The 55682-nt window shown below is 63.3% G+C and carries 48 protein-coding genes and 1 tRNA gene (1 of these 49 running past the window's edge); 23 read left to right on the top strand and 26 right to left on the bottom strand.

The window, feature by feature from the left end:
- From hisG to hisS, 3 genes are all read right to left on the bottom strand, one after another.
- Positions 1–127: the 5' end (the start) of an ATP phosphoribosyltransferase gene (hisG, locus tag ACKUUH_RS03520; RefSeq protein WP_407948474.1), read on the bottom strand. The gene continues 854 nt to the left of window position 1, outside the view; the window shows 127 of its 981 coding nt (coding positions 1–127); it begins with the start codon at positions 125–127; its stop codon lies off the left edge, out of view.
- On the bottom strand, positions 124–1302 hold the full coding sequence (locus tag ACKUUH_RS03515) for an ATP phosphoribosyltransferase regulatory subunit (RefSeq protein WP_407948473.1): 1179 nt from the start codon (positions 1300–1302) through the stop codon (positions 124–126). Before ACKUUH_RS03515 ends, hisG begins: the two co-directional genes overlap by 4 nt.
- Positions 1303–1393: 91 nt before the next feature.
- Positions 1394–2914, bottom strand: a complete 1521-nt coding sequence (gene hisS, locus ACKUUH_RS03510; protein WP_407948472.1) for a histidine--tRNA ligase — start codon at positions 2912–2914, stop codon at positions 1394–1396.
- Positions 2915–3372: 458 nt separating this feature from the next.
- Between hisS and ACKUUH_RS03505 the strand changes: the two genes are divergently transcribed.
- The 4 genes from ACKUUH_RS03505 to ACKUUH_RS03490 all read left to right on the top strand — a co-directional run bounded on the left by ACKUUH_RS03505 (position 3373) and on the right by ACKUUH_RS03490 (position 7576).
- Positions 3373–4902, top strand: a complete 1530-nt coding sequence (locus tag ACKUUH_RS03505) for a histidine kinase dimerization/phospho-acceptor domain-containing protein (RefSeq protein WP_407948471.1) — start codon at positions 3373–3375, stop codon at positions 4900–4902.
- A 139-nt stretch (positions 4903–5041) separates the two neighbouring features.
- On the top strand, positions 5042–6433 hold the full coding sequence (locus tag ACKUUH_RS03500) for a cytochrome ubiquinol oxidase subunit I (protein WP_407948470.1): 1392 nt from the start codon (positions 5042–5044) through the stop codon (positions 6431–6433).
- Positions 6434–6444: 11 nt separating this feature from the next.
- Complete coding sequence (gene cydB / locus ACKUUH_RS03495) at positions 6445–7461, top strand: cytochrome d ubiquinol oxidase subunit II (RefSeq protein WP_407948469.1); 1017 nt, start codon at positions 6445–6447, stop codon at positions 7459–7461.
- Positions 7448–7576 carry a DUF2474 family protein gene (locus ACKUUH_RS03490; protein ID WP_407948468.1) on the top strand — a complete coding sequence of 43 codons (129 nt, stop codon included), beginning with the start codon at positions 7448–7450 and terminating at the stop codon, positions 7574–7576. The genes cydB and ACKUUH_RS03490 overlap by 14 nt, the downstream gene beginning before the upstream one ends.
- A gap of 2 nt (positions 7577–7578) precedes the next feature.
- On the opposite strand, the gene ACKUUH_RS03485 is transcribed toward ACKUUH_RS03490, so the two are convergent.
- Positions 7579–9024, bottom strand: a complete 1446-nt coding sequence (locus ACKUUH_RS03485) for a short-chain fatty acyl-CoA regulator family protein (protein ID WP_407948467.1) — start codon at positions 9022–9024, stop codon at positions 7579–7581.
- 213 nt (positions 9025–9237) lie between these two features.
- Between ACKUUH_RS03485 and aceB the strand changes: the two genes are divergently transcribed.
- The 3 genes from aceB (at position 9238) to ACKUUH_RS03470 (ending at position 13113) form a co-directional block, all read left to right on the top strand.
- A complete protein-coding gene (gene aceB, locus ACKUUH_RS03480) occupies positions 9238–10857 on the top strand; it encodes a malate synthase A (protein WP_407948466.1) in 1620 nt (539 codons plus the stop codon).
- A 32-nt stretch (positions 10858–10889) separates the two neighbouring features.
- Positions 10890–12185 carry an isocitrate lyase gene (gene aceA, locus ACKUUH_RS03475; protein WP_407948465.1) on the top strand — a complete coding sequence of 432 codons (1296 nt, stop codon included), beginning with the start codon at positions 10890–10892 and terminating at the stop codon, positions 12183–12185.
- A 130-nt stretch (positions 12186–12315) separates the two neighbouring features.
- Positions 12316–13113: a helix-turn-helix domain-containing protein gene (locus tag ACKUUH_RS03470; RefSeq protein WP_407948464.1), complete on the top strand. Its 798-nt coding sequence runs from the start codon at positions 12316–12318 to the stop codon at positions 13111–13113.
- Between the two features lie 150 nt (positions 13114–13263).
- Here ACKUUH_RS03470 and ACKUUH_RS03465 read toward each other — a convergent pair whose 3' ends face one another.
- Complete coding sequence (locus ACKUUH_RS03465) at positions 13264–14802, bottom strand: flavin-containing monooxygenase (RefSeq protein ID WP_407948463.1); 1539 nt, start codon at positions 14800–14802, stop codon at positions 13264–13266.
- Positions 14803–15132: 330 nt separating this feature from the next.
- On the opposite strand from ACKUUH_RS03465, the gene rraA reads away from it, so the two are divergent.
- A complete protein-coding gene (gene rraA / locus ACKUUH_RS03460; protein WP_407948462.1) occupies positions 15133–15624 on the top strand; it encodes a ribonuclease E activity regulator RraA in 492 nt (163 codons plus the stop codon).
- Positions 15625–15637: 13 nt separating this feature from the next.
- On the opposite strand, the gene ACKUUH_RS03455 is transcribed toward rraA, so the two are convergent.
- The 4 genes from ACKUUH_RS03455 to ACKUUH_RS03440 form a co-directional block, all read right to left on the bottom strand.
- Positions 15638–15841, bottom strand: coding sequence for a hypothetical protein (locus ACKUUH_RS03455; protein WP_407948461.1), 204 nt, complete (start codon positions 15839–15841; stop codon positions 15638–15640).
- Between the two features lie 179 nt (positions 15842–16020).
- A complete protein-coding gene (gene speE / locus ACKUUH_RS03450; RefSeq protein WP_407948460.1) occupies positions 16021–16908 on the bottom strand; it encodes a polyamine aminopropyltransferase in 888 nt (295 codons plus the stop codon).
- Positions 16908–17426 (bottom strand): adenosylmethionine decarboxylase, encoded by a 519-nt coding sequence (speD, locus tag ACKUUH_RS03445; RefSeq protein ID WP_407948459.1) that lies wholly within the window; start codon positions 17424–17426, stop codon positions 16908–16910. Before speD ends, speE begins: the two co-directional genes overlap by 1 nt.
- A 451-nt stretch (positions 17427–17877) precedes the next feature.
- The gene (locus ACKUUH_RS03440; RefSeq protein WP_407948458.1) at positions 17878–18840 is read right to left on the bottom strand and encodes an alpha/beta hydrolase; all 963 of its coding nucleotides are present in this window, start codon (positions 18838–18840) and stop codon (positions 17878–17880) included.
- Positions 18841–18987: 147 nt separating this feature from the next.
- Here ACKUUH_RS03440 and ACKUUH_RS03435 point away from each other — a divergent pair, with 147 nt between their 5' ends.
- Positions 18988–19506 (top strand): hypothetical protein, encoded by a 519-nt coding sequence (locus ACKUUH_RS03435; protein ID WP_407948457.1) that lies wholly within the window; start codon positions 18988–18990, stop codon positions 19504–19506.
- 4 nt (positions 19507–19510) lie between these two features.
- Here ACKUUH_RS03435 and ACKUUH_RS03430 read toward each other — a convergent pair whose 3' ends face one another.
- On the bottom strand, positions 19511–20449 hold the full coding sequence (locus ACKUUH_RS03430; RefSeq protein ID WP_407948456.1) for an NAD(P)H-dependent flavin oxidoreductase: 939 nt from the start codon (positions 20447–20449) through the stop codon (positions 19511–19513).
- A gap of 168 nt (positions 20450–20617) precedes the next feature.
- A complete protein-coding gene (locus ACKUUH_RS03425) occupies positions 20618–21163 on the bottom strand; it encodes a hypothetical protein (protein ID WP_407948455.1) in 546 nt (181 codons plus the stop codon).
- A gap of 213 nt (positions 21164–21376) precedes the next feature.
- Here ACKUUH_RS03425 and ACKUUH_RS03420 point away from each other — a divergent pair, with 213 nt between their 5' ends.
- Entirely contained in the window at positions 21377–22249 is an 873-nt protein-coding gene (locus ACKUUH_RS03420) for an alpha/beta hydrolase (RefSeq protein ID WP_407948454.1), read from the top strand.
- Between the two features lie 15 nt (positions 22250–22264).
- On the opposite strand, the gene ACKUUH_RS03415 is transcribed toward ACKUUH_RS03420, so the two are convergent.
- From ACKUUH_RS03415 to ACKUUH_RS03405, 3 genes are all read right to left on the bottom strand, one after another.
- Positions 22265–24004, bottom strand: a complete 1740-nt coding sequence (locus ACKUUH_RS03415) for an N-acyl-D-amino-acid deacylase family protein (RefSeq protein WP_407948453.1) — start codon at positions 24002–24004, stop codon at positions 22265–22267.
- Between the two features lie 113 nt (positions 24005–24117).
- A complete protein-coding gene (locus ACKUUH_RS03410) occupies positions 24118–24537 on the bottom strand; it encodes a hypothetical protein (RefSeq protein WP_407948452.1) in 420 nt (139 codons plus the stop codon).
- Positions 24538–24709: 172 nt separating this feature from the next.
- Positions 24710–25075 (bottom strand): hypothetical protein, encoded by a 366-nt coding sequence (locus tag ACKUUH_RS03405; RefSeq protein ID WP_407948451.1) that lies wholly within the window; start codon positions 25073–25075, stop codon positions 24710–24712.
- Between the two features lie 349 nt (positions 25076–25424).
- Between ACKUUH_RS03405 and ACKUUH_RS03400 the strand changes: the two genes are divergently transcribed.
- Positions 25425–26690: an LLM class flavin-dependent oxidoreductase gene (locus ACKUUH_RS03400; protein WP_407948450.1), complete on the top strand. Its 1266-nt coding sequence runs from the start codon at positions 25425–25427 to the stop codon at positions 26688–26690.
- On the top strand, positions 26690–27466 hold the full coding sequence (locus ACKUUH_RS03395) for an alpha/beta fold hydrolase (RefSeq protein ID WP_407948449.1): 777 nt from the start codon (positions 26690–26692) through the stop codon (positions 27464–27466). Before ACKUUH_RS03400 ends, ACKUUH_RS03395 begins: the two co-directional genes overlap by 1 nt.
- A gap of 93 nt (positions 27467–27559) precedes the next feature.
- On the opposite strand, the gene ACKUUH_RS03390 is transcribed toward ACKUUH_RS03395, so the two are convergent.
- Positions 27560–28753 (bottom strand): Bcr/CflA family multidrug efflux MFS transporter, encoded by a 1194-nt coding sequence (locus tag ACKUUH_RS03390; RefSeq protein WP_407948448.1) that lies wholly within the window; start codon positions 28751–28753, stop codon positions 27560–27562.
- Between the two features lie 163 nt (positions 28754–28916).
- Positions 28917–30491, bottom strand: coding sequence for an AMP-binding protein (locus ACKUUH_RS03385; RefSeq protein WP_407948447.1), 1575 nt, complete (start codon positions 30489–30491; stop codon positions 28917–28919).
- 164 nt (positions 30492–30655) lie between these two features.
- On the opposite strand from ACKUUH_RS03385, the gene ACKUUH_RS03380 reads away from it, so the two are divergent.
- The 3 genes from ACKUUH_RS03380 (at position 30656) to ACKUUH_RS03370 (ending at position 33948) form a co-directional block, all read left to right on the top strand.
- Complete coding sequence (locus ACKUUH_RS03380) at positions 30656–31717, top strand: lipid A deacylase LpxR family protein (protein ID WP_407948446.1); 1062 nt, start codon at positions 30656–30658, stop codon at positions 31715–31717.
- Between the two features lie 94 nt (positions 31718–31811).
- Positions 31812–32954 carry a DUF819 domain-containing protein gene (locus ACKUUH_RS03375; RefSeq protein WP_407948445.1) on the top strand — a complete coding sequence of 381 codons (1143 nt, stop codon included), beginning with the start codon at positions 31812–31814 and terminating at the stop codon, positions 32952–32954.
- Between the two features lie 202 nt (positions 32955–33156).
- Positions 33157–33948, top strand: a complete 792-nt coding sequence (locus ACKUUH_RS03370; protein WP_407948444.1) for an enoyl-CoA hydratase — start codon at positions 33157–33159, stop codon at positions 33946–33948.
- A gap of 18 nt (positions 33949–33966) precedes the next feature.
- Here ACKUUH_RS03370 and ACKUUH_RS03365 read toward each other — a convergent pair whose 3' ends face one another.
- Both ACKUUH_RS03365 and ACKUUH_RS03360 read right to left on the bottom strand, forming a co-directional pair.
- Entirely contained in the window at positions 33967–34560 is a 594-nt protein-coding gene (locus tag ACKUUH_RS03365; RefSeq protein ID WP_407948443.1) for a mobile mystery protein B, read from the bottom strand.
- Complete coding sequence (locus tag ACKUUH_RS03360) at positions 34557–35021, bottom strand: mobile mystery protein A (RefSeq protein ID WP_407948442.1); 465 nt, start codon at positions 35019–35021, stop codon at positions 34557–34559. The genes ACKUUH_RS03365 and ACKUUH_RS03360 overlap by 4 nt, the downstream gene beginning before the upstream one ends.
- A gap of 197 nt (positions 35022–35218) precedes the next feature.
- On the opposite strand from ACKUUH_RS03360, the gene ACKUUH_RS03355 reads away from it, so the two are divergent.
- Entirely contained in the window at positions 35219–36970 is a 1752-nt protein-coding gene (locus tag ACKUUH_RS03355; RefSeq protein WP_407948441.1) for an N-acyl-D-amino-acid deacylase family protein, read from the top strand.
- Between the two features lie 181 nt (positions 36971–37151).
- Positions 37152–39881 carry a glycosyltransferase gene (locus ACKUUH_RS03350; RefSeq protein ID WP_407948439.1) on the top strand — a complete coding sequence of 910 codons (2730 nt, stop codon included), beginning with the start codon at positions 37152–37154 and terminating at the stop codon, positions 39879–39881.
- A 1-nt stretch (position 39882) separates the two neighbouring features.
- On the opposite strand, the gene ACKUUH_RS03345 is transcribed toward ACKUUH_RS03350, so the two are convergent.
- From ACKUUH_RS03345 to ACKUUH_RS03325, 5 genes are all read right to left on the bottom strand, one after another.
- A complete protein-coding gene (locus ACKUUH_RS03345; protein WP_407948438.1) occupies positions 39883–40599 on the bottom strand; it encodes a copper resistance protein B in 717 nt (238 codons plus the stop codon).
- Entirely contained in the window at positions 40599–42362 is a 1764-nt protein-coding gene (locus ACKUUH_RS03340; RefSeq protein WP_407948437.1) for a multicopper oxidase domain-containing protein, read from the bottom strand. The genes ACKUUH_RS03345 and ACKUUH_RS03340 overlap by 1 nt, the downstream gene beginning before the upstream one ends.
- A 555-nt stretch (positions 42363–42917) precedes the next feature.
- Positions 42918–43694 (bottom strand): SDR family NAD(P)-dependent oxidoreductase, encoded by a 777-nt coding sequence (locus tag ACKUUH_RS03335; RefSeq protein ID WP_407948436.1) that lies wholly within the window; start codon positions 43692–43694, stop codon positions 42918–42920.
- Between the two features lie 116 nt (positions 43695–43810).
- Entirely contained in the window at positions 43811–45562 is a 1752-nt protein-coding gene (locus tag ACKUUH_RS03330; protein ID WP_407948435.1) for a class I adenylate-forming enzyme family protein, read from the bottom strand.
- Positions 45563–45653: 91 nt separating this feature from the next.
- Positions 45654–46319, bottom strand: a complete 666-nt coding sequence (locus ACKUUH_RS03325; protein ID WP_407948434.1) for a glutathione S-transferase family protein — start codon at positions 46317–46319, stop codon at positions 45654–45656.
- Positions 46320–46499: 180 nt separating this feature from the next.
- Between ACKUUH_RS03325 and ACKUUH_RS03320 the strand changes: the two genes are divergently transcribed.
- Positions 46500–47033, top strand: coding sequence for a PAS domain-containing protein (locus ACKUUH_RS03320; RefSeq protein ID WP_407948433.1), 534 nt, complete (start codon positions 46500–46502; stop codon positions 47031–47033).
- Positions 47034–47037: 4 nt separating this feature from the next.
- On the opposite strand, the gene ACKUUH_RS03315 is transcribed toward ACKUUH_RS03320, so the two are convergent.
- Together ACKUUH_RS03315 and ACKUUH_RS03310 are read right to left on the bottom strand one after the other, a co-directional pair.
- A tRNA-His gene (locus ACKUUH_RS03315) sits at positions 47038–47114 on the bottom strand.
- Positions 47115–47237: 123 nt separating this feature from the next.
- On the bottom strand, positions 47238–48611 hold the full coding sequence (locus ACKUUH_RS03310; protein ID WP_407948432.1) for a sodium-dependent transporter: 1374 nt from the start codon (positions 48609–48611) through the stop codon (positions 47238–47240).
- A gap of 199 nt (positions 48612–48810) precedes the next feature.
- Here ACKUUH_RS03310 and ACKUUH_RS03305 point away from each other — a divergent pair, with 199 nt between their 5' ends.
- Positions 48811–49746, top strand: a complete 936-nt coding sequence (locus ACKUUH_RS03305; RefSeq protein ID WP_407948431.1) for an alpha/beta fold hydrolase — start codon at positions 48811–48813, stop codon at positions 49744–49746.
- Here ACKUUH_RS03305 and ACKUUH_RS03300 read toward each other — a convergent pair.
- On the bottom strand, positions 49743–51722 hold the full coding sequence (locus tag ACKUUH_RS03300) for an acetoacetate--CoA ligase (protein WP_407948430.1): 1980 nt from the start codon (positions 51720–51722) through the stop codon (positions 49743–49745). The genes ACKUUH_RS03305 and ACKUUH_RS03300 overlap by 4 nt on opposite strands.
- 156 nt (positions 51723–51878) lie before the next feature.
- Between ACKUUH_RS03300 and ACKUUH_RS03295 the strand changes: the two genes are divergently transcribed.
- The 4 genes from ACKUUH_RS03295 to ACKUUH_RS03280 all read left to right on the top strand — a co-directional run bounded on the left by ACKUUH_RS03295 (position 51879) and on the right by ACKUUH_RS03280 (position 55587).
- Positions 51879–53921, top strand: coding sequence for an AsmA family protein (locus ACKUUH_RS03295; RefSeq protein WP_407948429.1), 2043 nt, complete (start codon positions 51879–51881; stop codon positions 53919–53921).
- Between the two features lie 78 nt (positions 53922–53999).
- The gene (locus ACKUUH_RS03290) at positions 54000–54251 is read left to right on the top strand and encodes a DUF6460 domain-containing protein (RefSeq protein WP_407948427.1); all 252 of its coding nucleotides are present in this window, start codon (positions 54000–54002) and stop codon (positions 54249–54251) included.
- A 120-nt stretch (positions 54252–54371) separates the two neighbouring features.
- Positions 54372–54725 carry a hypothetical protein gene (locus ACKUUH_RS03285; RefSeq protein ID WP_407948426.1) on the top strand — a complete coding sequence of 118 codons (354 nt, stop codon included), beginning with the start codon at positions 54372–54374 and terminating at the stop codon, positions 54723–54725.
- Positions 54726–54801: 76 nt separating this feature from the next.
- Positions 54802–55587, top strand: a complete 786-nt coding sequence (locus ACKUUH_RS03280; RefSeq protein ID WP_407948425.1) for an SDR family NAD(P)-dependent oxidoreductase — start codon at positions 54802–54804, stop codon at positions 55585–55587.
- Positions 55588–55682: the final 95 nt, after the last annotated feature.

Below are 55682 nucleotides of genomic sequence, written 5' to 3'. Positions count from 1 at the left end.
CGAGGCGGCCGGTGTAGCCTCGTCCGCCATCCTGGCGCACCTTGAGGCCCGCCCGGGCGAAGAAGGCAGTCGCGTTCTCCTGAAGTCTGCCTTTCGAGGGAAGGCCGATCACGAGTTTTCCGCTCATTGGCCCTTCTCCCTCGCGACTGCCGCGAGCAGCCGTTCGATGCCGACAGCACAACCGACAGCCGGCACGGGCTTCCCGGCGCCGAGAGCCGAGAGCAGATCGTCATAGCGGCCACCGCCACAGATCATCGCGTCCGCACCGAGTGCATCCACCCGGAACTCGAAAACGAAGCCCGTGTAGTACGCCATGTTGCGACCGAAGCCGGTGGCGAAATGCGCGCGAGAGAGGTCGAGGCCCCTCTTCGCAACAAGCTCCATTCGTCGCTCGAAGCGCGCAATGGCGGGTTCGATGGAGACACCTGCGCTTTTCGCCAATGCACGCACACGGGCGATCGCGTCCTGCGGCGCGCCCGAGACAGCCAGGAAATCCGAGATCAGCTTCGTCGCGGCTTTCGGGACGCTCGACGAGGCAAGCTCGGCCTGCTCGATGAGCCGCTCCGCCACTTCCTCCACCGTGCGACCACCGACGGGCGCGATGCCCGCGAGCTTCAGCACATCCTCGATCACGTCCTTCGCCTGTGCCTCGTCGAGGCCTGCGATGGCGGAGATGAGAGCCTGCCGATCACTGGTCTCCTCACCGGTTTCACCCGCTTCCAACCGGTCCAGCAATTCCCGGAAATAGTCCGGCCGCCAAAAGTGGCGCTTCAGTCGCGAGCGCCAGCCGGAGGGCAGGTCCAACGCATCGATCAAGGCGTCGAAGAGCGCGAGATCGCCCATCTCAATCCCGTAGCTCTCCAGGCCCGCATCGGCCAGCGCGCGAGCGGCAAGCGAGATCACTTCGGCGTCTGCCGCTTCCGCGTCGTCCGCGCCGAGACATTCGAGGCCGGCCTGCGTGAACTCCCGAAGCTTCGCCGAACCCCGTTGCTGATACCGGTAGACCGGGCCGAGTGAGCAAAGCTTCTGCGCGCCGCCAGCGCTTTCGAGGTAGAGGCGGCAAACGGGGATCGTCAGTTCCGGACGCAGGCAGAGCTCGTCCCCTGCCGGGTCCGCAAAGACGTACATGCGGCGGCGGATGTCCTCGCCGGACATGTCGAGGAAGATGTCGGCGGGCTGCAGCGAGGGCGCCGAAACGGGCGCATAGCCGGCCTTCTCGAAGCCGCTGCGCACAGACGCGCCGAGCGCTTCCCGCGCGCGCAGGCTCTCTCCATCCAGTGCTGCCATAGGTTCAGATGACATATCGAATACTTCCCGGCCCCGCCGGACCTTCCGGACCGGGCCTTATCTAGCATGAAAATGGTAAATATCGAGACAGGAGTGATTGCGGCGGTCAGCCGTGATGGTCCAGGCGGGGGCGATGCCGGGCAAGCATCGAGACGACCTCTTCGACGAGCCGCGCACGCGGCACGGAAACCTGTGCCGGCTGACCCTCGCGCCAGGCGGCGTTGTCTTCGATCTCTTTCGATATCTGCGCGCCGAGGATCAGGTCCTTCAGCGTGATTTCGCCTTTCGCGCGCTCGTCTTCGCCCTCGATGACGGCGATCGGCGCGCCTCGCTTGTCGGCATATTTGAGCTGCGCTTTCATGCCCGAGCCGCCGAGATAAAGCTCGGCGCGGATGCCCGCATTGCGGAGTTCCGAGACCATCGTCTGGTAGTCCGCCATATTGGCAGCATCGAGCGTCAGGACGACGACGGGCGCGGTCACATCCTCCACATCGAGCTTACCAAGCAGTTCGAGCGCGGACTGAAGCCGGCTCACACCGATCGAGAAGCCGGTTGCAGGTACCTTCACACCCTTGAAGCGCTCAACGAGCCCGTCATAGCGCCCGCCCGACCCCACGGAGCCGAAGCGCACCGGATTGCCCTTCTCGTCCTTCACCTCGAACAGGAGATCGGATTCGAAAACAGGGCCGGTGTAATAGCCGAGGCCGCGCACGATCCATGAGTTGAACTCGATCCGGTCCGTGCCGTAACCCGCTGCCGTGAAGAGCGCGTCCATTTCGGCAAGCTCGTCGATGCCCGCGCGGCCGATTGCGCTTTCGCCGACGACCTTGCGCCACCCCTCAAGAACGATGTTGCGGTCGGTCGAGCCCTCGCCAACGCCCGACTCCACGTAATCGAGCACCGCCGTTGTCTGAGACGGCGAAAGTCCGGCCCCTTTCGTGAAGTCGCCGGATTCGTCCTTGCGGCCGGGCCCGAGGAGCAGCTCGACGCCCTTGCGGCCGAGGCGGTCGTATTTGTCGATGGCGCGCAGCACCGTCATGTAGGTGGCGCTGCCCGGCTCGCCGTCGAGCCCGATTGTCTCCAGCAGACCATCGAGCACTTTCCGGTTGTTCGCGCGGATGCGATAGCTGCCGCGCGGTATACCGAGCGCCTCGAGGCAGTCGGCGCCCATCATGCACATTTCGGCATCGGCGGCGACGCCCGGCGCCGCCACCGTGTCGGCATCGAACTGCGTGAACTGGCGATAACGGCCCGGTCCCGGCTTTTCGTTCCGCCAGACCGGACCCGTCTGGTAGCGGCGGAAGGGCTTCGGCAGCGCGTCGTAGTTCTCGGCGACATAGCGCGCGAGCGGCGCGGTCAGGTCATAGCGCAGCGACAGCCACTGCTCATCATCGTCCTGAAAGGAAAAGACGCCTTCGTTCGGCCGGTCTTCGTCGGGCAGGAACTTGCCAAGCGCATCGGCATATTCGATAGCCGAGGTTTCGAGCGGGTCGAAGCCGTAGCGCTCATAGACCTCGCGAATGCGCGCAAGCATCCTCTGCTCCGCGCGCACCAGCGCCGCAGGCATGTCGCGAAGCCCCTTCGGCACGCGCGCCTTGGGACGGAAGGTCTTCTCTTTCTTGCTCATTGGTCTGCCTTTGGGGGCGGGCCTCAAGGTGCGCCTTCGGCCGTTTGCGGCGCGGGCGCATACCTAGCCCATAGGCCAGCCGGTCACAAGCATTCGCTCCCGGGCGAATCACCCTTCCCGGCCGCTGCCCAATTTCCGCCGCGAAGAGAGGAAAAACGCGAGTTTCCCAACCATTTCCGGACCCAGGATTGCAAAAAAATGAAAGTTAACGCCGACGTGCTCGACTTGTAGAAAACCAGCAGAAAAACGCCGTTTTCACCGTTAATTCACCGAGCCCACCTTGTGGGGCGCCGCCCTGCCACCCACAAAATAAGCGCCTCCTTTACCTTCTGTTTACCAAAGAATCGGATCGTTAACTCACGCGGCTAAAAGCCGCCTCAGTCGGCCTATATGAGTTTGGTTCTGGGGCCCAGGGGGGCTTGGAAATGGGTTTGACCTTGGCACGTTCGGGCATCGCAATGAGCAGCAGGTCTTCGCCAGCCGGAACGAGGGGCCCACGCGCTCCGCGCGCGCTTTTCACTCATGTCGTAAGCACATCGCCGGCGCTGTGCAGCAGCTTCGCGACGCTTTCGAGCTCCGGCGCAGCCGGCCCCATTTCATTCGGCTTCTCGGCCGCCGAGGATGGCATTGCGCCATTGCTCGAACCCGGTATCGATGCCTTGGTCATCGATATCGGCGAAGGCAGCCACGAAGCCCTGGATTTCCTTGGCCGGGTCGTCTCGCTCGGTCCCAATGCCCCCGTCATCGCAATCGGTTCAGGCGATTCAGCGCTTCAGGCCCTGGCCATCGAAGCAGGCGCCGAGGATTGCCTCTCCCTCGAAATCGACACCCCGCTTTCTCTCGGCCTTGCGATCAGGCGAGCCGTCACCCGGCGCCAGTTGCGCGACGAGCGCCCGGCAGACGCCACCCAGCTCGCGGATGCGGACAAGCCGCATGTGACTTTGGTGCAGGAAACGCCGGAAGCCATCGTCATTCTCGACAGCCAGGGCACCATTCGCTTCGCGAACGGCGCGGCGCAGGACATTCTTGGCCGCAGCGGCGACGATCTCATTGGCAAGCCCTTCGGCCTGCCGAGCGATCCGGGTGAGCACGACGTCACCATCACGAGACCCGACGGAGACAGTCGTCTCGCCGAAATGCGTATCGTGGACACACGCTGGGGCGGTGTGCCCGCACGCGTCGCAGCACTCAACGACGTTACCGTGCGCCGCAAGCTCGAACAGACCATGCACGATGCCGAGGCGCGCAGCCAGGAAACCTACAAGCGCAGCCAGAGCTTCTTCTCGAACGTCAATCACGACCTGCGGACGCCGCTGACGCACATCATCGGCTTTTCCGAGATGATGAAGAACGAGCGTCTCGGACCGATGGGGACCGATCGCTACAAGGAATATGCAAGCGACATCTATTCGAGCGGCACCATGCTGCTCGACATGATCGAGGACCTGCTCGGCATTGCCGAAGCGGAAATGCACGAGATCGATATTACCGACGAAATATGCAATCTGGGCCAGCTCGCCGACATTGCGGTTGCAAGCCAGCGCCAGCACGCTGCGGAGGAAGGTGTGTCCATCGAAATGGATTGCCCGAACCGCCTGCCGGGGTTCCGTGGCGATGCACGCCGGCTCCGCCAGGGCCTCTTTCGTCTCATCGCGGAAGCGATTCATTGCGCCCATCGTGGCTCCATCATCCGCCTCACCGTGCGCGAGGAGAACGGCGGCATCCGCGTAGCGCTCGACGAAGTGCGCGACCCGAAAATCGTGCAGATGGAACTCGACACGTTGCCCGATTTCGAAATGGCGGACGATCCCTTCGTCAGCGCCGAGGACAGCAGCGCGCCCCGTGAGGAAAGCCTCGCACTCTCCCTTACCCGCAAGGTGATGGAGCTTCACGGCGGCACCCTCGATATTGTCCGTGCGCAGCGCCGCGATCCAGAAACGGGCATGCGCATCGGGCTCAGCTTCCCGTCGGCTCGCGTGATCCGCTGACGGATCGCGTGATTCAAAATCCATTGGAAAATTGTGGGCGCTTTCGTCGCGTGACGTTTCGTGGCAGGTTCAGGAGTGCGGGCGACGGGAGAGAAGGTGTAACTTGAGTGCGCACCTTCCATGATGGAGGAGACGTGCCATGCCGCCGTTCGACGCCGAAATCCTTGCCCGCCTTCAGTTCGCCTTCACCGTCTCCTTTCACATCCTGTTCCCGACTCTCACAATCGGACTTGCAGGCTTCCTCGTCTTTTTCGAGGCAAAGTACCTGCGCTCGAAAGACGAAGCATGGCTCGTTCTCTACCGCTTCTGGGTGAAGATCTTTGCACTCACTTTCGGGATGGGGGTCGTTTCCGGCCTCGTTCTCTCCTACCAGTTCGGCACCAACTGGTCGGAGTGGTCACGCGTCACGGGCCCCGCGCTCGGGCCATTGATCGGCTTCGAAGTACTCACTGCGTTCTTCCTGGAGGCAGGGTTTCTGGGAATCATGCTGTTTGGCTGGCAGAAGGTGGGGCCGCGCCTGCACTTCCTTGCCACTTGCCTCGTTGCCGCCGGCACCGCAATTTCGGCCTTCTGGATTCTCGCCGCCAATAGCTGGATGCAAACACCTGCGGGGGCGACCCTCGTCGACGGGCAATATGTCGTCGATGACTGGCTTGCCGTCATCTTCAATCCATCCTTTCCCTGGCGCCTCATGCACATGACGACGGCGTCCTATCTCACGACGGCGCTCGTCGTTTCCGGCATTTCAGCTTTCTATCTGTCGAACGGAAGCAATCGCGAAGTCGCGCGGCGCGCCTTTTCCATCGCCATGTGGGGCGTGCTCGTGCTCGCACCGCTGCAGATATTTCTTGGCGATCAGCATGGCCTCAACACGCTCGAACACCAGCCCATCAAGGTTGCCGCGATGGAGGGAAACTGGGAGACGCGCGGCGGCGTTCCGTTCCACATTTTCGCCATGCCCGACCAGAAGGAACAACGCAACCACCTCGAAATCTCGATCCCGTATGGATCCAGCCTCATCCTGCGCCATGATCCCGACGGCATCGTGCCGGGCCTCAAGGATATACCCGTCGAAGACCAGCCGCCTGTCGGCGTCGTCTTCTGGTCATTCCGCATCATGGTCGGGCTCGGTTTCCTCTTCCTTCTTCTGGGAGCGTGGGGTGCGTGGGCACGCTGGCGCGGCACGCTCTACGACGGCGTATGGCTCAGGTGCCTGGCGGTTCTGCTGACGCCAGCGGGCTTCGTCGCAACTCTCGCCGGATGGTTTGTCACGGAGGTCGGGCGGCAGCCTTACACCGTCTATGGCGTCATGCGCACCGAAGACAGCTTCTCGCCGACCGTCACCGGCGCCTCCATCGCGACGACGCTCGTCCTCTTTCTCATCGTCTATGGCGGACTCTTCGGCGCCTATCTCTACTATCTAACGAAACTCGTACGTCGCGGTCCCGATCCCCTTACGACGCGTGAAACCGAAGAAAGGCCCGAAGCCATCAGGGGAGCACGCCCTGGTCTTGTCGTGCCTGCGGAATAGGAGGAGAGGCCATGGAAATGCTTGCGATCATCTCCGGCGCGGTCATCGGCGTCGCTATCCTGATGTACGTGGTGCTTGACGGCTTCGACCTCGGCGTCGGCATTCTGTTCCCCTTCGCGCCGGACGAAGGCGCGCGCAACACGATGATCAATTCGGTTGCACCGGTATGGGATGGCAACGAAACGTGGCTCATTCTCGGCGGCGGCGGCCTTCTCGTCTTCTTCCCCACCGCCTACTCGATCGCTCTTCCTGCGTTCTACATTCCAGTCATGGCGATGCTCTTCGCCCTGATCTTTCGTGGCGTCACCTTCGAATTCCGTCATCAGGCGCATACGAGCACCCATCTGTGGAACAGATCCTTCTTCTGGGGCTCGCTCACAGCCGCCTTCATGCAAGGCGTGTTGCTCGGCGCCCTCGTGCAGGGCGTAGAAGTCGAGGGCGTGCGCTACGCGGGCGGTATGTTCGACTGGCTGACGCCTTTCTCGATCCTGACCGGCATCGGCGTCGTCGTCGGCTACGGTCTCCTCGGTGCGACCTGGCTGATCTACAAGACGGAAGGCCATGTTCAGGACTGGGCGCGGAGTTCCGCCGTCGTCCTCGGCGGCGGCACTCTGATTGCGATGGTGGCGGTGAGCGTGATGACGCCGCTCTTGCGCCCCGCTATCGCGGATCGGTGGTTTGGTGGCGTCAATATTCTCTACCTCTCGCCGATCCCGCTGCTTACGCTGGCTCTCGCCGTCTCGCTTTTCTGGTCGATTTTCTCGAAGCGCGAGCTTCTGCCTTTTCTCTCGTCCATCGGGCTTTTCGTGCTGGGCTTCGCGGGCATAGCGATCAGCCTCTATCCGAACATCATCCCACCCTCGGTCGCGGTGTGGGATGTCGTCGCGCCGCGTTCCAGCGTCATCTTCGCACTCGTCGGCGTTGCCGTCGTGCTACCGATGGTGCTGCTTTACACCGTGTACGCCTACAGCGTCTTCCACGGCAAGGCGAGCGAACACGGCGGCTATGCGCATCATGAGCATGAATAACAAGCATGAGGAGGGCCGTGGCAAGCGGCTCGCCTGGTTTGCGGGCATCTGGCTTGTCAGCGTCGTGGCGCTCGCTCTCTTCGCCTACGGAGTGAGAGCGCTGCTCGGCTTGTAAGGTCAGGCGTCGCGCACGGGCACGCCGAAGGGCGAGATGCCGCGCACGTGATCTTCCACGGTCAGCCGGTGCTTTAGCGGCGGGAAGGCACGCTGTGAACAGTCGAGCCTTTCGCAGAGCCTGCAATTGACGCCGATGGGCATGGCCCCGCGCTCATCGTCGAGGTCGTAACCCTGGCTGTAGACGATCTTCCTGGCATGGCCGATTTCGCATCCGAGGCCGACGACATACTGGTCGCCCGGTACGCCGATGCCCGAGCCTGCGCGGCTCACGGTGCGTGCGATGGAAAAATAACGTGTGCCATCTTCCATCTGCACGACCTGCGTGTAGATCTCGCCGGGCACGCGGAACGCGTCATGCACATTCCATCGCGGGCAGGTGCCGCCGAAGCGCGCAAAGTGGAAACCTGCCGCCGAGAAGCGTTTCGACACGTTGCCCGCGTTGTCGACGCGGATCAGAAAGAAGGGAATGCCCCGCGCGCCCGGACGCTGCAGCGTCGTGAGGCGATGGCAGACCTGCTCGAAGCTCGTGCCGAAGCGGCGCCCCAGCAGGCGAATGTCGTAGCGCGTCGCTTCCGCCGTCTTGTGAAAAGCGGCATAGGGCATCAGGAGTGCGGCAGCGAAGTAGTTCGCCAGCGCCACGCGGCAAAGCCGCTGCGCCTCCTCGCTTTCGAGGCCCGAGCTTTCGACAATGTCCTCGATCACGCGCGACTGCTCGAAATAGCCGAGCTGATAGGCAAGCTGGAAGGAACGGCCCGGCTGGTCCAGGAGTTCTGAAAGGAAGATCGTCTGGCGATGGCGATCATAGCGCCGGAGTTCGTGCGGCATGAGATCGGCGGGCGCTATGCGTGTCGAGACCCCGTGAAGGTCGCGCAATGCGGTGCGAAGCGCCACGTAGGGCTCCTCCGAGCCGATGCCCGCAGTCGCATAAAGCCGCTCCGCCGCATCGTCGAGTTCGGGGAAATGATTGTTCCGGCTGTTAATGAAATCGCGCACTTCTTCGAGCGGCAAGCCCGGCGCCTCCGCGCCGTCGAGCATGTCGCGATCAGCCAGCCTCTCGGCAAGCATCGAACCGTTGGTGACGCTCTCCTGATAGGCACGGTAGAGATTCGAGATCGCATCTGCTGCCGCCGGACTTGCCGAGGCGATTTCACGCAGATCCTGGATCGTGAGGCCCGCGTCGCGAAAAAGGGGGTCGGAAAAGATCTCGCGGAGCACCGTCAGCGCTTGCGCTTCATTGTCGCCCCCGATCGTCCGAAGTTCGACATCGTAGACTTCGGCGAGCTTCAGGAGCACCTGAACGGAGACGGGCCGCTGGTCGCGTTCGATCAGATTAAGGTAACTGGCGGAGATGCCGAGATCGGCTGCCATCCGCGCCTGGGTGAGGCCGCGTTCGCGGCGGAGCCGCCTAACGCGTGGACCGGCAAAGACTTTTTTCTCCGAGGCCATGGCTCAAACCCAATGAGAATGCCCGCAATCCGGGCCGTCGCGGGCACTTTAATTTACAGGATTTACATAATCAACAGAATCGAACGAGATTCTTGTGAAGTTTTTTACTTCAATATTTTCAACAACTTAGGAAACATTGGACATTCAGGTGTCGAGATTGTATGACCGCGCGCAAACGAAACCCGACAAGCAGTTCTGAGGAGGCGAGCGAGCATGAGCAAGGCAGCAGCCACGACCATTGCCGACGGTATCACCGTCAAGGGTGCCATGAAGCCGGGCTATGAGCGCGTGCTAACACCGGAAGCACTCGCTTTCGTAGCCGATCTCGAGCGCCGGTTCGGTGCCCGCCGCCGCGAACTGCTTTCGGCGCGCGCCGAACGCCAGAAGAAATTCGATGCGGGCGAGCTTCCCGACTTCCTTGCCGAGACCAAGGATATTCGCGAGGGCGACTGGAAGGTTGCGCCGATCCCGAAGGACCTGCTCGACCGCCGCACCGAGATCACCGGTCCCGTCGACAACCGCAAGATGGTCATCAACGCGCTCAATTCCGGCGCGCAGTCCTACATGACCGACTTCGAAGACGCGGCCGCGCCGACATGGGACAACATGATCGGCGGCCAGATCAACATGATGGCCTATTGGGACAAGGCGATCGGCTTCACCGACGAGACGAACGGCAAGCACTACGACGTCATCGAGAAGCCCGCGACGCTCATCGTCCGTCCGCGCGGCTGGCATCTCGAGGAAGCGCATCTCGAAGTCGACGGCGAGCCGATGTCCGGCGGCCTCTTCGATTTCGGCCTCTATTTCTTCCACAATGCGAAGAAGCAGATCGCTTCCGGCTCCGGCCCCTACTTCTATCTGCCGAAGATGGAGAGCCACAAGGAAGCGCGCCTCTGGAACGATGTCTTCGTTCACGCGCAGAAAGTGCTCGGCGTCAAGAACGGCACCATCAAGGTCACCGTCCTCATCGAGACGCTGCCCGCCGCCTTCGAGATGCACGAAATCCTTTATGAGTTGAAGGATCACATCGTCGGCCTCAATTGCGGCCGCTGGGATTACATCTTCAGCTACATCAAGCGGCTCGGGAAGAACCCGAACTTCATCCTGCCGGATCGCGCGCAGGTCGTGATGGGCAGCGCCTTCCTCAATGCCTATTCGCTTCTTCTCGTGAAGACGTGCCATGAGCGCGGCGCCTTCGCGATGGGCGGCATGGCGGCGCAGATACCGGTAAAGGGCGACGAAGCGGCGAACGAAGCCGCCTTCAACAAGGTGCGCGCCGACAAGGAACGCGAAGCCAACAACGGCCATGACGGCACATGGGTTGCCCATCCCGATCTCGTGAAGGTCGCGATGGAAGTCTTCGGCAAGCTCGAAGGGCCGAACCAGCTCGCCCGCCAGCGCCAGGACGTGAATGTCGGCCAGAAAGAACTCATCGAGCCGCACAAGGGCGAACGCACCGAGCACGGCATGCGCGAATGCTGCCGCGTCGGCGTCCAGTATATCGAAGCATGGCTCGGCGGCCGCGGCGCCGTGCCGCTCTACAATCTGATGGAAGACGCTGCCACGGCCGAAATCAGCCGTACGCAGATATGGCAGTGGATCTATCACGGCGCGACGCTCAGCGACGGCCGCAAGGTGACGCCGGAGCTCTTCGACGAAGTGCTCGCCGACGAAATGAAGACCTTGCGCGAAACGCTTGGCGAAGAGCGCTGGACTTCCGGTCACTTCGAGCAGGCGGTGAGCCTCTTCTCGGACATGACCAAGGCACAGGAATGCGAGGAGTTCCTGACGCTGCCGGCCTACCGACTCATCCTTGAAAACGAAGCCTGACCGAAACCACCTCCGGACCCGAGGAGTATCCCATGAGCAAGACCTTCTACGATATCGTTCCGAGCGCGCCCAAGGGCCGCTTCGACAATGTGAAGCGCAACTACAGCGTCGAAGACGTTGAGAAGCTGCGCGGTTCCTTCCCGATCGAGTACACGCTCGCCACGCGCGGTGCGAACAAGCTCTGGGAACTGCTGCACACGACCGACTACGTGCATTCGCTGGGCGCCCTGTCGGGCAACCAGGCCATGCAGATGGCACGCGCGGGCCTGAAGGCGATCTACCTCTCGGGCTGGCAGGTAGCCGCCGACGCGAACACGGCCGGTGCGATGTATCCCGACCAGTCGCTCTACCCCGCGAATGCCGGTCCGGAACTCGCGAAGAAGATCAACCGCGCCCTGAAGCGTGCGGACGAAATCGAGCATTCGGAAGGCGGCGCGAAGCGCGACTGGTTCCTGCCGATCGTCGCAGACGCGGAAGCCGGTTTCGGCGGCCCGCTCAACTGCTTCGAAATCATGAAGGCCTATATCGAAGCGGGCGCCGCCGGCGTCCACTACGAAGACCAGCTCGCATCGGAAAAGAAGTGCGGCCATCTCGGCGGCAAGGTTCTGATCCCGAGCCGCGCGCATGAGCGCAACCTCAACGCCGCGCGCCTCGCCGCCGACGTTTCCGGCACGCCGACGCTCATCATGGCGCGCACGGACGCCGAAAGCGCGAACCTCATCACATCGGACATCGACGAGCGCGATCACGAGTTCATCGATTTCGACAAGGGCCGCACCATCGAAGGCTTCTATCGCCTGAAGCCGGGCACGGGCGTCGATCATTGCATCAAGCGCGGCCTCTCCTTCGCGCCTTATGCCGACCTGCTGTGGTGGGAAACTTCCAAGCCGAACCTCGACGACGCGAAGCGTTTCGCCGAAGCGGTGAAGAAGGAATATCCGGACCAGCTGCTCGCCTATAACTGCTCGCCGTCCTTCAACTGGGAAGCGAATCTCGACAAGTCGACCATCGCGAAGTTCCAGAAGGAAATCGCGGCGATGGGCTACAAGTACCAGTTCGTCACGCTGGCCGGTTTCCACCAGCTCAATCACGGTATGTTCGAACTCGCGTCGGGCTACCGCGACCGCGGCATGGCAGCCTATTCCGAGCTGCAGCAGGCCGAGTTCGCTTCGGAGTCGAAGGGCTACACGGCGACCCGCCACCAGCGCGAAGTCGGCACGGGCTATTTCGACATGGTCTCCATCGCGGCGGCAGGCGGCGAAAGCTCCACCACGGCACTCGGCGACTCGACCGAAGCCGACCAGTTCAAGAAGGCCAGCGCCCACTAAGCCCTTCCTTCTACGGACGATATGCAGAACCGCCGGGGCAACCCCCGGCGGTTTTTTTTGTGATTGGAGTCCCGCTCCCATTACGTTCAAGGTAATTGTTGTCCTTCCCGCTTCGCGGTAGCGTTTCTCCATGAACATGCACGCACAACCCGTGGGCGAGATGTTGAGGTCGTGGCGCCAGCGGCGGCGCCTGAGCCAGCTCGCCTTTGCCTGCGACGCGGAAATTTCCGCGCGGCATCTGAGCTTCCTCGAAACGGGACGCTCGCGCCCAAGCCGCGACATGCTGCTTCATCTGGCGGAGCGCCTCGAAATGCCCTTCCGTGAACGGAACGCCCTGCTTCTTGCGGCGGGCTATGCGCCTGTCTATTCCGAGACGCGGCTCGACAGTCCGGATGCGGCGGCGGCGCGGCGGGCGGTCGATCTCGTGCTTGCCTCCTACGAACCGTTCCCCGCTCTGGCGGTGGACCGGCACTGGAATCTCGTTGCCGGTAACGCCGCGCTGACGCTTTTTCTCGCGGGCATTCCGGACGAACTTCTTCAACCGCCGGTGAACGTGTTGCGATTGAGCCTTCATCCGGAAGGGCTTGGCAGCCGCATCGAAAATCTCGGCGAGTGGCGGGCGCATATTTTCGACAGGCTGCAACAGCAGATCGAGATTACGAATGACGAAGGTCTCGCCGCGCTCGTGACGGAACTCGAATCCTATCCCGGCGGCAAGAAGCCTTCGGAAGGCTATAAATCCGAGTACGGAGGATTGATCGTTCCGCTGAAACTGAAGACGGAAGCCGGAACACTGTCGTTTTTCACGACGACGACGGTCTTCGGCACGGCTGTCGACATCACTTTTTCGGAGCTTGTCATCGAGTCCTTCATGCCGGGCGATGCCTTCACCGCGGAGACTGTGCGGCGGCTGGCGGAGGGCGCCTAGGCGGGGATAAAAGGCCCGAAATCGCGCCGTCTGTCATCGAAATGTCATCGAACTGTCAAAAAGAGAAGGGGCCGTTCAGCGATGAACCGGCCCCTGTTCCTTTCGGCGAAGGAGGCGGGGATAGAGAAAAAACTATCCCCGCTTTTACCGCTACTGGGCGGCGGCCACCTGCATCCCGCTCGCACCCGCACCCTGCGCACTCGCTGTCCGCGCGCGAAGATTGAACTCCGCGAAGTCCGGACGGCGGGTCCGCCACCAGTACTTGAAGGTGTAATTCGCCCAGTTGTTGGTGACCTTGCCGCTCTCGGTCTTGTACCAACTCGTGCAGCCGGAGGCGAAAACGGAGTTGGCGTTGTCCGCCTGGACGGCTTCGTTGGAAGCCCGCTGCGCCTCGGGCTTCACATCCATGTAGAGCAGATTGTCTTTCTTCAATTTCTCCACGCATTGCGCGATGTAGTTCGCCTGGCACTCGATCATGAAGATGATCGAGTTGTGGCCGAGATTGGTGTTCGGTCCGTAGAGCATGAAGAAATTCGGGAAGCCCGAGACCGTCATGCCGTGATGCGCTTCGGCGCCCGTCTTCCAGGCGTCCTTCAAATCGCGGCCCGCAAGCCCCTTCAGGTTCATGGGCCCAAGGAAGTGCGTCGTGTCGAAGCCTGTGCCATAGACGACGATGTCGAAGTCGCGTGACTTTCCGTCCACCGTGCGAACGCCCGTGGGCACGATCTCCTCGATGCTTTCGGTCACGACATCGACATGGTCCATGCCCATGGTGGGCCACCAGTCGTTTGCGAAGAGCACGCGCTTGCAGCCCGGTTCGTAATCCGGCGTGAGCTTGCGCTTCTTTTCGGGATCGGAGACATAGAGCTCCATCTCGTCGATCCCCATTTTCTTCAGCGCGTCACCGGAGGTGTGGAAGGTGCGGAACAGCAGCTCGCCGAACCAGTAGATCTTCCAGCGCTGGATGTTCATGGTCCAGGGGAGCGCCTTGTAGATCGCACGCTCCCAGCCGTAGAATTCGCGCTGCGGACGCGGCAACACCCAGCTTGCCGAACGCTGGAAGATGGTGACGCTCGCCGCTTCCTTGGCGATCTCCGGCACGAACTGGATGGCGCTCGCGCCATTGCCGATCACGGCGATGCGCTTGCCCTTCAGATCGACCGAATGGTTCCATTGCGCCGAATGCCAGCTGTCGCCCGCGAAACTGTCGCGGCCCTTGATGTTCGGCCAGACCGGACGGTGAAGCTGGCCGGTGCCCGCCGCAACGACATTCGCCTCGAAGGTCTCGTTGCCGGACTTCAACGTCCAGAGGCCCGTCTGCTCGTCGAAGCGCGCATCGTCGATCTCGGTGTTGAAGCGGATGTGGCTGCGCAGCCCGTATTTGTCGACGACGGATTCGAGATAGGCCTTGATGTCGGCGGAGAAGACGAACTTCTTGGTCCAGTCTGGCCGCATGTCGAACGAGAACTGATACATGTGCAGCGGCACGTCGCAGGAGCATCCCGGATAGGTGTTGTCGCGCCACGTTCCGCCGATCTCGGAGGCCTTCTCGTAGATCGTGAAGTTGGTGAAGCCTTTTGCCTTCAGCTTGATTGCGGTGCAGATGCCTGCAACGCCCGCGCCGAGAATGGCCACGCCTGGACCCTCAGCCGCGTCGGAGCGTGCCGGCGCATCATATGCCAGTGCCATTGCTGTTTCCTCCTGCCGGTCTGCCCCGCCTCCCTCAAGACAAGACAATCCGGCTTCAAATTCCGGATACCGATGCCAAAAGCCTAGACCGTTTTCCAGGCAGGGGTAAACACCTGCCGGTTCGGAAAACGGTCCAGACTATAAGCGACGAGCAGATTTTCACGATGAGACGGGATCGCAAGGCGATTCCGTCTCATCGCGATCTGCTCTAGCGGTTTTTCGGGGGTGGCGGAACCGCTCAAAGAGTGGGCGTCGCCACTCCAAGGCAGGGGGGAGACAAAAGGCGCGGAGCGCGCTAAAGGAACGGCGTTACCGCTGGGGAAACTTCAAATGACCAAAACAACCGCGCCCGCCACGACCGATCTTTCCGACGCCCATCCCGACCTCGTCCGCCATGCGGAACCCGTGTTCCGCGACTATGGCGGCCGCACCGCTTTTTGCGGCCCGGTGGCGACACTCAAGGTGCCGGACGACAACAGCAAGGTGCGCGAGGCGGTGGAAGCGCCGGGCCAGGGCCGCGTGCTCGTGGTCGATGGCGGCGGCGCGACGGGTTACGCGCTGTTCGGCGGCAATCTCGGCAAGCTCGCGGAAAAGAACGGCTGGGCGGGTGTGGTGGTCTACGGCTGCGTGCGCGACACGGCGGAACTCGCAGGCTGCGACATCGGCATCAAGGCACTGGCGGCGCATCCCAGGCGCAGCGACAAGCGCGGCCTCGGCGAGAAAGATGTCGCGGTGAATTTTGCAGGGCTCACGATCGAACCCGGCGAGTGGCTTTACGCCGATGCGGACGGCATCGTCGTCTCGGCCGAGAAGCTCGACTGATCCGGGCCGCCTGTCAGACGACGAGTTCGACCAGCTTCCAGACGCCGAGCCCGGCAATCGCCGTCGAGAGAATTCCACCCGATGTGACGATCAGCATGTCGCCAAGGGTCGGCTCGCCGATATCGTCGGCGGCACCTTCCGCCTGCATATTCAGATCCGAGATACCGGGTACACGGAGCATGTCTGCGCTCCGGAAGTTACCCTTCAGGTCAGTCATCCCAGCCCTCCCCCACCCAATGCCCCTGAGCCGCAACTCAACCAAATGGGACAAAAAAGCTCTTGCAGTCAGCTAAAGGCCAAGAGTGATTCGTGTCAATCAAATGACACATTGCATCGCAGCACCCACGCATGACGCTACAACCCGCGTACAACCTCTGGCTGCATTGCGCCCGATGCTCACGGCTTGAGACAATCCTGAACGTAGCGCGGTAACGCGAAGGCCGCCTTGTGCACTTCCGGCGTGTAGTAGCGCGTGACGAGATTTGCCGCTTCGTAGCGACGCGTCAGCTCTTCGAGGGACAAGACTTTCAGCGTCTCGTCATCCGTGCCCCAGCCCATCGCCATCGGACCGCCGACATAGGTCGGGATGGTGGCGAGATAGCAGGAGGCGACCTTGAAGAGACGGCGGAACTTTTCCATCGTGGCAGCAAGTTCATCGCCCTGCATGAAGGGCACGCCGTTCTGCGTGACGATGACGCCGCCCGGCGTCAGCCTTGCCTTTGCCGCGCGGTAGAACTCTTCGCGGAAGAGGACTTCGCCGGGGCCGATGGGGTCGGTGGAATCGACGATGACGACGTCGTAGCTCTCGCCCGTCTCCTCGACGAATTTTGCGCCGTCGGCGAAGACGAGATCGAGGCGCGGATCGTCGAAGGCGCCGGCGGATATCCGCGGCAATTGCTGCTTGCAGAAATCCGTCACCGCCGGATCGATCTCGACCATGGTGACATGCTCGACGCTTTCGTGACGCACGACCTCGCGCAGGATGCCGCCGTCGCCGCCGCCGATGATGAGCACGCGCTTCGCCGCCCCGTGCGCGAGGATCGGCACATGGGTCATCATCTCGTGATAGATGAACTCGTCGCGCTCCGTCACCTGGGTGATGCCGTCGAGCGCCATCATCCGGCCGAAGAGACCGTTCTCGAAGATCACGAGATGCTGCTGGCCGGTCTCTTCCTCATAAAGCACCCGGTCGGCGCGGAAGGCGCAGGTGAAACCCTCTTTCTCATAGAGGGTTTCGACCACCCAGCGCCCTTTATCCGTTTCCGGGATCGCTCCATCCGTCATCAGACCATGCCCTCGCCGCGCTGATGCTCGCCAACGCGGATTTCGGACGGCTTGAACGCCTCGCGCAGAACCTCGATGGCGTTATGCGGCTCGGCCTCTCCGCACATGAAGACGTCGAGCGCCGCATAATCGGCTTCGGGCCAGCTGTGGATCGAGATATGGCTCTCCGACAGCACCGCCACGCCCGACACACCGCCATTGGGCGTGAAGTGATGAAGATGGATGTGCAGAAGCGTCGCCTTCGACACCTCGACACAACGGCGGAGCGCCGCCTCGATATGAGCGAGATCGTCCAGACGGCTCGCGCCGATCAGGTCGATGATCAGATGCGTTCCCGCGAAACGCTTGCCGTCGCGTTCGATGAAGAAGTCTTTTCTTTCATCGGATGTGGTGCAACGGTCCGCAGCCGTGCCGGCCGCAGAGTGGTGAACGGGAAACTCGAGAACTTCCGCCTGGGCTTTCGCTGAATTCTGATTCAGATCGCTTCCCGATTGAAAGAGGGCATTTGTCTCAGGCATTTTTGCCACTCCCCAACTTGGAGATAAAACTAACATCCCCGCTTGGTGCCCGTGATGGACAACGTGCAGAGCACTGGAAAGCCGTTGCGAGACTGGCTCGCGATCAACTTTTGATTTTCGAGAGGGTGTCGAATGCGGAGCGATCTCGCTCGGCTTGCCCGACCATCGCATAGCGGCCGGTGCGGTTCGACTTCATCCGGGGCGTTAGCCCCTAAAACTGTAGTCCGGCATATGCATTCTCCTTAGAAACCTAGCTGCCGCGCCAAAGAGCGCCGCCCAACTTTCAAAAAGAGACGCGTACGTCGTTACCGATACCAGATGACCTGAGGCACGTGCGATTGCGTTCTTATGCGCTGTTTAGTGCGCCGCAATATTCATGTCAATGGAAACCTAGGGATTCCGCCGAATGTCACAATATGACACCGCGCAATCGGGGCGGAATGAATCTCGGTCAGCCCTTCGCCAATGCAGCAATGGCGACAACTTCCGTTGCGGCGGGTTCCACGATCATGCCCATGTGGTTGATGCCGGGCACTATCGTCACGGCGAGGTCCGGGCGCACGGGTTCAAGCAACGGCGCAAATTCGCCAGCCTTGAATATTTCGTCCTGCTCTCCGGCCAGCAAGACGACCGACGAGGGCGCATGAGCGAGGTCTGCAAGATAGTCGTCGTGAGGGCCAAAGTTGCGCAGCATCCGGTAGGAATAAAACGGCGTCAGCACATCTTTCATTTCCGGCGCGACCGCAAAGGCGATGACGGGGAGGCTTTCAAACCAGTGAACCCCAAGGCGATCAAGCATGGAAAGCCCTATGATTCTGCCGACGGCCACGTTCGTCCATCCGCCACCGCCAGGCCGCACCGTCGGCGCGTCATATCGCAGAAAAGGCGCCACCAGGACAAAACGGTCGAAAAGTTTTCCATAGCCACCGCCAGCGATGCGCAAGACAAATCCGCCGCCCGATGAAAAACCAAGAAGAATACGCCGCTCGCCGGGCTTGCGAGAGCCGAGCGCATTCACGAAGTCGGCGAGATCGTCGTCCAGCTGTCCGACATAATCTATGTCGCCGCAGCGGCCCGTGCCATCGTGACCTCTCATGGCGAGCGCATATACGGTGGCCCCCTCCTCATTCAGCCACTTTGCAAGCGCATGCATGCTGGCCGACGTGCCCGACGAGCCGTGAACGAGAATAGCGACGGTCTCCGGTTCACCGGGATAGGCGCGATAGGAAAGTGCCGCGCCGTCGCGTGCCGAGAAATGGCTGACCGGTGGAAGGTCGCCGAAATTCACCGCCTCCATAGAGTGCGCGACGGAAACCATCACGGATGGCGGTTTCGGCGTACTAAATGCGACCAGACCGGCAAGGCTGCCTACAAAAAGCAGTGTGATGGCGAGGAGGATCGAAAGCATCCGCATGCTTTTCCTTCTTATTCCGGCCAGATCGACGCGCGAGCAGACTAGCCTTCACCCCACCCTCCTCATAGGGCATCGCATTGCCCTTATTTTATTTGCGAATGATTATCATTTGCGTTACTGTCCCTCCATTCGCCAAGGAGGAACGCGATGAGGCCAGCCAAATACCACCCCTTCCCGAAATCTAGCCCACAATCCCGGTTCCATGCCGACCAGCCGCTCGCCGAACTCGGCTTTGCCGAGCAATTCGCCGTGTGGTGCCTGCGCGTCCAGTGGCGGATGCCGGAGGAGGGAAAGGAGCCCTCGGTGCTGCTGCAGCGGGCTTTCGATGCGCTGGACCTGCCGGGGGGTGCGGCGCTGGTGGCGGAGCTTGCGAGCGCATTGACGCGGACGGTGCCGCGGCCGCTCTCCATCCCCTGCCCGCGCTGGCGCGTGCTGACGAGCGACGAGGTGCGCGTGCTCAATTTCATTGCCGCGCTTCAGCGCCAGGGCGCGAACCCGCGCGCGGCGCTCGATCCGTCCTTCATGGCGGCGCCCTGCGGCGCCTCGCCGATCTGGGCGCCGGCGCAAAAGCTGGCGCTGGCGCTTTCCGCCGCCGGGCTCATGCTCGGAAGCGCGCATGCGCCGGCATCGCCCTTTCCCGAGGTGATGCCGCGCATTCTGCATTAAGAGTTCAGCCGAAGCTGCGGGCCGAACCGAGCGCGCCCATGCGCGAGACGATGGCGAAGAATTCGGCGATCGTGCCGTCGATGATTTCCTTCGCCGTCTTCACCTCGGTGATGAGACCCGACGTCTCGCCCGCAAGGCCGACGGCGGCTTCCATGTCGCCGCCGAAATAGAGGTCGAGGATGCGCGCAAAAGTGTCGGGCGGCATCAGGCCTTCCTCATGGATCGCCGCCGTGCGCGCCGTCTTCAGGGCGCGGATGCAGGGCGTCGCCTTCTTGTTCAGGACGTAGGTGCCCGTTTCCTTCGCGTCGATGATCGCCTGCTTGTAGTTCGCGTGGACCGGGCTTTCGGCGCAGCTCACGAAGCGCGTGCCCATCTGCACGGCTTCGGCGCCGAGCGCGAAGGCCGCCGCCATGCCCTTGCCGTCGCAAATGCCGCCGGCGGCGATCAGGGGAATATCCGTCTTCGCACGGATCGCCTGGAGGAGGACGAGCGTGCCGACCTCTTCCGGGTTCTTGAAGCCGCCGCCTTCGGCGCCTTCCACGACGAGGCCGTCGATGCCCGCCTCGACGCATTTCATCGCCGCATCGACGGTGGGGACGGCGTGATAGACGGTGATGCCCGCATCATGCAAGGGGGCGATGAACTTCGCCGGGCTGCCCGCCGAGGTGGTGACGAATTTCACGCCCGCATCGCAGACGAAGCGGAGCATGGCGTCGTCCTTCAGGAAGCGGATCGGCAGATTGACGCCGAAGGGCGCATCCGTCAGCTCGCGCATCTTCTGGATTTCGGCCTTGCAGTTTTCGGTTTCCCCGGACGAGGTCTCGATGATGCCGAGGCCGCCCGCCTTGCAGACGGCGGAGGCGAGTTGCGAACGGGCAATCCAGCCCATCGGCGCCTGGACGATCGGATATTTCGCGCCCGTGTGGGCGAGTACGCGGTTCATGTAGCCCCTCCTGCCAAAACCCGTTTCTTGTTGGCCGGAAGTAGGCCCCAGGCGCGCGCGGTTCGCAAGCGCGAGGCAAGGAAAAGGCGCGGGAAACATCGCCCCCGCGCCTCACATTGAGTTGATCGAAAATCAGAGAGTTGGTCGAAAGTCAGCCGGCGAAGGACCTCAGCGGAAATGGCCGTAGGCGCGCAGCACCGCTTCGGAGAGCTCCTTGTAGGCCCCCTCGACGCCGGTCCTGATTTCGTCGAACGCACCCTCGCCCTGCTTGGCGAGTTCGCCGACGCGGGCGCGGAGCTTCGACCGGTCGGCCTTGAGCTGCTTCAGGACTTTCGAGTAACGCTTCTCGGTGTCCTTCAGCGCCTTTTTCGCTTCCTTCTCGGCCTTGTCGACTTCCTTCGAGAGCTTGGCGACCTGCTTTTCGAGCTGCTGCTTCAGCTTCGCCCTTTCCGGCGACAGCTTCTTTTTCGCGGACTTCTTTTTGGCGGCGGGCTTCTTCGCCGCAGGCTTCTTCGCTGCGGGCTTCTTTGCGGCTGCCTTCTTCGCAGCGGTCTTCCTTGCGGCGGGCTTCGCGGGAGCCGCGGCGGCGGCTCCGCCTGCCGGGGGCGTCACATCGGCTGCGGGGACCGTGCCCGCGCGGCGAGATGCCGTCTTGCTCTTGGAGGCGGGTTTGCGGCTCGCTGCCGTCCCACGCTTCCTGCGCGTATCGCTCATGATCGATTGCCTCGATTTGATTTCAGGCCTCGGGCGCACAGCGGCGCCGACGAATCAGAGTGACGCGAATATCGAGACGATTCAAGGGGTGCGCGCCCTTCTCAACGCGCGCCGTTGGCAATTTCGTAAGACCTTGGCGCTTTAACTTGGGACATGAATCGAAAGGCGCGAAAACGCCTTCCGGGGGGACATCCGTATACGTAGCGAGATCCGATGACCGCGCTCGAAACGACCAGGACGGCGAAGCATGGCGAAGCGCCTGCCGTCATGCTCATTCATGGCATGTGGAGCCGCCCGCATGTCTGGGACGGGTTTCGCGCCTATTTCGAGGATCGCGGCTACGAGGTGATCGTTCCGGCGCTACGGCATCATGAGGCTGCAGCCGACGGTTTTCCTCATCCCGACCTCGCAACGACGAGCGTTGCCGACTACGCGTCAGACATCGCCCGCGAGATCGGGAAGCTCGGCCGCAAGCCGCTCGTCATTGGTCATTCGATGGGCGGACTGATCGCACAGCTTCTGGCGGCGCGCGGCTTTGCCCGCGCGGTGGTCGGCCTGGCGCCCGCGCAAATCGCCGGGGCGTTCAATTATGACATCCGGTCATCATGGCTCTTCCGGCGCGAATTCAGCTCATGGGGTTTCTGGCGCAGGGCGCAGCTTCCATCATTCGAGGCGATGCGCTTCGGCGCGCTGAACGGCATGGCGGAGGCGGAAGCCGAAAAGCTCTACGGAACACTGGTGCCGGAATCGGGGCGCTCGCTGCTCGAGATCGGCTTCTGGTTTCTCGACCGGCAGCGTACGACCTGGATCAACCCGGCCGATGTGTGCTGCCCGATGCTTTTCCTGACCGGCACGCAGGACCGGCTGACGCCGCTCTGGCTCACCCAGCGGGTCACCGAGTTCTACGACGGCAAAGCGCGCCTCGAAGCGGTTGCCGAACGCGGCCACTGGCTGCCGTCGGAACCCGGCTGGGAACGCCTCGCCGAACGGGCGGCGCGGTTCTTCGAGACCGAAGCGGCCGAGATGGCGCGCAGCCTGTCGCCGGCATCGCGCGCGCTCGCGGGCGAACTCGCCACCGTCCGCTAGAACTCCCCGCCTCTCCTATTCAGCCGCAACGCGCGCCACGGGTGCGGGGCGGTGGCCGCGAACGAGCTTGCCCGGCAATGCGCCTGTCGGCCGGCCGTCACGATAGATCACCTCGCCGCTGACGATGGTGGCGACATAGCCTTCCGCCTCCTGCATCAGGCGCCGCGCGCCGGACGGCAGGTCGTAGACCATGTGCGGCGGCAGGAGACGCAGCCGGTTGAAGTCGATCACGTTCACGTCGCCCTTCATGCCGGGCGCGATGAGCCCGCGGTCGAGCAGGCCGACGGCTTCGGCCGTGTCGCGCGTCTGGCTCTTCACCACGAAAGGCAGATCGAGGCGCTCGCCCCGCGTGCGGTCGCGGCACCAATGGGTCAGCATGTAGGTCGGCACGCTGACATCGCAGATGACGCCGACATGCGCGCCGCCGTCGGAGAGGCCGAACAGCGTGTTCGGATTGCGGATCATGGTGAGCGCGTTTTCGAGGTTGAACTCGTAATAATTGTGCAGCGGGAAGAAGAGGAAGTTGCGTCCGCCATTCGCCGTCAGAATGTCGTAGACGATTTCGTCCGGACGCACGCCGCCCTGCTTCGCGCGCGCGCCGATGCTTTCTTCGGGCGCGGGTTCGTAGTTCGGCGGATTGCCGAGCTCGAACATCTTGTGCCAGGCACCTGCCAGCGAATTGAGGAAGGGGTGGCCGGGCTCGAGGTCTTCCGAGAGTAGCTGCGCGCGGAAGGCGGGATCGCGCATGATGGCGACGCGCTCCTCGAGCGGCTTGTCGGCGATGGCGCGGTAGGACGGGCGCGTGAGGAAGGGGTGGACCGAGCCCTGTAGCCCCAGCATGAGGCCGACGGGGCGGCCTTGCACCTGCGCCTTGATGGGCAGGCCCCGGCCCGCCGCACCGTCGAGACGGGAAAGAAGATCGCGCCACTGGTCGGGCATCACGTCGGCCTGGACGAGCGAGAAGCTGAGTGGCCTGCCCGAAATCTCGACAAGCTTTTCCACCAGCGAGAATTCATGGTCGATGTCGCGGAAGTCCGACACCCATTGCAGCACGCCCGCGCCCGCTTCCTTCAAGCCTTCGGCAATCGCCATCAGTTCCTTGTCGGCGGCGCCGATTGTGGGCGTCAGGTCGCCGTCGCTGGTGCGGTGCGCGACGGTGCGCGAGGTCGAGAAGCCGATGGCGCCCGCCTCGACGGCCTCGCGAACGATGGCGCGCATTTCGGCGACTTCAGCGTCGGTCGCCTCCTCGCGCTTCGCGCCGCGCTCGCCCATGACATAGACGCGCACGGCACCATGCGGCACCTGCATGGCGACATCGACATCGTGCGGGCGCTTTTCGATGGCGTCCATGTAGTCGCCGAAGCTTTCCCATTCCCAGGAGAGCCCCTCATGCAGCGCGGCGCCGGGAATATCCTCCACGCCTTCCATGAGGCGGATCAGCCGGTCGTGATCGGTCTTGCGGACGGGCGCGAAGCCGACGCCGCAATTTCCCATGACGACGGTGGTGGAACCGTGGATCGAGGACGGCGTCATGTGGCTGTCCCATGTCACCTGGCCGTCATAATGAGTGTGGATGTCGACCCAGCCCGGCGTGACGAGGAGGCCCGCCGCGTCGATTTCCTCGCGGCCTTTCTGTGGCACATCGCCGACAGCGACGATGACGCCCTTGTCGATGGCGACGTCCGCGCGCACCGGCGCACCGCCAGAACCGTCCACGACCGTACCGCCGCGGATAACGAGATCCACCTCCGCCATCATTCCCTCCTCAAGCTTGTGAATTCTTGTTGAGGGCAGTTTAGCGCGGACGGGAGCCAAGCCAAACCGGGCAGCGCAACATGAAATGCTGCGCTGCGGCCGGCGGGCGCCGTTCAGTGCTTCGCGATGGCTTCGAGCAGGCTCTGCGTCTTGATCGCTTCGGCCTTCGCAGTGGCGAGATCGTCGGTGGCGAGACCGGCATTGGCGCTTTCGAGCGCGGCGTCGAGGCTCTGTTTCGTCACCTCGTCTTCCGTGTCGGGGATCGCGCCATTGCCGATCGTCTTGCAGGGATTGAGCTGGTCGGGCGCGAAACCCTCGCCATCCGGGCCGACAAGACAATTCACCGTGTGATGGAGATGAGTGTGCACGCCGCCGATATCGCCCGAACCGGCGGCGAAGCCCGCATGCTGCGCGGCGGCGGCGATTTCCTTTGCGGGCTGCGGTTCGGCGGCGAGAACGGGGGCGGCGAGAAGCGAAAGGCCGAATGCGGCGGCTGCCGCCGTCAGCATGGAAGACCGGATCGTGCGATGCATCTTTTCCTCCTGCGTTCGTGGCAAGAGGCCAGCAAAACATCGGAGGCGCGGCAATACAAGGCCGGGAGCGCGCGGCTTGCGATGTGGAGGCGGCGCGCCATGAACCCGGCCCTGGAAACAAAAGAGGCGGCACCGGAGTGCCGCCTCTGCTGCAGGGGAAGGCCGCGAAGCCTTACCTGTTCTTTCCGCGGGGGCCGGAGCCCATGCCGTAGCCCATGCCGCCGCGAGCGGGCGGAACTGCCGGCAGGCCGACGCCCTGCTGACGGGCCCGCCGCTGCATCTGGATGTGATGCTGGGTGCGAATGCGCTCCCGTTCCTCCCAGGTATTCGCATTGCGCATCCTGAGATGGAACCGGTCGCGCTCTTCGGGTGTCATGAGCTGCCACCCGTAGACGGTGTTGGGACCGAAGGAGGTCCGGTCCTGCATCTGCATGCGACCCTGCATGCCGGCACCTTGAGCCTGGGCGGGGATTGCCGCCAGTCCGAGGCCCGCCGCCAATCCCAGCATCGCCAGAACGGTCTTGAGTGCAGTTTTCATCGGTCGATCTCCTGTCTTCCGTGATGCCCCCGGCAGAGCGGGATGCTCCGCCGAAACGTCGCGCGCCGCGCGTGCAAGAGCCTCTGCGCAGCCGGCGCGAATGATTTTTCTGTTTCACTTTTTTGACGTGTATTTTTATGCCGATGGATCGGCCTCCGCCTTGATCCAGGTCAACGGCGCCATGCCGCGGCGGAGACTCAAAAGGACGGCGGTCGACGCGGAGGCACGCGCAGCCAGGTTTGCGCTACGGCAGCAAACTGAATAGACTCCGCTCCTAGGGTGGACACCCTAAATCGGGACGAGAAAGACGCGCAAAAAGCGCGCAACAAAATCCCGCCGGGAGAGGAAAATGAAATTCACATGGTTCAATCTGATGCCGTGGCCTTATCTGCCGGACGATTTCCGGGAGAAGCACCGGTCTGTCTGGGTCGATATCGATTCGCGCCTGTTCGACCCTGCAAAGGCGCATGAGGTCTACAATTCCTACATGGACATGCTCGAATATGCGGGCACGCTCGGCTTCGACGGCATCGGCGTCAACGAGCATCACCAGAACGGCTATGGCATCATGCCGTCGCCGAACATCATTGCGGCGGGGCTGGCGCGGCGGACATCGGATGTCGGCCTCGTGGTGCTCGGCAATTCCATCGCGCTCTACAATCCGCCGGTGCGCGTGGCGGAAGAGTTCGCGATGCTCGACTGCATTTCGGGCGGGCGGCTTGTCGCAGGTTTCCCGGTCGGCACGTCGATGGACACGAATTACTGCTACGGACAGATCCCGGCGCTGACGCGCGAGAAGTATCAGGAAGCGCATGACCTGATCCGCCGCGCCTGGTCGGACCCCGATCCCTTCGCCTTCAACGGGCGCTACAACAAGCTGCGCCACGTCAATATCTGGCCGCGGCCGATCCAGGATCCGCCGCCGATCCATATTCCCGGCGGCGGCTCCGTCGAGACCTACGACTTCTGCATCGACAATACCTACAGCTATTCCTACCTCTCCTTCTCCGGGTACATCCGGGCGAAGGCGCTGATGCAGGGCTATTGGGACCGTGTCGCCCAGCGCAATGCGCCGGACGAGAGCCCCTATCGCGCCGGCTTCGCGCAGACGATCTGCGTGGCCGATACGGACGAGGAAGCCGAACGTCTTTACTCGGAACATGTCAGTTATTTCTACAATCGCTGCCTGCATGTTTATGGCGGCTTCGCGGACGCGCCGGGATACCGCACGATCAAGACGATCCAGACCGGCGCGCTGTCGCAATATGCGCCGCCGATCGGCGGGTATTCCGCACTCACCTGGAAGGACCTGACGGAACAGGGCCATGTGATCGCGGGAAGCCCCGAGACCGTGCGCCAGCGCATGGAGGACCTGATCAAGAGCCTCAATGTGGGCAACATCTTCTGCCTGCTGCATGTGGGCAACATGCCGATGGACAAATGCATGCACTCGACCAAGCTCTTCGCCGAGAAGGTCATGCCGCATCTGCGCAACATGTTCCCCGACTACAAGGACGACAACCGCTTCTGGTGCAAGCCGCTGGCAAAGCAGGTGACGCCCGGAAGCCTACCCGCCGAGAAGGAAGTCGCCGCGATGGTGGGAGGGAAGGACTGATGGAAACGAAAACGCTTCAAACCCATCACGTTCCCGTCCGCTATTTCGAGGGCGGAAAGGGCGAGCCTCTCGTCTATCTCCATGGGGCGGGCGGCGTCACGGCGCAAGACCCGTTCCTTGCGAAGCTCGCGGAGACCCATCACGTCTACGCGCCGCTGCTGCCGGGCTATGGCGACTCGGAGGAATGCAGCGAGCTGCGCGACATGCTCGACGTCACGCTCCACACATGGGACGTGGTGGAGGCATTGGGCCTGAAAGACCCGATCCTTGTGGGGCATTCGATGGGCGGCATGATTGCGGCGGAGATGGCCGCCGTCGCGCCGAACGATGTGTCGCGGCTCGGGCTCATCTGTCCGGCGGGGCTGTGGCTCGACGAGCATCCCATTCCCGATATTTTCGCGATGCTGCCTTACGAACTTCCCGCCGTTCTCTTTCACGACGTGGCGGCGGGCACGGCGCTGATGACGGCGGGCGTGGCGCTCGACGATCCGGAATGGCTGAAGGGCTTCCTCGTGCAGAATGCGCGGCAGCTCGGCATGGCGGGGAAGATCTTGTTCCCCGTGCCGGATCGCGGGCTTTCGGAGCGGCTCTACCGCGTGAAGGCGAAGACGGTTCTCGTCTGGGGCGACGGCGACAAGCTGATCGTGCCGGCCTATGCGCATGCGTGGAAGAAGGCAATCGCACAGGCGGAACTCGTGTCGGTTCCGGAGGCGGGGCACATGATCACGCTCGAAAAGACGGAGCATGTCGCGAAGGCGCTTGCGAAGCTCGGCTAGACATCAAGAGATCGGCGTCCAAAAACAAAAACAGGCGCGGATAGGAGCGAAGGGCCATTCCCGAAAGGAGTGGCCCTTCTGCTTTTGAAGGTTTCAGGCGCCGCGCGCGGAGAGGCGGGCGAGCGTGCCCGCGATGCTCGCGCCGGCGATGACGAGGGCCATGGGGAACGCGGTGCCATCGTTGAAGGCGCCGACGAGCCCGCCCGCGACCGCCGCCAGCGCAAATTGCAGGATACCGGTGAGCGCCGATGCAGCGCCGATGCAACCGTCGGCCCGCGCCATGGCAGCGGCAATGGCGTTTGCGCCGATGAAGCCGACACTGGACACGACGAAGAAGAGGCAGATGGCGAGCGGGTAGAAGGCGCCGGGCAGGAGAAGCGTGAAAGCGAGGAGCGCGAGCGCGGCAGCGAGATGCACGGCCATGGCGAACTTCAGGATCGTGCGGCTCGACTGCCGGCGCAGCAGGAACGCATTCATCTGCGCGGCTGCAATGAGGCCGGTCGCGTTCACGCCGAACAAAAGCGCGTATGTATCGGGCGAGAGCCCATGCAGCTCGATGAAGACGAAAGGTGAGCCGGTGATATAGGCAAACATCGCGGATGAGACGAAGGCATTGGCAAGCGCGAAGCCCATGAAGGGGCGGTCCGCGCAGAGCGCGAGATAGGCACCCGCGACGGAGCCGAGGCTCAGGCTGCGATGGCGTTTCTCGCGCGGCAATGTTTCGCCGAGGCCGAAAAGCGCGGCGGGCAGGCAGACAAAGCCGAAAGCCGCCAGCACCCAGAAGATCATGTGCCATTCGTAATGCGCGATGATGAAGCCGCCGATCATGGGCGCGAGAATGGGCGCGAGGCCCATCACCAGCATCAGCAGCGAATAGACCTGCGCGGAGCTGCGTTCGTCGAAGAGGTCGCGCACCATGGCGCGCGAGACGACGATGCCCGCGCAGCCGCCCAGCGCCTGCAAGAGACGCGCGGCGGTGAGGCTTTCGATGTCGGGCGCGAGCGCCGCCCAGATGGAGGCGCCGACATACATCGAGATGCCGACGAGAAGCGGCGGCATGCGGCCCACGCGGTCCGTGATGGGCCCGACCACGCCCTGCCCCACGGCAAGACCGACGAAGAAGACGGCAAGCGTCGTCTGTACGGCACCCGGCGCGACGCCGAAGTGATCCGCGATGGCCGGGAAGGCCGGCAGATACATGTCGATGGAGAGGGGCGCAAAGGCGATCAGCGCGCCGAGGATGGCGATGAAGCGGATGCGGGCGGAGAGGGAATTCGATGCATTCACAATAGAGGCAACCTATATGCGTCATGTCCCGCGCCGCGGAATCCATCCGAGGTGCAGGACATAACCGGAAAGCCACCCCCGCCCCAAACGGCTTGCAGCCCTTTGACCCTCCCCGAGGGGAGGGTGGGAAGAGCAATGACAGTCAGCCGCGAGAAGTCGCGTTTCAAATCTTCTTGTCGCCTTGCCAGTAGGCATCGCGGATGGTGCGGCGGAGGACCTTTCCGCTCGGCATGCGCGGAAGCTCGGTCACGAAATCGACGGAACGCGGACGCTGATAGCCCGGCAGTTTGCCGGCGGCGAAGGCGAGAAGTTCCTTCGCCATATCCTCGTCCGGCCGGTAACCCTCGTTCAGCTCGACGACGAGCTTCACCTCCTCGCCCCATTCCTCGTTGGGCACGCCGACGGCGGCGGCATCGGCCACGGCTGGATGTTTCAGCACTTCCTGGTCGATCTCGGCGGGATAGATGTTCACGCCGCCGGAAATGATGACCTCGGCGCTGCGGCCGGTGAGGAAGAGGAAGCCGTCCTCGTCGATATAGCCCATGTCGCCCATGGTGTAGAAATCGCCGCGATAGGCGCCCTCGGTTTTCTCCGGGGCCTTGAAATATTCGAAGCGGCCCTGCTCCGGCGCCTGGAAATAGACGGTGCCGACGGTGTTTGCCGGCAACGGCTTTCCATCCTCGTCGTGGATTTCGACGACGACGCCCGGCAGCGGTTTGCCGACGCTTCCCTTCTTTTTCGGAAACTCATGGCTGTCGATGAAGATGCCGCCGCCTTCCGTCGCCGCGTAATATTCGAAGACGACGGGGCCGAACCAGTCGATCGATCCTTCCTTCACGTGGACGGGGCAAGGCGCGGCGCCATGCAAAATCCAGCGCAGGGATGACGTGTCGTATTTGGCCTTCGTTTCCTCGGGGAGCTGGAGCATCCGGTGCAGCATGGTGGGCACGACATGCGTGTGCGTGATGCCAAGCTCCGCGACGAGGCGGAGCGTTTCCTCCGCATCCCACTTGTCCATGAGCACGCAGCCGACGCCTGCGTTGAGCGGGAAGGAAAGGTTCAGCGCCAGCGGCGCGGCGTGATAGAGGGGTCCGGTGACGAGCGCGAGATCGCCCTCGCGGAAGGCCGCCGTCTCGGTGAGCTTCACGAGGAGGGGCGAGACGGGCGCCGCCTGCTTGCGGAAGACGCCCTTGGGATGACCGGTGGTGCCGGAGGTGTACATCATCTGCGTGCCGAGGACGGGGTCGGCGAGATTGCTTCCCTCCTCCGCCGCGAGCGCCTCGTCATAGGACGAGAAGCCGTCGATCGGCCCACCGACGGCGAGTTTCGCCATCAGCGCGGGCGCCATTGCCGCCGCCTCGACCGCGCTTGCCGCGAAGCGCGCATCGGCGATAAAGGCCTTCGCCTCGCAGTTTTCGACGATGTAGCCGACTTCCGATCCCTTGAGGTGCCAGTTGACCGGCGTCATGCGGAAGCCGCCGCGCTGGCAGGCGGCAATCGTTTCCACGAATTCGGGCCTGTTGGAGCACATGAGCGCGACGGCGTCGCCCGCCTTGAGGCCGACGCGGCGCAGCGCCCGCACCAGCCGGTTCGCCTGTGCATTCAACTCGCCATAGCTGCGGTTGCCCGCTTCCGAGACGACAGCCGGACGATCCGGCGCCTGGGCCGCATGCCAGGCAAGTACCATTCCGGCAGCCGCCGCCTCTTCGCGCGTCCACTCCGCATCCACCACTGACATTCCTCCGCCCTCCGTTGATTTTTGTACGCGCCTTGCTGGCGCCTTTTTTGGTACGCAATTTCCGTTCATGGTTTTTAACGTGATATTGGACAGGCGAGGACTCCCCCGCGTCAAGCCATTCGCGTAGTTTCGGTCCGTATTTTCTCCAAAGGATTCCCCGGCGAATGAGATTTCAACTTGCGGCCGCCTTCCTGCTCGGCCTCACGACATGCGGCTGGACGCAACAAGCGCAGGCGCAGCAGTTCGCCGGCGGCGACAGGGAGTTTCTCACCTTGCAGGTGGAAAACGACCTCTTCGCCAATTTCGCGAATACCGACCGGCATTATACCAACGGTTTGCAGGCGGCGTGGCTTTCGCGGCCGCAGACGGGGCTACCCTCCTGGCTTGCCGATCTTTCCTCGCCGCCGGTCTATTCGCTGCTCTTTCCGACCGGCAACTTCGACAAGAAGAGCCAGCGCATCGGCATTGCGCTCGGGCACGCGATCTTCACGCCCGACGATACAAAGACCACGCTTCCCCAGCCGGACGACCGGCCCTATGCCGCCTGGCTGCACACGACCTTCTCGTTGCAGAGCGTGCGCGCGAGCAGCATCACGGGCGAGGCCTGGCAGGACCAGTGGAAGCTCGATCTCGGTGTCGTCGGCCCCGCCGCGCAGGGCGAGTTCGTGCAGAACAACTGGCACGACCTCATCGGCGCCGACGAAGCAAACGGATGGGACAACCAGATCCAGGACGAGGTGGGGATCAATCTGAGCTTCGAGCGGGCGTGGCGGAGTTCCACGTTCGAGACGCCGAAGCTCGCCGGCCTGCAAACGGACTTCATTCCCTACACGATCATCTCGCTCGGCAATGTGCAGACCTATGCGGGGCTCGGCGGCACGTTCCGCCTGGGCTTCTCGCTGCCGGACGATTTCGGCCCGACGCGCATCTATCCCGGCGTCGGCGGATCGGAATGGTTCGAGCCGTCGGCGGCGGGCTGCAACTGCTATCTCTTCGCGGGCGTCGAGGGCCGCGGTGTCGCGCGCGACATTTTCCTCGACGGCAACACGTTCCGCGAGAGCGCGAGCATCGAGAAGAAGCACTTCGTCTATGACGCGAAGCTCGGCGCCGTGTTCGTGTTGTGGGATACGCGCGTCGCCTTCACGCATGTCTTCCGGAGCCGCGAATTCGAGGGGCAGGCAAAGCCCGACCAGTTCGGCTCGGTCTCGGTGAACTTCGCGCTCTGATCCGCGCGCCGGGCGAGGCGGGAAAGCCGCTTGCGTTCTTCTCGCTCCGCCGCATGATGGGCGCCATCGCTCTTCAACGCGGAACAAGAAAAACATGACCCTGCCGCTCATTTCCGCCGACAACACATTCGGCCTCCTGTTCGCGTTTCTCGGGCTCGCGGCCTTCGGCTTCTGGTCGGAGCGGACGCGGCTCGGGCAATGGATATCCGGCGTGATCCTGACGATCCTCGCGGGCACGCTGGCGGCGAACCTGCGCATCGTGCCTTTCGCGTCCGATTTCCACGACATGGTGTGGGGCTATGCGGTGCCGCTCGCCATTCCGCTGCTGCTGTTCAAGGCGGACCTGAAAAAGATCCTGCCGGAAAGCGGCATGATGCTTCTCGCTTTCGTCATTGCCGTCATCGGCACGATTGCGGGCGTGCTCGTTGGCTTCGCGCTGATCGACATGGGCCCGCAGGGGCATCTCGTTGCCGGGGCGCTGGGCGCGAGCTGGATCGGCGGGTCGATGAATTTCGCCGCCGTTTCCCAGGCGACGGGGCTGAGCGACAACGGCGCGCTGACCGCGGCGACGGCGGCGGCCGACAATGTGATGGCGACCTTCTTCATCGCGCTGCTGCTCGTGCTGCCGGGATGGAAACTCCTCACGCGGCTCATTCCATCCGCGATCATCGAAGCGGAAGAGGAACATCACGCGCATGAGGACGAAGAGGAAAAGCCCACGCTCGACATGGGCGCGCTGGCGCTGCTGCTGTTCCTTTCCGCCGCCTGCTGCTTCGTCGGCTTCGAGGTGGCGGCGCTTCTCGGCATTCCGAAATACGGCGTGCTCTTCGTCACCATCGCGGCGCTTCTCGTCGCCAATCTTTTCCCGCGCCAGATGGCGCGGCTGCATGGCGGCTTCGATCTCGGCATGTTCTTCATGTATGTGTTTTTCGGCGTGATCGGCGCGGCGGCGGACGTTGTGCTGATGGTCGAGACGGCGCTTCCGATCTTCGGCTTCGTCTTCGTCATGGCCGCCGTGCATCTCGCCGTCGTGCTCGCAGGCGCGAAGCTCTTCCGGATCGACCTTGCCGAGGCGCTCGTCATTTCCAATGCGGTCGCGGTCGGCCCGGCGACGGCAGCCGCCATGGCGGCGGGACGGCGCTGGCGCGCGCTGGTGACGCCCGGCGTCATGCTCGGCGTGCTCGGCTATGCGGTGGCGAATTTCGCGGGGGTGGCGCTGGCGCAGTGGCTGGGGTGAACCTTTTCTCCTTCCGCGTCATGGCCCGGCCCTTCTTTGACTTTATTGGCGGGCCATCCACGCCTTTGGCTACAAAAGAAAGACGTGGATGACCCGCATAAAGCGGGTCATGACGATTTAAGATAAGGGCGATGAGTTTGCCCCCTCTTCCCAATCCCGATAGAACGGCGGCAAAGCCATTCACGCCAAACGGAGAGACCCCATGTCCGAACCCGTCATCCTCGTCAAAAAATCAGGCGCCATCGCGACCGTGACGCTCAACCGGCCGGGCGCGATGAATGCGCTGTCGCGCGACCTGCGGCTCGCAATTGCCGAAACCTTCGAGGCGCTGGAGGCGGACCCGGACGTTCGCGTCGCGATCCTGACCGGCGCGGGCAAGGCCTTCTGCGCGGGGCTCGACCTGAAGGAACTCGGTAGCGATGCTGGTGCGGTCGGCGGGGGCGGCGTCAATGCGACCGTCGGCGACAAGGACCCAGTGACCTCCATCGGCCAGTTTTCCGGCCCCGTCATCGGCGCGATCAACGGCGTTGCGATCACGGGTGGTTTCGAGCTGGCGCTCGCCTGCGACGTTCTCATCTGTTCGGAGAATGCGCGCTTCGCCGATACGCATGCGCGCGTCGGCATCCTGCCGGGCTGGGGGCTGAGCCAGAAACTCTCGCGCGCCATCGGCATCTACCGCGCGAAGGAACTCTCGCTCACGGGCAATTTCCTCAGCGCGCAGCAGGCGGAAGACTGGGGCATGATCAATCGCGTGGTGACGGCGGAAGAATTGCTGCCGGTGGCGCGCAAGCTCGCAGACGACATGCTGTCGGTCGTGCCGGAATGCCTGCCCGCCTACAAGAAGCTGATCGATGACGGCTTTGCGGAAAGCTTCGGCGAGGGATTGAAGACGGAGCGGAAAGTCTCGAACGCCGCCAACAAGGCCGTAACGCCAGACGCCATCGCCGAACGCCGCGCGGGGATTCAGAGCCGGGGGAAGCAGCAGACGTCTTAGTCCAAGACGGCCGTTCCGCTAGGCAGCCACGAAGCGCAACAGCGGCCCGTACTCGCCGCCATCCGCCGCCCTCAAGGCCGAGATGTAGGCATCGCGGCGGCTGTTCGCGTGTTCGAGGCCGTGTCCCTCCGCCCAGTCGATGCGAGGGTGGCCCAGACATTCCTCCAGATAGATATCGGTGGCGATGCGCGCGTGGCGCCCATTTCCATTGGCGAAGAGATGGATGGCGACCAGCCGGTGATGGAAACGGGCGGCGGCTTCGGGGGGCTGGTACGTTCCATTCGCCGCCCAGTAACGCGCATCGTCGAGGAGCTTGCGCAATTCGATCGCGATGACAAGCGGATCGACACCGATGTTCTTTTCCGTGCGACGAAACTGCCCTGCCCAACTCCACACTTCGCCGAACAAGCGGCGGTGCAGTTCGCGCATGAAGCTTTCGCTCAGCACATCGCCCTTGCGGCGGCGGCCGAGCCAGAGCAAGCCGTTCTGAATATTGGCCTGTTCCAGCTCGTTGAGTTCGCCGCGCGTCGTGACGTGAGGAAAGCGCAAGCCTTCGCGCTCGTCCGGATCAAGCGGCGTGGCGCCGTCTGGCTCATCGAAGGCGTTTGTCATTCGCCGGTCCAGAAATCGGGCGGCATGTCTTCCATCAATTCGCGCGCGAGGCGCTCCACTTCCGCCCGGTTCTTCTTTTCCGGCAAGGCCTGACGCTCCAGCACCATGTGCGCGCTCGCGCGCGCGACCAGCGCTTCGGCCTTGCGGCGCGCTTGCGCGGCGACGAGGCTTTCGACCCGGCCTTCCGGCGGCACGATGGCGTAGACGAAGCGGCAGCCCATCGCTTCGGCGAATTGTTCCATCGCCTTCAGCGTGATGCCGCCTTCGCGCTCGGCGCGTTCGGCCTGCGAGACGCGGGCGCGGGTGACGCCGAGACGGCGGCCGAGTTCCGCGCCCGACATGCCGAGCGCCTTGCGAATGGTCGCGATCCAGCCTTCGCCCGGCATGACCAACTGCGAGAGCGGCGCGGCGCGGCCGGCAATGGCGCGATATTGTGTGGCGGCGAGGCGTTTCATGGACATGATGTAAATTTATATATTGACTTATTTTCAAGTTTGGGTAGCTATAACTATACATTTAGCCCAAGTTTGTCAACTTATGTATTTACCTTTTGGCGGCTTGTCACGACGCCTCTGGCCTCGCAATCCTGTGTCGAGAGCCCGCCCTTTCCGCTATTCTCCCTCCAAACGCCATTCAGAGCATTCCGGGAGGGAGACCCATGAGCAGCCATGACATCGTGATCCGCGGCGGGACCGTTTTCGACGGGACGGGCGCGGCGCCCGTCGAGGCGGATGTGGCCATCGACAATGGCGTCATCTCCGAGGTCGGCAAGGTTTCGGGATCGGGCCGCGAGGAGATCGACGCGCGCGGGCAGATCGTGACGCCGGGCTTTGTCGACGTGCACACGCATTATGACGGGCAGGTGACCTGGGATCCCTATCTCCAGCCCTCGACCTTTCACGGCGTGACCACCGCCATCATGGGCAATTGCGGCGTCGGCTTCGCGCCCTGCAAGCCGGAGCAACGCGAATGGCTGCTCGGGCTGATGGAAGGCGTGGAAGATATTCCGGGTACGGCGCTTGCCGAAGGCATCAAGTGGAACTGGGAGAGCTTCGCGCAATATATGGACGCGGTCGAAGCCTCGCCGCTCGCGCTCGACGTGGGCTTGCAGGTGCCGCATGCCGCCGTGCGCGCCTATGTGATGGGGACACGCGCGCCTGCGCTCGAGCCCGCCACCGAGGCGGAGACGGCGGAGATGGGCCGCCTCGTTGTCGAAGCGCTGGAAGCGGGCGCACTCGGCTTTTCCACCTCGCGCACGGTGAAACATAAAGACGTGAAGGGCGGCTCGACGCCGACGCTGAGAGCCGAAGCGCAAGAGCTGCACGGCATCGCGCGCGCCATGGGCAAGGCCGGCAAGGGCGTGCTGCAGCTCATCGCCGACTTCAAGGATACCGACGCCGAATTCGCGATGCTGCGCGGCATGGTGGAGCTTTCGGGCCGGCCCATGTCCATCACCATCGAACAGGATGACCGCTGGCCGACCGTGTGGAAGCGCGTGCTCGACAATATCGCGGCGGCCAATGCGGACGGGCTGCCGATCCGCGGCCAGGTGCCGCCGCGCGCGACGGGGCTGCTGCTGGGGCTCACCGCCTCGCTCAATCCCTTCATCATGCACCAGACCTTCCGGCAGATCTGGGGCGCGCCGCTCGACCGGCAATTGAAGGCGCTGCGCGATCCCGAGTTCCGGACGAAGCTGCTCGCCGAAGAGCCCCAATATCCGGCGGGCGAGATCATCGAGATGATCTGCACCGCCTATCACAAGATGTTTTCGCTGGGCGAGACGCCGAATTACGAACCGTCGCCGGAGGAAAGCGCCAAGGCCGTTGCCGACGCCACGGGCAAGAACCCCCGCGAGGTCGTGCTCGACTGGATGCTGGAGCGCGACGGACGGGCGCTCCTCTATTTCCCGCTGATGAATTATCACTGCGGCAGCCTCGCCGATGTCGAGACCATGCTCACCCATCCGAACACGGCCTTCGGCCTTTCGGATGGCGGCGCGCATTGCGGCATCATCTGCGATGCGAGCTTCCCGACGACGCTGCTCACTCATTGGGGCCGCGACCGGACAAGGGGGCGCAAGCTGCCGCTCGAATGGCTGGTGCATGGGCTGACGGGCCGCAACGCCGCGCTGGTCGGGCTCGGCGACCGGGGCATTCTCGCGCCCGGCATGAAGGCGGATGTGAACGTGATCGATTTCGACAGGCTCACGCTCTATTCGCCCCATATCGTCAACGACCTGCCGGCGGGCGGAAAGCGCCTCATCCAGAAGACGGACGGCTATACGGCAAGCATCGTTTCTGGCACGGTTTCGTTCCGGAACGGGGAGCCGACAGGCGCGTTGAAAGGCAAGCTGGTGCGCGGGGCGCAAAGGCGGCCGGAGGGTGCGCGGATTCCCGCTGCGGCGGACTGATTAAAGTCAACTCACACCGGGATTTCCGGACCATCCGGGTAATCGGGAAAGTTGCCCTAATTTGGTCACGGTGGCGGCCAATAAGGGCGCTTCGCCGGGGTGTCCGGCGCGTGGACGACGGGGCTGGGCCGTCCAGACTATGAGCCGTTTTTCCCAGCTTGCTGCGCATGACGGACGATAGATGGACAAGCCCGACCCCACTCCCGAGACCCCGCAGGCCAACCCGCGCTCCTGGCGGCACTCCGTCTTCGTGCGGCAGGCGCTTTTCCTCTTCATCGTGCTGCCCATCGTCATCGCGGCCAATCTCGCGGTCTGGGCGGCGCTGAACAGGCCGCATCACGCGGAAGCCTGGACGGGCGAAATCGTCGGGCTCTCCTACAGCCCCTATCGGCAGGGCCAGGACCCGACGCAGAACAAGCATCCGAGCCTTTCGGAGATCGAAGCCGACATGAAGCTTCTCTCCGGCACGGTGCAGGCGATCCGCAGCTACAGCGTCGTGCGGGGCCAGGAGCACATTCCCGAACTTGCGGCACAATACGACCTTTCCGTCGCCGTCGGCGCGTGGATCGGCCCCGATCTCGAGCGCAACGAACGCGAGCTGCAACAGCTCGTCGCGCTGGCGCCGCGCCGCAACGTGGTGCGCGTGCTCGTCGGCAACGAGGTGCTGCTGCGCAACGACATCCCGATCGAGGATCTGATCGGCTACATCAAGCGCGCGAAGCAGAAGATCTGGAAGCCGGTCTCGACCGCCGAGCCGCCGCATATCTGGCTCAAGAATCCGGAACTCGTGAAAGCGGTCGACTATATCGGCGTGCAGATCCTGCCCTACTGGGAAGGCATTCCGATCGACATCGCGGTCGATTCCGTGTTCGAGCGGCTCGACGAATTGCGCGCGGCCTATCCGAACAAACCCATCGTCGTGACCGAAGTGGGTTGGCCGAGCCGCGGCAAGATCATTCCGCGCCGTCCCTACCCCGGTCTTTCGCCCGCCGAACTGAACACGGAAGCCGTTCCCTCGCTCGTCAACCAGGCGACCTTCATGCGCGAGTTCCTGAACCGCGCGAAGACGGAAGACCTCACCTATTACGTGATGGAAGCCTTCGACCAGCCGTGGAAGGCATCCGAGGAAGGCGCGGCAGGCGCCTTCTGGGGCATCTACAATGCCGACCGACAGCCGAAATTCCCGATGGCCGGCAGCATTTCGGAAGCACCGGAATGGCGCTTCTGGGCATCGCTCGCGGCGGGCCTCGCGCTCGTGCCGGCGATGCTCTTCATGCTGCGGCAGCGCCATGTGCGGCCTGCCGGCGTCGTCATCTTCGCGGTGTTGACGCAGCTTGCGGGCTCCGCCATCGCCTGGGCGGGGCTCTCCGTCACCGGGCTCTACTTCACCTGGGTCGGCGCCACGGTCTGGAGCTTCCTGTTCTTTGCGCAGGGGCTGCTCCTCATCGTGCTTCTTGCCGAGGCGATCGAGTTCGTCGAGGTGATCTGGACGCATCGCGGCTCGCGGCACTTCGAACCCTTCGACGAACATGCCGTCAATCCGACGACAAAAGTCTCGATCCATGTGCCGATCCATAACGAGCCGCCGGAGATGGTGGGCGAAACGCTCGCCGCGCTCGCGAAACTCGACTACGAGAATTACGAAGTGCTCGTGCTCGACAACAACACGACGGACCCGGAAGTCTGGCAGCCGGTGCGCGACTATTGCGCGAAGCTCGGGCCGAAGTTCCGCTTCTTCCATCTCGAAAACTGGCCAGGCTTCAAGGCGGGCGCGCTCAATTTCGGTCTCGAGAAGACGGCGGAAGATGCCGAAATCATCGCCGTCATCGACAGCGACTACCAGGTCGAACCGAACTGGCTGAAGACACTCGTTCCCTATTTCGACAAGCCGGATGTCGGCTTCGTGCAGGCCCCGCAGGACTATCGCGACCGGCACGAGAGCATGTTCAAGAACATGACCTATTGGGAATATGCCGGCTTCTTCCATATCGGCATGGTCCAGCGCAACAACTTCAACGCGATCATCCAGCACGGCACCATGACGCAGGTGCGCAAGAGTGCGCTGAAGCGCGTCGGCGGCTGGGCGGAGTGGTGCATCTGCGAGGACGCGGAACTCGGCATCAAGCTCTACCGGGCAGGCTATGACAGCGTCTATGTGAACCATTCCTTCGGGCGCGGGCTCACGCCGGACACGCTTGCGGGCTATATCAGCCAGCGCTTCCGCTGGGCCTATGGCGCGGTGCAGATCGTGAAGCATCACTGGGATGCGCTTGCGCCCTGGGCGCGCCGGAAGCGCGGACTGTCGGGCGCACAGCGCTACTATTTCCTCGCCGGGTGGCTGCCCTGGTTCGCGGACGGGCTGGCGCTTCTCTTCACCACGGCAAGCGTCGTGCTGTCGGCCTGGGCACTCTACCAGCCAAGCATGATCTCGCTGCCGGTCGCTGCTTTCCTCATTCCGACCATCGGCAGCTTTGCCTTCAAGTTCGTGCGCTCGCTCTGGCTCTATGCCGTGCGCGTGAAGGATTGCAGCTTCCTCGAAAGCCTCGGTGCGGGCGTTGCCGCGCTCGGCCTCACGCATACGGTTGCCAAGGCCATGCTCAACGGCATGATCACGACGAGCAAGCCGTTCATCCGCACACCGAAATGCGAGGACAAGCCGCCGCTCGCGGCCGCCTTCATCCAGGTGCGCGAGGAAAGCCTGATGCTGGCGCTGCTCTGGGGCGTTGCGGTTGCCTTCCTCACGAGCCCGCATTTCGCGGACAGCCATTCGCGGCTCTGGGTCGGCGTGCTGCTCGTGCAGTCCGTGCCCTACGCCTCGGCCGTGCTGCTGTCGTTCATCAACGTGATGCCCTCGCTCTTCCGCCGCGGCGGAAAGAGCGAGGCATCAGGCGTGCTGTCGCCCGCCGAGTAGCTCAAAACCACGCTCTCACACCGAAGCGCAGGGTCGTATCTTCGACATCCTCGCCGCTTGCACGCGTGAGAGACGCCGTTTCACCGAGGTCGCGCTCCCAGATGAGGTCGACATAAGGGGCGAACTTCCGCGTGACCTCGTAGCGGATCTGAAGGCCGGCCTCGACATCGCTGAAGCCCGCGCCAAACCCTTGCTCCGGCACGTCCTGCGCGAAGGCACTCAGTTCGATGTGCGGCTCCACGATCAGCCGCTGGGTGACAGGAAGCTCGAAGCTCTGCTTGAAGCGCGCGGACAGGTCTCCTTCCGTCGAGACAAAGGCCGTCGCCTCCGTCTCGAAAAAGTAAGGAGCGAGACCGGCAACGCCGGCAGCCAGGTAGGTTTCACTATCCGGCCCCAGGTCCTGACGGACGCCGATCAACGCATCCCAGAACGGGTGGAAATTTCGACCATAGAGGAACTGCACTTCCGCGCCCTCGAAGCCGCCGTCGGCAATCTCGCCTTCCGACCTTATCCAGAGGCGCTCGACGTCACCGCCCACCCAGCCATCGAGGTTCCAGTTCCACAGACCGTCATGCGCGTCGGCATAATCGAGTTCGACCTCCATCACATGAAAAAGCTCGCTTTCGTGCGCGGCGGACATATCGACTTCCTCCTGCGCCGCGGCCGCAGTTGCAAGGAGAGACCCCGCCACACAAGCGAGGATTGAAATCCTGTTCATCAATGTCCTCCATGCATGGAATGCGTCGAGTGTGTGCTTCCCGGCATGTCCCGATTGACGGAAAGGGGAACGGCCGCACCGTCCGGCGTCAGCTTGTCTTCTCCCGTGTCCGGCGGCTGCACCACAAAGGCCGTCATCATGCCGGCGGCCATGTGATAGAGCAGGTGACAATGGAGTGGCCATGCGCCGACTTCACGCGCCGTCAGGACGACGGATACGGATTGTCCCGGCGGTACGATGACGGTGTCCTTCAGGGGACGCCGGTTTCCCGCGCCGTTCTCCAACTCGAAGAACATGCCGTGGAGATGCATCGGATGCGCCATCATCGTTTCGTTGACGAAGGTAAGACGCACACGCTCGCCATAACGGACGCGAACCGGCATGGCTTCGCTGAACCTGTCGCCATTCAGCGTCCAGACGTAGCGCTCCATATTGCCTGTGAGCCGCATCTCGACGGTACGGGCCGGTTCGCTGTTGTCATCGCGCGCGCGTAGTGAGCGCAGGTCGCCATAGGCCAGCACCTTTGCCTCCGGCGGAGAGCCCGAAGCCCAGCCGACCGGCCGGGTTTCAGATACAACCGCATCCATGGCCTTGTTTGCGGCTGCGTGACCCATTGCGCTGTGGTCCATGGCTCCGTGATCCATGGCGCCGTGATCCATGTTCGCCATATCGTCGCCGTCATGCGTCATTCCCATGTCGGCCATGCCGAGCAGGGCACGCGGCCTTCTTTCCGGGACCGGCCCTTCCTGCCCTTCAGCGGTCGCCAGCGTCGCGCGCGCATAGCCTGTCCGATCGATGGGTTCGGCAATGAAGGTGTAGGCTCGCTCGCCTTTCGGTTCGACGATCACGTCGTAACGCTCCGCGACACCCATGCGGATTTCGTCCACGGAAACCGGTTCGACATCGTTGCCGTCGGCCGCGACGACCGTCATCTTCAGGCCCGGAATTCGCACGTCGAACAGCGTCATCGCCGAGCCGTTGATCAGGCGCAGGCGGATCCGCTCGCCCTTTTTGAAAATAAAGGTTTCGTTCCGGTCCGGTGTCTTGCCGTTGACGAGGAAGGAGTAACCGCTGACATCTGCGAGATCGGTCGGGTCCATCCGCATGGCGCCCCAATCGAGACGATCCTTCAGCGTGGCGCCGAACCCCTGCTGGCGCGCATCGCCAAAGAAATCGAGCAGCGTGCGCTTGTTGTAATTGTAGTAGCCGGGATCGGCCTTGAGGTTGCGGAACACGCGATCGGAATCTTCCGGCGTGGCGTCGCCGAGAAGGACGACATAGTCGCGATCGGCCTGCTCGGGAGAAGGTTCCGCAGGATCGATGACGATCGCCCCGAGCACACTCTGATCCTGCGTGCCGGAATGACTGTGATACCAGTAGGTGCCGCTCTGCCGGATGCGGAACGTGTAGGTGTAGGACGCGCCGGGCGCGATGCCCATGAAACCGTTGAAGCCGGGCGACCCGTCCATCATTCCCGGCAGCATCAGCCCATGCCAATGCACGGAGGTTTTCTCGTCCGTCTCGTTCACGACGGTGATCGTTGCGTCTTCGCCTTCCGTCAGGCGGAGCGTTGGACCCGGAATGCCGCCGTCGATGGTCATCTTTTCGACGGTGCGGCCACCGATCTCGATCTTCGCGGTCGAAACGGTGAGGCGGTAGTTGCCTGCAAGTGCCGGCGATGCCGCAATGAACGCCGCAAGCAACAGCAGGGCGGATGCGGCCCGGCGAACCGGGCCTTCCGCAAGCTTGATATTCGGAAACATGACCGCGTCTCTCCATTCGTTGAGAAAGAGCGCCCGAAGGCGCCGGACTCGACGAAGAGAGCGCTAGATCAGGAGACGATTCGTACGGCGGTAGGCGTCGGTATAAGCCCGTCTTCGAAGGAGCCGGTTTTCCGGCGGCTTCACCGATGGCGAGGGCTGCAAGGCCAGACCGGTATCTGGCGTCTGCCATCGAAGCTGAATGAGCACCTTCGCCTCTGGCAGGTCGCGCGACTTGAAATGCGTGACGAGCGACGCGACGTCCGCCCGATCACAGAGGCAGGTCAGATCGCTGCCGTGGCAAGGGTGGGACCCGTGTTGCTCCAGCGGGGTCGAATGACCATGCCCCTCATGCTGATGCGTTGCCGCTGCGTGATGAGCAGCGGGCATCTGCGCCGCAGAAGCCGGAACGCATTGGAGCACCGTCGCGAGCAGGACACTCGCGAGGTAGAGAACCGGAATCTGAAGCCTGAGCCATCTCATGAAATGAATATGCACATTCCAGCAGAGGGAAGGTCAAGGGCCGCCCCGGCGGGCGGCCCCAGGTTGGAAACCCGGCTACACCGAGCCGCCGCCGCCGTCGATGTTGATCTTCTGGCCGTTCGCGTAGGGGTTTGCGTCCGAGACGAGATAGACGACGGCCGCCGCCACTTCTTCGGGCGAACACACATGGCCGAAGGGCATGGTTGCGTCGAGTTCGTGGATGTCCATGCCCTTCTTGCCTGCGCGGGCGGCGGCGAGGCGCGAGCCCATGTCGGTTGCGGTGAGGCCGGGGGCCACGATGTTCGTCCGGATGCCGTGTTTGCGTTCTTCCTTGGCGAGCGTGAGCGCGAGAGCTTCGGCGGCCGCCTTGCCCATGTTGTAGGGCCCGCCGTTCGCGGACATGGAGAGCGTCGCGACGGAGGAAATGATGATGATGTCGCCGCGCTTTTCCTTCCGCATATGCGGCAGCACGAGCTTCGACATGAAATGCGGCGCCATGGCGTGCACGCGGAGCACGCGCTCGAGTTCCTGCGGCTCGGTGTCCGCGACCGTCTGGCCGCGCGAGGCGATGCCTGCGTTGTTGACGAGGATACCGATGGAGCCGAAATCCTTCAGCACGTCGGCAACCATGACCCGGTCTTCCTCGAAATTTTCAACCGAGGCGGAATAGGCCTTTGCCTTGCGGCCGAGCTTTTCGATTTCGGCAACGGTTTCGTCCGCCGCCTCCTTGTCGCGGCGGTAATTGATGGCGATATCGGCGCCCGCTTCGGCGAGTGCCAGAGCGATGGCGCGGCCGATGCCGCGGCTGGCGCCCGTGACGAGGGCAACGCGGCCTTCCAGAGATATGTTCATTCGGTCCTCCCGGTGTTTCTTTGCCGCAAGCATAAAGAAGCCGCCCGGGATTTCCATTCCCGGACGGCTTCAGGCAAATCACCGGCGATGACGCTACGGCAAAGGGCGCCGGAAAATCAGGCGGCGTCCTTCGTGTATTTCTTCATGTCCTCGCGGAGCACGGTTTTCAGGATCTTGCCGTTCGGATTGCGCGGCAGCGGCTCGTGGCGCAGCTCGATCTTGACCGGTACCTTGAAGGCAGCCAGCAGCTTGCCGACATGCGCCTTGAGCTCCTCTTCCGAGACATCCTTGCCGGGCGCGACCTGCACCACGGCGCCGACCTCTTCGCCCAGCACCTTGTGCGGGATGGCGACGACGGCGGCATCCATCACGGCGGGATGCGCGTAGAGCGCGTCCTCGACTTCGACGCAGTAGATGTTCTCGCCGCCGCGGATCAGCATGTCCTTGGCGCGGTCGAGAATGTAGACGAAGCCTTCGTCGTCCATGCGCACGAGATCGCCCGAGTGGAACCAGGCGCCTTCGGTGATCGCGGCGGCGGTCGCTTCGGGCTTGTTCCAGTAGCCCTTCACGATGTTCGGGCCCCTGATCCAGAGTTCACCCACCTGGCCGTGCGGTACTTCGTTGCCCTTCTCGTCCACGACCTTGATGTCGCAGACGGGAACGGCGGGACCGGCGCTGTCCGGCTTCGCCACATAGTCCTCTGCGAGGTTCTGCGTGGTGATGGCGGATGTTTCCGTGAGACCGTAGCCATTCGAGGGATGGCAGTTCGGGAACTGCTTCTTGATGCGCGCGACGAGGTCGGGCGCGGAGGGCGCACCGCCATAGCCGATCGACTCGACGGTCGAGGTATCGCGCGTGGCGAAGTCCGGCGACTCGAGCACCTGCCAGACCATGGCCGGCACGCCGCCGAAGGAGGTGACGCCCTCGCGTTCGATGAGTTCGAGCGCATGTTCCGGATTCCACTTGTGCATGATGACAAGCTTGCCGCCGCTCGCATAGGTGCCGACGAGGATCGAGTGGCAGCCGGTCACATGGAAAAGCGGCACGGAAAGCAGCATCACGCGGGGCGGCGCGGCCGGATCGGGCGCGGGCGGTATCTCGCCACGGCGCATGAAGGCGCGCGCGCCGCCCAGCATGGCGTTCATCAGGTTGGTGCAGATATTGCGCTGCGTGCCGAGCGCGCCTTTCGGCTTGCCGGTGGTGCCGGAGGTATAGAAGATCGTGGCGTCGTCTTCCGGCTGCATGCCCGGATCGGGTAGCGGGTCGGCGGAGAGCTTCGAATAGTCGGTGGGCTTTGCCACCAGCGTCTCGAAGGCTTCGGCAACGCCCAATTCTTCCTCCGGCGTGCGCACCGCCACAAGCCCATTGAGACCGAGGGCCTTCAGATGCGGGCGAATGCGGTCGAGGCGCTCGTGATCGACGATGACGACTTTCGAGCCCGAATCCGTGATGCCGTATTCGAGTTCGGGGCCGGTGCCCCAGGCATTGAGCGGCACGATGACGCCGCCGATGGCCGCCACGGCCCAGAAGACGATCGACCATTCGGGGAAGTTGCGCATGATGAGGGCGACGCGGTCGCCCTTCTTCACACCGTATTTCTCCGTGAGCACACGGCCGAAGGCAGTCGCCGCACGATAGTGGTTTTCGTAGGTGAGGCGCTCGCCCTCATAGATGATGAATTCGCGTTCGCCCCAGGCGCGGCCAAGATCGAGAATCGCGCGCAAGGAGGGCGGCGCGTTCTTGTAGGTGCGGATGGGAACGCCACGAATCTCGACGGTTTCCATCTCGAAGGGCGTGCCTGGTGAGGTGAGGAAGGCATGCGCCTCCTCAATGGTCATGGCAGGCCATTTGCTGGCGTTCTCGGCCATTTCGTTTCTCCCTGGGTGTCGTTATCGGCGGCTTTTGCCGTCGCGTTTCCCGACACATATCGCTTTTGACGGTGAAATTGAAGCGGGACGCTCAGAGGCCGAATTTCTTCAGGAGCGCCGTCTCCTCCTCGATGCAGGCGGCAAAACCGGGCCGGGCATGAATGGCCGCCAGATAGCGCGCCAGATTCGGCCATGTCTTCTCGTCCGGACGGAAGCCCGCATGGGCGAGATTGACGAACTGGGTGCCGACGGCGATGTCGGCGATGCCGAAGGCGCCGCCCACGAGAAAGTCCTTCGCGCCGATTTCCTTGTCGAGCCAGGCGAAGAAACGGGGCAGTTTTTCATTGAAAGTCTTGTCCGCCGTCTCGCGATCCGCCTCCTTGCCCATCATGCGGTTCACGATCATCGGGCGGAAGGTGCCCATGCCGATGTTCCCCGCAAGTTCGGAATCCGCATATTCCTCGTACCAGAGGGCCTTGCCGTACTGGAAAGCGTCCTGCGGGTAGAGCGCGGGCGAGGGGAACTTCTTTTCCAGATAGCCGCAGATCGCGGAGGAGTCCGGCAGTGTCGCATCCGCGCCCTCACTATCGTCGCGAAGGACCGGGATGCGCTTCAGCGGCGAGATCTCGAGGAACCAGTCGGGCGCCGGGAAAATGTTCACCTGTTCGAGCGTGTAGGCCTCACCTTTCTCGGCGAGAAACACGCGCACCTTGCGCACGAAGGGGGAAAGGCTTGCGCCATAGACTGTGAGGGTCATCGACCGTCTCCCGTGGAACCGATTGAAAAAGCAGCCATTTCCGGTGGCCGGAACCTGTGGCGGGCAAGGAAACACCGGGGTGCGGCCATGCGCAAGAGCGCTGCGCGGCTGCAGCCGCAGAATCCGTTAACTTTCCCATGGCAATATGGCTCCGGGCGTTTTCCGCCCGGAGAGGAAGAGATGTCCTCATTCATTTCCACCCGGATCACAAGGTCGGTCGACGCCGACGCGAAGGTCACGCTGCTTGAGAGGCCGAAACATCCGGCACTCGCCAGCCTGCTTGCCTGCTGGGAGGAAAAGCGCGCCGGAAGACCCTTCCCCGATCGGGCCGACATCCGCCCGGAAGAGTTCCGGCGAATGCTGCCCCATGTCGGGATCGTCGAGGTGCTCGATGGCGGTGCGGATTTCCGGTTCCGCCTGTCCGGCGCGGAACTTTCGGCCATAACGGGCTTCGACAGGACGGGCGAGAGGTTTTCGGAAATGAAAGCGGCGTCCGACTCGAAACTCACGGACGAAGTAATGCGGACGCGCTGGTCCGAGGCGATGCGGGCGGTGCTGCTGTTTGCCTGCCCCCTGTCGCTGAAGACACCGGTCGCACGGATCGGAGAGGAGGAACCTCTCGATATGCACGCTCTCCTGCTGCCGCTCACGACCGGAGGCGAGGAGATCGGTCAGATCCTTGGCGCGGTCTTCATCGTGCCGCGAGAGGAATGAAGGGTGGTACAGCCGCCCCGGATCGAACGGGGGACCTCTAGATCCACAATCTAGCGCTCTAACCAGCTGAGCTACGGCTGCACGGGATAAGCGGAAACGGGCGCAAAGCCCGCCGCGATGGCCGGGAACTTAATTCGGCCCGGCCCGAATGACAAGCCCGGGCTGGCGCTGTCCGCAAAAATCGGCAGGCAGGCCAAAACCCCTCTACATCAAGACATTAGCCACGAAGATCGAGACCACGCCCAGCGGGGCGATGAAGCGGAGCGCAAAGCGCCACCAGGGGAACCAGGCCTTGCCCCTGGCGCCCAGCGCCCCCTCGACGACGGGCCCGGAAAGCACCCATCCCGCAAACAGCGCGATGAGCAGGCCGACCGTCGGCATGACCAAATTCGCTGTCGTGAAGTCGAGCACGTCGAAGACCGTCATCTTTTCCATGACGCCGAAGCGCGCCATGGGGTGGAAGTCCGACCAGCTGTTGAACGAGAAGACCGTGCCGAGACCCGCCACCCAGGCGGCGGCACCGACGATGATGGCGAGCCATTTGCGCGACAGGTGCACGCCCTCCTCTATCCAGGCGACGATGGGCTCCAGCAGCGAGATCGCCGACGTGACCGCCGCGACGGTAAGGAGGATGAAGAAGGCGCCGCCGATCACCACACCATTGCCGATGGTGCCGAAGGCGATGGGCAGCGTGATGAAGGTGAGACCGGGGCCGCTCGACGGTTCGAGCCCATAGGAGAAGACGAGCGGGAAGATGGCGATGCCGGCGAGGATGGCAACGGCCGTATCGGCGACCGCGATCACGATGGCGGACTGGCCGATGGAGACATCCTCGTCGAGATAGGCGCCATAGGTCATCATGGTGCCGAGCGCGATCGACACCGAAAAGAAGCCCTGTCCGATCGCGGCAAGGACGGTGCCGGGCGTGACCTCGCTGAAATCGAAAGCGAGCATGAACTGCATGGCCGCGCCGAAGCCCGGCATTGTGGTCGCATAGACGGCCATCGCCGCAAGCAGGATGAAGAGAAGCGGCATGAGCATGACGACGGCGCGCTCGATGCCGCCGGTGACGCCTGCCGCGACGATGCCGGCCGTGATGACGAGAAAGAGCGTCTGCCAGATCATCAGCGAGCCGCTATCGGCGACGAAGGTCGAGAAGTGGTCCGCGGCGGCGGCTTCCGTCTCACCCGAGAAGGCGCCTGTCAGCGCCAGCTCGACATATTTGAGCGCCCAGCCGCCGATGACGCTGTAGTAGGACAACACGACGAAAGCGCCGGCAATGCCGCCCCAGCCGATCAGCATCCAGAAGCGTGCCGCCTTGTGTTCGGCGATGAGCGCTCTCATGGCGTTGATCGGGCTCTGCTTGCCCATGCGGCCCAGCATGATTTCCGAGATGAGGATCGGAAGCGCGATGGCGAGCGTCGTTGCCGCATAAATGAGGATGAAGGCGCCGCCGCCGTTCTCGCCCGCGAGGTAGGGAAAGCGCCAGATATTGCCGAGGCCCACGGCACTGCCGATGGCGGCCATCAGGAAGGCGAACCGCGACGACCAGTGACGCGGCGTAAACGGAGTGGTCATGAAAATCCCCCTCTGACGGACGCAGCCCCTGCGGCCCGGCGCCCCCGCCAGTTTGCCGCACGACCCCCAAATTGTGTCGAGACAATAGGGAATTCGCGGCCTTCTGTCAGGCCCCGGCGAGACGAAAAGCGCCGATCCTTCGCTTGCGCCGCGCCGGAATCGCCTATAGTCCCCGGCAAGAACAAGAGCGGGGAGAGCCATGAGCGGCAAAGCGATCGGCACGGCTTACATCGAAGCGAACGGCCTCGCCTTCGAGGTCGACATGTGCGGCGAGGGCAACAAGCTCGCGCTGCTGCTGCATGGCTTTCCCGAAAGCAAGTTTTCCTGGCGCCACCAGATGCCCGTCTTTGCCGAACTCGGCTACACGGCCTGGGCGCCAAACCTGCGCGGCTATGGCGGCACGTCGCGACCGAGGGGCAAGGAACACTACCGGATCGAGCACCTTCTCGACGATGTGGCGGCGCTCATCGACGCGGCCCGCGCGCGCGGGATCACAGGACCCGTTACGCTTGTCTCACACGACTGGGGCGGCGTGATCGGCTGGACCTTCGCGCTCAGGAAAGTGCGTCCGCTCGAACGTTTCATCGTCATGAACCTGCCCCACCCCACGCTCTTCGCGACGCGGGGACGGACATGGGCGCAGCTCAAGAAGAGCTGGTACGTCTTCTTCTTCCAGATTCCCTGGCTGCCGGAGAAGCTCTTTCTCGCGCGCAACGCGCATGCGATCGCGCAGGCATTTTACGGCATGGCGGTGGACAAGAGCCGCTTTCCCGACGAGGTGCTCGACCACTACCGCAAGAACGCGCAGCTTCCCGGCGCGATGACAGCGATGATCAATTATTATCGCGCGCTGATGCAGGGCGAAAAGCCTGCCGAATGGACAAACCCGCCGCAGCTCGACACGCCAACCCTGATGATCTGGGGCGAGGAGGATGCGGCGCTCGGCAAGGAGCTCACCTACGGAACGGAAGAGCTGGTGGACGATTTCACCATCCGCTACCTGCCGCAGGTCTCGCATTGGGTGCAGCAGGAAGCGCCCGAAGCCGTCAACGCAATGATCCGCGCCTGGATCGAGGGACGGCATGTGCCGCAGGCCGGGCTCGGCGGACGGCTGCTGCTTGCGGACGCAATCTAGGAGGCGAGCTCCGGCAGATCCCTGTAGAGCGCCAGCGCCTCCGGGTTCGCCAGCGCCTCGCGGTTCTTCACGTCTCGTCCATGCACGATGTCGCGGACGGCAAGCTCGGTGATCTTGCCGGACTTGGTGCGCGGAATATCGGTGACGGCGACGATCTTCGCCGGCACGTGACGCGGCGACGCACCGGCACGAATTTTATCGCGGATGCGTTTTTCCATTGCGGCATCGAGCGCGGCGCCTTCCCTCATCACGACGAAAAGCACGACGCGGACATCGCCCTGCCAGTTCTGACCGATGGCGAGCGCCTCCTGGATTTCTGGAAGCTGCTCGACCTGCGCATAGATTTCCGCCGTGCCGATCCGCACGCCGCCCGGATTGAGCGTCGCGTCGGAGCGGCCGTGAATGACGATGCCGCCATGCGACGTGATTTCCGCATAGTCGCCATGACACCAGGCGCCGGGGAAACGTTCGAAATAGGCGCTACGATATTTCGCGCCGTCGGGATCGTTCCAGAAGCCGGCCGGCATGGACGGAAAAGGACGGGTACAGACGAGTTCGCCCTTGCTTGCCTCGCCCTGCCCCGCCGCGAGCGGCTTTCCCTCCTCGTCCCAGACCTCCACGGCCATGCCGAGCCCCTTCGCCTGTATCTCGCCGCGCCAGACGGGCAGCATGGGCGAGCCGAGCACGAAGCAGGAAACGATGTCGGTACCACCCGAAATCGAGCAGAGGGCGACGTGCGTCTTGATATCCCGGTAGACGAAGTCGAAGCTCTCCGGCACGAGCGGTGAACCGGTGGAGAGGATCATGCGCATTGAGGAGAGATCGTGCGTCGCGCGGGGCTTGAGCCCCGACTTCTTCACCGCGTCGATGAACTTCGCAGAGGTGCCGAAAACATTTATTCCCGCCGCGTCGATATAGTCGAACAGCACGCGCTCGTCCGGCGCGAAGGGAGAACCGTCGTAAAGCGCGAGCGTCGCGCCCGCCGCAAGGCCCGAAACGAGCCAGTTCCACATCATCCAGCCGCAGGTGGTGAAATAGAAAAGCGTTTCGCCGGGGCGGATGTCGCAGTGAAGGCGATGCTCCTTCAGGTGCTGAAGAAGCGTGCCGCCCGCCGAATGAACGATGCATTTCGGGATGCCGGTCGTACCGCTCGAATACATGATGTAGAGCGGATGCGAGAAAGGCAGACGCGCGAAGGAGAGCGATGCTTCCGGCGCGGAGGCGAGAAGCGTGGGCCAGTCCTCCGCCTTCGCGAGCTCCTTCTTTCCCTCGCCGATGAAGGGGACGATGGCGACATGTTCGAGCGAGGGAAGACCGGCAACGATTTCGCCGAGCTTGTCGTGGGCGGGAAGCACCTTGCCCGCATAGCGGTAGCCGTCGCAGGCAACGAGAACCTTCGGTTCGATCTGGCCGAAGCGGTCGAGCACGCCCTTCACGCCGAAATCGGGCGAGCACGACGAGAAGACCGCGCCAATGCTCGCGGCCGCGAGCATGGCGACAATGGTTTCGGGGCAGTTCGGCATGAAGGCGGCAACGCGGTCGCCTTCGCCAACGCCCCATGATTTCAATATGGCGGCGAAGCGCGCGACATCGCGCCGCAAGGCATCGCGGGTGACGGGCGCGGCCATTTCACCTTCATTGTTAAAGAGGAGAGCGATTTCGCCGCCTTCTTCCCGCAGCAGGTTTTCGGCGAAGTTGAGCCGGGCATCGGGGAAGAACGCCGCGCCGGGCATCTTCCCGGCATCGACGAGCACCCGTTGGCCCTTTTCACCGATGACACCGGTGAAGTCCCATATCGCATCCCAGAAGAGATCGGGCGAGGCCACCGACCATGCGTGGAGCGCGTCGTAACCGGCCAGCGACAGTCCATGCCGTTCGTTCACGAAATCTGCGAACGCGCCCATGTTCGACGCCGCAACGGCCTTTGCGGAGGGCGTCCACAAGGGGACTTCATTCATGTCGATTGCTGTGGTCATAAGGGCCGCTCCTTCCGCGCGTGCCGCAACTTAGTGCAATTTGGCGGCTCCGCGAAAGGGTAGAGCCTCCGGGGGATGCGCCGCGCTTTCCACTGCACTATCATGCTGCAGCCATATTTCGCCCCCAGTGTGGCGAGAACAAAACCGGAGCCTCCCATGTCCCGCCTGATCGCCATTCTTGCCGGTCTCCTGCTCATCGTCGTTGCCGCTATCGTCGTGGTCCCCATGCTGATCCCGATGGAGACCTACAAGGCGAAAGTGGCCGAACTCGTGAAGGCACAGACGGGCCGGGACCTGCGCATCGACGGCGATATCGGCCTCTCCCTCTTCCCCAACATTGCGATTTCGATCGGCGATGTCGGCTTCTCGAACCCGAAATGGGCGCGGGACGCGGAAATGGCCTCGATGAAAGAGATGCGGGCGGCGCTGAAGCTCGTTCCGCTCTTCAGCGGCAATGTGGAAATCGACAGTTTCGTGCTGGTCGACCCGATCATCCATCTCGAAATCCGCAAGGACGGGACGCCGAACTGGCAGTTCGAAAGCGCTCAGGGTCAGGCCGCACCCGCGGCGCCGGACGCGCCCTCGCAAGGCGGCGGCCCGGCGGTGAGCGAGTTCCGGCTCGGCGAGGTATCTATCCAGAACGGCAGCGCCACCTATCGCAATGCGCAGTCGGGCGCGAGCTACGCGATGGAGAGCGTCAATATCGACCTTGCCATGCCGGGCCTCGACGAACCTTTCGTCGCGGACGGCTCACTCGTCTGGAACGGCGATGAAATCGATATCGACCTCAAGGCTGCGCGTCCCCGCGCGTTCACGGAAGGCGGCGAGACGCCCGTGACGCTCGCCGTCTCGGCGCCGAAGCTGACGACCTCCTATGAAGGCACGCTCAAGGTGATCGACGGCATCGCCTTTTCCGGCGCGGTCGACCTCGATGTCCCTTCGGTGCGCGAGCTCGCGGCCTGGACGGGGAGCCCGATGCCTGCGGGCGAAGGCTTCGGGCGGCTCACCATCAGCGGCAAGGCGAGCGGCACGGACAATCTCTACCGGTTCTCGGGCGCGAAGATTGCCTTCGACGGCATGAATGCGACGGGCGACCTGTCGGTCGGCACGGGCGGCGCACGGCCGAACATCAAGGGCAAGCTCGCCGTCGACAGGATCGACGTGAACACCTATCTCGCGAATGGTGGCGAGAGCGGCGGCGGTTCCGGTGGCGGCTCCGGCGGCGACGAGGGCTGGAGCACCGAGCCTATCGACCTTTCGGGGCTCAAGGCGGCCGATGCCGATTTCACTTTCTCGGCGGGCGAAATCCTCTTCCAGAAGCTCAAGGTCGGCGAAAGCGCATTGGCGCTGAAGCTTTCGAATGGCGTGCTTGACGCCAATCTCTCGAAGCTTGCGCTCTATGAAGGCCAGGGCTCGGGCAAGCTCACCGTGAACGGCGCGGGCGCCACGCCGAAGGTGAATGCGAATTTCGCGCTGGCCGGACTTTCGGCCGCGCCCTTCCTTACCGATGCGGCCGACTTCAAACGGCTCGAGGGCAAGACCGCCCTCGACATCGCCGTCACCACCGCCGGACGCAGCCAGCGTGACATGGTCTCGGCGCTCAACGGCAATGGCAGCGTGAAATTCACCAACGGCAAGATCAAGGGGATCAACCTCGCGCAGCTCACCCGTACGGTTCTGAGCGCCGCCACAACGGGCTGGCAGTCCGGCGGCACGCAGGACACGGATTTCTCCGAGCTCGGCGGCACCTTCACGATCACCAACGGCATCCTGAAGAATGACGACCTGAAGCTCCTTTCGCCGCTCATCCGCGTGACGGGGGCAGGCACGGCCGACATGCCCAAAAAGACGCTCGATTACCGCGTCGAGCCGAAGCTCGCGGCGACGCTCGAGGGCCAGGGCGGTTCGTCGGAAGCCAAGGGCATCGAGGTGCCGGTCCTCATCACCGGCTCATGGTCCAATCCGCGCTTCGCGCCGGACCTGAAATCGATGATCCAGAACCGCGAGAACATCAAGCAGACCATCGATTCCATCAAGGAAGACAAGGGCAAGAGCCTGCTGAAGGGCCTCATGGGCGAGCCCGCGAACGACGGCAGCGCAAGCGGAGAGACGGGCGAGACCGGCACCACAGGGGGCGAAACGGCGGAAGAGCCGAAGCAGAGCCCCGAAGACGCGCTGAAAAAGCTGTTCGGGCAGTAGTTTCGGGGCCTTTGTCCCGGGCTGCGGTCCCGTCTAGACTGGCCTTGAGTGATTCGTCGGGACCGGGGCGGCGCCTTCATGATCCAGAACGCCTTGTCGACGCTGATGAAATTCTTCATTGGGGCGGTGGCCATCGGCGCGCTGCTCAACGCGTTCGACATAACAGCAGAGCAGGTTCTTCAGGATGTCGGCTTCACGCCCGAGGCCATCCTCGCCTTCGTGCGCGAGGGGATCGGCTGGGCGCTGCCGCATTTCCTGCTCGGCGCCATGGTGCTCATTCCGATCTGGCTCATCATCTTCCTCCTGAAGCCGCCGGGCTTCCGCCGCTAACTCTTCCTCCCGCCTTGCCGCGCCGCTCTTGCGCCGCCCGGGCGGGCATGTAGAGTTCGTGGTTAACGGGCAAGGGAAAGGTCCCTGCTCCGGACAAGGATATAATTTGGGAGGGTATCCATGAAAAAATTCGTACTCGCAGTCGCGGTTTCCACTTTCGCCTTCGCCGGTGCGGCGCTTGCCAATGTGGGTGACGGCCTCGTCGGCAACACCGTGACACTCACCGGGCCGGACGGCGCCGTGACCAAGATCTATTACCCCGACGCTTCCAGCATCGTGGTGAAGGGCGCCGACGGTTCGGAGGCTCCGGGCTCCTGGCGCGTTTCGGACAACACGATCTGCACCAAGGTCGGCGATGCGCCGGAAAACTGCACGGCTCCCATCGAGGAAGCCCCGGCGGTCGGCAGCTCCGGCACGATCGACGGCGCGCAGGGCCAGGTTCAGTGGGCCGTGTCGGCTGGCAAGGACTTCTGATCCTCTTTCGCCTGTTCCCAGCGCTTCCCTGCCCCTAAAGTCGCATCATCGAAATGCGATTCAGGGAGACAAGATCATGGGAAGACTGTCCGGGAAACGAGCCATCGTAACGGGCGCTGGCAGCGGCATTGGCCGCGCCAGCGCCCTTCTTTTTGCGCATGAAGGCGCGCAGGTCGTCGCCATCGACCGGGTGGAGGCCGCGGTCGACGAAACGGCGGAAATGATCCGCAAGGAAGGCGGCGCTGTTTCCTCCGTCGCCGCGGATGTGAGCGACGAAGCGGCCGTGAAGGGCTTTGTCGATCATTGCCTCTCCGAGTTCGGCGGCCTTGACGTCGTCTATGCCAATGCCGGCATCAGCGGCGGGCTCGTGCCGCTGCACGAGCAGACGGTGGACTACTGGAAGGAAATCCTCGCCGTGAATCTCATCGGCCCCTTCCTCGCCATCAAACATGCGAGCCGCCACATGATCGCCCAGGGCAAGGGCTCGATCGTCTGCACCGCCTCCGTCGCGGGACTGCGCGCCAATGCCGGCGGCACGCCCTATAGCGCAAGCAAGGCCGGCGTCATCAGCCTCGTCCAGACCACCGCCAACGAATTCTACGGCACCGGCGTGCGCGTCAACGCGATCTGCCCCGGCCTCATCGAGACGGGAATGACGAAGCCGATTTTCGACGGCGCCCGCGCGCGCGGTTCGGACGACAAGATCGGCCAGCTCAACCCGCTGAAGCGCTACGGCCTGCCGCCGGAAATCGCACAGGCCGCGCTCTTCCTCGCGAGCGACGATGCGTCCTATGTCAACGGACAGGCCATCGCCGTCGATGGCGGGCTATCGAGCACGCATCCCTTCGCGGGGCGCCGCTGAAGATCACAACCTGGCGCTGACGCTCGTCCCCTCGCCCGCATCGGCTATCGCCGGCTTCATATCCTGCTCGGCCGGGAAGGTGTCCATCTGAACCA

The sequence above is a fragment of the Parvibaculum sp. genome, assembly GCF_045863935.1.
In the GTDB taxonomy this organism is placed as follows: Bacteria; Pseudomonadota; Alphaproteobacteria; order Parvibaculales; family Parvibaculaceae; genus Parvibaculum.
Note: the sequence above shows the minus strand (reverse complement) of the source record. Positions and strands in the feature narration are given on the sequence as shown.

What these genes read in the sequence shown, in the direction of transcription:
- ACKUUH_RS03415 (WP_407948453.1), bottom strand. Translation starts at nt 24,004, where the DNA reads ATGGCGGAGGTGGATCTCGTTATCCGCGGCGGTACGGTCGTGGACGGT.
- ACKUUH_RS03400 (WP_407948450.1), top strand. Translation starts at nt 25,425, where the DNA reads ATGAAATTCACATGGTTCAATCTGATGCCGTGGCCTTATCTGCCGGAC.
- ACKUUH_RS03435 (WP_407948457.1), top strand. Translation starts at nt 18,988, where the DNA reads ATGAGGCCAGCCAAATACCACCCCTTCCCGAAATCTAGCCCACAATCC.
- ACKUUH_RS03375 (WP_407948445.1), top strand. Translation starts at nt 31,812, where the DNA reads ATGACCCTGCCGCTCATTTCCGCCGACAACACATTCGGCCTCCTGTTC.
- ACKUUH_RS03355 (WP_407948441.1), top strand. Translation starts at nt 35,219, where the DNA reads ATGAGCAGCCATGACATCGTGATCCGCGGCGGGACCGTTTTCGACGGG.
- ACKUUH_RS03395 (WP_407948449.1), top strand. Translation starts at nt 26,690, where the DNA reads ATGGAAACGAAAACGCTTCAAACCCATCACGTTCCCGTCCGCTATTTC.
- ACKUUH_RS03385 (WP_407948447.1), bottom strand. Translation starts at nt 30,491, where the DNA reads ATGTCAGTGGTGGATGCGGAGTGGACGCGCGAAGAGGCGGCGGCTGCC.
- ACKUUH_RS03295 (WP_407948429.1), top strand. Translation starts at nt 51,879, where the DNA reads ATGTCCCGCCTGATCGCCATTCTTGCCGGTCTCCTGCTCATCGTCGTT.
- ACKUUH_RS03455 (WP_407948461.1), bottom strand. Translation starts at nt 15,841, where the DNA reads ATGACTGACCTGAAGGGTAACTTCCGGAGCGCAGACATGCTCCGTGTA.
- aceA (WP_407948465.1), top strand. Translation starts at nt 10,890, where the DNA reads ATGAGCAAGACCTTCTACGATATCGTTCCGAGCGCGCCCAAGGGCCGC.
- speE (WP_407948460.1), bottom strand. Translation starts at nt 16,908, where the DNA reads ATGACGGATGGAGCGATCCCGGAAACGGATAAAGGGCGCTGGGTGGTC.
- ACKUUH_RS03425 (WP_407948455.1), bottom strand. Translation starts at nt 21,163, where the DNA reads ATGAGCGATACGCGCAGGAAGCGTGGGACGGCAGCGAGCCGCAAACCC.
- hisS (WP_407948472.1), bottom strand. Translation starts at nt 2,914, where the DNA reads ATGAGCAAGAAAGAGAAGACCTTCCGTCCCAAGGCGCGCGTGCCGAAG.
- ACKUUH_RS03465 (WP_407948463.1), bottom strand. Translation starts at nt 14,802, where the DNA reads ATGGCACTGGCATATGATGCGCCGGCACGCTCCGACGCGGCTGAGGGT.
- ACKUUH_RS03490 (WP_407948468.1), top strand. Translation starts at nt 7,448, where the DNA reads ATGAGCATGAATAACAAGCATGAGGAGGGCCGTGGCAAGCGGCTCGCC.
- ACKUUH_RS03505 (WP_407948471.1), top strand. Translation starts at nt 3,373, where the DNA reads ATGAGCAGCAGGTCTTCGCCAGCCGGAACGAGGGGCCCACGCGCTCCG.
- ACKUUH_RS03345 (WP_407948438.1), bottom strand. Translation starts at nt 40,599, where the DNA reads ATGAACAGGATTTCAATCCTCGCTTGTGTGGCGGGGTCTCTCCTTGCA.
- ACKUUH_RS03500 (WP_407948470.1), top strand. Translation starts at nt 5,042, where the DNA reads ATGCCGCCGTTCGACGCCGAAATCCTTGCCCGCCTTCAGTTCGCCTTC.
- ACKUUH_RS03300 (WP_407948430.1), bottom strand. Translation starts at nt 51,722, where the DNA reads ATGACCACAGCAATCGACATGAATGAAGTCCCCTTGTGGACGCCCTCC.
- ACKUUH_RS03305 (WP_407948431.1), top strand. Translation starts at nt 48,811, where the DNA reads ATGAGCGGCAAAGCGATCGGCACGGCTTACATCGAAGCGAACGGCCTC.
- ACKUUH_RS03440 (WP_407948458.1), bottom strand. Translation starts at nt 18,840, where the DNA reads ATGCGGATGCTTTCGATCCTCCTCGCCATCACACTGCTTTTTGTAGGC.
- ACKUUH_RS03470 (WP_407948464.1), top strand. Translation starts at nt 12,316, where the DNA reads ATGAACATGCACGCACAACCCGTGGGCGAGATGTTGAGGTCGTGGCGC.
- ACKUUH_RS03325 (WP_407948434.1), bottom strand. Translation starts at nt 46,319, where the DNA reads ATGACCCTCACAGTCTATGGCGCAAGCCTTTCCCCCTTCGTGCGCAAG.
- cydB (WP_407948469.1), top strand. Translation starts at nt 6,445, where the DNA reads ATGGAAATGCTTGCGATCATCTCCGGCGCGGTCATCGGCGTCGCTATC.
- ACKUUH_RS03340 (WP_407948437.1), bottom strand. Translation starts at nt 42,362, where the DNA reads ATGTTTCCGAATATCAAGCTTGCGGAAGGCCCGGTTCGCCGGGCCGCA.
- ACKUUH_RS03290 (WP_407948427.1), top strand. Translation starts at nt 54,000, where the DNA reads ATGATCCAGAACGCCTTGTCGACGCTGATGAAATTCTTCATTGGGGCG.
- rraA (WP_407948462.1), top strand. Translation starts at nt 15,133, where the DNA reads ATGACCAAAACAACCGCGCCCGCCACGACCGATCTTTCCGACGCCCAT.
- ACKUUH_RS03430 (WP_407948456.1), bottom strand. Translation starts at nt 20,449, where the DNA reads ATGAACCGCGTACTCGCCCACACGGGCGCGAAATATCCGATCGTCCAG.
- ACKUUH_RS03310 (WP_407948432.1), bottom strand. Translation starts at nt 48,611, where the DNA reads ATGACCACTCCGTTTACGCCGCGTCACTGGTCGTCGCGGTTCGCCTTC.
- speD (WP_407948459.1), bottom strand. Translation starts at nt 17,426, where the DNA reads ATGCCTGAGACAAATGCCCTCTTTCAATCGGGAAGCGATCTGAATCAG.
- ACKUUH_RS03420 (WP_407948454.1), top strand. Translation starts at nt 21,377, where the DNA reads ATGACCGCGCTCGAAACGACCAGGACGGCGAAGCATGGCGAAGCGCCT.
- ACKUUH_RS03360 (WP_407948442.1), bottom strand. Translation starts at nt 35,021, where the DNA reads ATGTCCATGAAACGCCTCGCCGCCACACAATATCGCGCCATTGCCGGC.
- ACKUUH_RS03285 (WP_407948426.1), top strand. Translation starts at nt 54,372, where the DNA reads ATGAAAAAATTCGTACTCGCAGTCGCGGTTTCCACTTTCGCCTTCGCC.
- ACKUUH_RS03350 (WP_407948439.1), top strand. Translation starts at nt 37,152, where the DNA reads ATGGACAAGCCCGACCCCACTCCCGAGACCCCGCAGGCCAACCCGCGC.
- ACKUUH_RS03485 (WP_407948467.1), bottom strand. Translation starts at nt 9,024, where the DNA reads ATGGCCTCGGAGAAAAAAGTCTTTGCCGGTCCACGCGTTAGGCGGCTC.
- ACKUUH_RS03280 (WP_407948425.1), top strand. Translation starts at nt 54,802, where the DNA reads ATGGGAAGACTGTCCGGGAAACGAGCCATCGTAACGGGCGCTGGCAGC.
- ACKUUH_RS03330 (WP_407948435.1), bottom strand. Translation starts at nt 45,562, where the DNA reads ATGGCCGAGAACGCCAGCAAATGGCCTGCCATGACCATTGAGGAGGCG.
- ACKUUH_RS03515 (WP_407948473.1), bottom strand. Translation starts at nt 1,302, where the DNA reads ATGTCATCTGAACCTATGGCAGCACTGGATGGAGAGAGCCTGCGCGCG.
- ACKUUH_RS03410 (WP_407948452.1), bottom strand. Translation starts at nt 24,537, where the DNA reads ATGCATCGCACGATCCGGTCTTCCATGCTGACGGCGGCAGCCGCCGCA.
- ACKUUH_RS03405 (WP_407948451.1), bottom strand. Translation starts at nt 25,075, where the DNA reads ATGAAAACTGCACTCAAGACCGTTCTGGCGATGCTGGGATTGGCGGCG.
- ACKUUH_RS03370 (WP_407948444.1), top strand. Translation starts at nt 33,157, where the DNA reads ATGTCCGAACCCGTCATCCTCGTCAAAAAATCAGGCGCCATCGCGACC.
- aceB (WP_407948466.1), top strand. Translation starts at nt 9,238, where the DNA reads ATGAGCAAGGCAGCAGCCACGACCATTGCCGACGGTATCACCGTCAAG.
- ACKUUH_RS03320 (WP_407948433.1), top strand. Translation starts at nt 46,500, where the DNA reads ATGTCCTCATTCATTTCCACCCGGATCACAAGGTCGGTCGACGCCGAC.
- ACKUUH_RS03335 (WP_407948436.1), bottom strand. Translation starts at nt 43,694, where the DNA reads ATGAACATATCTCTGGAAGGCCGCGTTGCCCTCGTCACGGGCGCCAGC.
- ACKUUH_RS03365 (WP_407948443.1), bottom strand. Translation starts at nt 34,560, where the DNA reads ATGACAAACGCCTTCGATGAGCCAGACGGCGCCACGCCGCTTGATCCG.
- ACKUUH_RS03380 (WP_407948446.1), top strand. Translation starts at nt 30,656, where the DNA reads ATGAGATTTCAACTTGCGGCCGCCTTCCTGCTCGGCCTCACGACATGC.